The sequence below is a fragment of the Candidatus Oscillochloris fontis genome, assembly GCF_004138135.1.
Classification (GTDB): Bacteria; Chloroflexota; Chloroflexia; order Chloroflexales; family Chloroflexaceae; genus Oscillochloris; species Oscillochloris fontis.
The window spans coordinates 1-42843 of sequence record NZ_RYFD01000039.1; the positions used below are offsets into that span (position 1 = coordinate 1).

Consider the following 42843-nt stretch of genomic DNA (forward strand, 5'->3'; position numbering starts at 1 on the left):
CCAGCCATACCACACCGGAGGTCTTTGGTCAACCTCCCAGACCTGCTATGAACCAATTTTCAACTAGCACAACCCCCGACTAATAGTTAGTAGCTTGGTTCCATGTGATATTTTGATCGCCCCCATTATCATGCACCTGATAGTGTGCAGAATTCGTCTCTGGGGCAATACCAGGGAAGTGGGGGTACCAAATATACACATCGTATGTACCAGTCTGTGGTAAGTTTGGTCGCCAAATACCATAGTCAATGGCACTATTCAAGCTATTATAAGTCCAATAGGCATGATTATTGTATGATCCACTACTACCGATACCATCTGCGGGTACATATCCCCATGATCCAGCACCGTATGATTCATACTTACTGAAACAAGAATCGAGGTTGTCACAGATTACCTCAGTGGCAGTAGGCACTTCTTGTGCTGCACTCACCGAAACAATCGAACTAAGCAATGTTGCAATAAAGAGTAACAACAGAAATGTAAATATCTTTGGTACAGAAATCCAGTATGATTTAGGCATAATATATACTCCTTGATTGGTGATAGTGTAAATATCCTGATATTCCAGAGTAATGAAAGACACCAACGACGTATATGGCATGGATTGTTCTAATCCAAGCAGCATGAATAATTATCATATCCAACTAATTCCTCAAAGATTTAGTAACGAAAAATCCCGAAAAGCGATTACTCATCTTCCCAAAACGCATAGTACTATTATCCTTACTTCAGCTAGTACCCTTAGCCCATCTCTGATCAAAGACCCCTTGGTTGTGCCAACCTCCCCACGTTATATCTTGCAACCCAAAACCGTATCTAGGCCGTACTATCGCCCATCATGCAAAAATCCAGCCTTGACAAAACGGGTTATTATACCTATACTTTTTAAGGCGCATATCAGTCTGCGTGGCTGTTGTACGTACAATCCCCTAAGTGGCGCCCGTTATGCGCTTAACCCCGCTTTGTTGAGTGCAACTGAAGATCTGCGAAGAGGGCGCAGCTCCTCCTCTGCGGGGGGGGAGCCGTCGTTGTGTCTTTTGCAGCTAGGCTAGGAGCACAGAACCGATGCTCAAGCGAAAGAAGATGCTTTGGGGCATGGCCGATTCGTCGGAGGAAGAGCACGAGTCGGATCTTGCGCGACTGACTGATGTTGATGAGTTGGTCAGCGATACGACCGAGCACACCAAACCGGCTGAGCCAACCCCCGATGCCGTGCAACACTATCTCCAGGAGATTGGGCGTGTGTCGCTGTTGACCGCCTATGAGGAGGTGGAACTATCTGAGCGTATTGAGCGCGGGGATGAGGCTGAGGAGCGTTTGGCGGATCAGGAAGAACTGAGTTATTCCCAGCGCCGTAATCTTGAGCATGAGGTAGAACGCGGCAATGATGCTCGCCGCCATTTGATCCAGGCCAATCTGCGCCTCGTGGTGAGTATTGCGAAGAAGTATGTTGGACGTGGTCTCTCGCTGCTCGATCTGATCCAGGAGGGGAATATCGGGCTGATGCGGGCGGTTGAGAAGTTTGATCATCGTAAGGGCAACCGCTTTAGTACCTATGCGACGTGGTGGATTCGTCAGGCTGTCACGCGCTCGATTGCTGAGCAGGGGCGCACGATTCGGCTGCCGGTGCATATGAGCGAGTCGGTGAGCCAGGTGAAGCGCACCTCGGAGCGCCTCTCGCAGTCGCTCGAACGCCAGCCGAGTGCCGAGGAGATCGCGATTGCGCTCGGCCAACCCACTGAACGCATCGAGCGGGTGTTGGAGGCGGCGCGCCGTCCGGTCTCGCTCGAAACTCCCGTCGGTGATGAGGGTGAGCATACCTTGGGCGACTTCCTCCCTGATGATGATCTGCCGACCCCCGGCGATTTTGCCTCAGCTCAGTTGTTGCGCCAGGATCTCTGTGCGGCGCTAGAGCACCTGAATGAGCGTGAACGCCGGATTATTGATCTGCGCTATGGCTTGCTTGATGGCCGCCGCCGGACCCTCGAAGAGGTTGGGCGTACCCTGGGGATGACCCGCGAGCGGGCGCGCCAAATCGAGGCTGAAGCCCTGCGCCGTCTGCGTAGCCCTGATGTTGGGCAACATCTACGCGACTATTTGGAGTAGGGTGGAGGTTTGGGGCGGCAAAGCTGCCCCCGAAGATAATTTTGGGTATGTTTTGGTGGCGAAGCCGCCAAAACATACCCAAAATTGGGGTTTGGAGCCTAGCCCCAACGATTTTGCCCATGCCCGCAGCAAATGGGGGCGGCCAATTGGCCGCCCCCACTGTTTGTTCCTACCTACCTCAGCATTAGTACCGTGCGCGTGAGCTTGGGCCACCACGCATCTGGTCGAAACAGTCGCTGCAATAGACCGGCTTCGTGCCACGCGGAATGAAGGGAACCGTCGTCTCCTGACCACAGTTGGCGCACGTTACCTTGTACGACACACGCTCCCGTGGGGTGGACTGAGCGTACGACGCTGATCGTGGTGCGCGGTCATCCCGGCCACCACCAGCGCTGACTTGTGCCTTGCGATTCTGCCGACACGACGGGCAGCGTGTCGGTTCATTCACAAAGCCCTTCGATGCGTAAAACTCCTGCTCGCCAGCCGTAAACACAAAGTCCATCCCACAGTCCCGACAGGTCAGGGTCTTGTCCGCGAAGCTCATGGCTCGCTACTCCTTGAAATGGGTCTAACGCCGAGGTTGGTCCGCGCCTGGGTAGCGAGCAGATTCACCAATCCCAGCCCCTAGAGGTCAGAGGCTGACTGTACCGTTCGCCTATGCCAAAGCCGTCCCAGATAGTGACTCATTATACGCCTTTTTTACTTATCCGCAATAGGCATTTTGTGGCATTATCACGCGAATAAGCCGAATCGCCAATGAAACATAACGGCGCAGGTACCAAGTAGGGGCGAAGCATCGCATGCCAACCTAGATTATGGCTACCTAGCACATGGCATACGATGCTTCGCCCCTACTTGGCCATGCTACAATAGATAAACCACCTGCTACGCGAGGAGTTTTTATGCCCCACACAACCATCAATGGAATTACGTTGCACTATGCAGATGAAGGGGACGGGTCGCCGATCCTCTTTTTGCACGCCTTCCCGCTCTCTGGGGCAATGTGGCAGCCCCAACGTGCCGCCCTGGCCGACCAGTTCCGCCTGATTGTGCCCGATCTGCGCGGGTTTGGGGCCACGGACGTCCCCCCCGGCCTCACGACGATGGAGCAGTGTGCTGATGATATGGCGGCGCTGCTCGATCATCTGGGTCTGGCGCAGGTGGCGGTGTGTGGTCTCTCGATGGGTGGCTATATTGCGATGGCGATGTTGCAGCGCCATCCCGCCCGTATCTCCGCGCTGGTGCTGGCCAATACGCGGGCGAATGCCGATTCTCCAGAAGCTCAGGCTCAGCGAGAGATCAATGCGACGATTGCTGAGGCTAAAGGTTCAGCCACGATTGCCGATATGATGATTCCGGCTCTCGTCGCCTCGCATGCTGAGCCGCATGTGGTTGCGACCCTGCGCACGATCATCGAGGCAAACCGGCCCGCAGGGATTGCGGCGGCGCTGCGCGGGATGGCACTGCGCTGCGATTCCTTCGCCACCCTCCAGGCGCTTAGGCTGCCCACGCTGCTGATCGCTGGTACCGATGATGCCCTGACCCCGCTCGATACTGTCCGTATGATGCACGAGGCGGTTCCTTCTAGCCGCTTGGTGATCATTCCTGGTGCTGGCCATCTGAGTAATCTGGAACGCCCCGATGAATTTACGGCTGCACTACGATCTTTCCTCAGTTGAAGGGTAACCTATGGGGATTGCCGCCGACATCGCTACCATTCTCGTCGCCGCTCTGCTCGGTGGCTTTGTGGCGCAACGCCTCGGTCAGCCGCTCATCCTGGGGTATATCATCGCCGGAATTCTGGTTGGCCCCTATACCGCTGGCCCGAAGGTGGTCGAGACCCACGATATTGAGTTGTTGGCCGAGATTGGGGTGGCGCTGTTGCTCTTTGCGCTCGGCTTGGAGTTTAATATTACGCGCCTTGCCCGTGTGCGCTGGGTGGCCTTTTTTGGTGCTCCGCTCCAGATCATGCTCACCATGATTCTCGGTTGGGGCCTCGGAGTGGCCTTGGGGTGGTCGCCCTATGCCGCGCTCTGGTTGGGGGCGATGATCGCGCTTTCGAGCACCATGGTCATCCTGAAGACGTTGATGGCGCGTGGGACGCTGGGGACGCTCGATAGCCGGGTGATGCTGGGGATGTTGATTGTCCAGGATCTGGCGGTGGTGCCGCTGTTGATCATTCTGCCTGAGTTGGCTAATCTGGCCGAGGGGTTGCCCCAACTGGGCTGGGCCATGTTGCGCGCGGGCCTCTTCTTGGCGACGATGATCGTGGTCGGAACGCGGGTCATTCCGTTCATCCTCAAACGTATTGCGACCTGGGGGTCGCGGGAACTCTTTCTGATCGCGGTGATGGCGGTTGGGTTGGGAGCCAGTTATGCGACCTACCTCGCCGGACTCTCCTTCGCTTTTGGGGCGTTTGTGGCGGGCATGATCCTGAGTGAGTCGGATTATAGCCACCAAGCGCTCAGTGATATTGTGCCGCTGCGCGACATCTTTGGCATGCTCTTCTTTGTTTCGGTGGGGATGTTGATCAATCCGGCCTTCTTGCTGTCCAACATCGGCCCGATTCTGGTGCTGGTGGTGGCGGTGACTATCGGCAAGGTGATCATCTTTACCGGGGTGGTCTATGCCTTTGGCTACCGGGGTGAATTACCAATCGCCGTCGGCATGGGCCTCTTCCAGATCGGCGAGTTTGCGTTTGTGCTTGCGCGTACCGCCGTGAATGAGCAGATGATCACCAATGACCAGTATGGATTGCTGTTGGCCGCTGCGCTGACAACGATGCTCCTCACGCCCTTGGTCTCTGGGTTGAGTGGGCCAGCCTATGCGCACATTCAGCGTTGGCGGCGGCGCAAGCCCACCCCCAACCCGCCGCTGGTCGAGGGCGAATTGATTGGGCACATCATCATCGCCGGGTATGGCCGGGTTGGCCGGTATACGGCGGATCTGCTGCGCCGCCTCGACTTACCCAGTGTGGTGATCGAGCGTGACCAGCGCCGGATGGATGAACTCAAGGAGCTTGGGCAACCGGCGATCTATGGTGATGCGGGAAGTTCGGTGGTGCTGGAGGCGGCGGGTGCGAAGAAGGCGCGCCTGCTGCTGGTGGCGGTCTCGGCGGCGATTGATGCGGAGACAGTGGTGCGGCAGGCGCGGGCGCTTAACCCCAATCTGCATATTGTGGCGCGGGCGACCCAGTTGGGCCAGCTTGAGATTCTGCGCACACTGGGTATCCACGAGGTGGTGCAACCCGAGTTTGAGGCCGGGCTCGAAATGGTGCGCCAGGTCTTGTTGCACTTCGATTTCCCGCCCGCCGATATTGAGCGCCTGAGTGATGGGGTGCGTAACGAACACTATCGCCCGATTGAAGCTCCTCAGACGAGTGCGCCACTGTTGCGCCAACTGCGCCGCGCCCGCCGCTCGCTCGAAATTGCATGGTTCTCGTTACCCGAAGATTCGCCCTTGGTGGGGCGTAGTATTGGTAGTAGCGCCATCCGCCAGCGCTGTGGAGCCTCGGTTATTGCGGTGCTGCGCGATACCAATTTGATCAGTAACCCCGGCCCGGATACACTTATGTTGGCTGGAGATCAGATTGCGGTGCTGGGAACAACCCAGCAACGCACCGCATTCCAACATCTGATGGAGGAGCAAGTGGTCTCTAAAGCGGTGCTGTTGCCCTTTGCGCCCCATGATGAGGTATTGGATCGTTGTTAAGTGTTAGGAATAAGGAATCACGGATCAATGTCTACCAACCCCGAACCGATTGATCGCAAGACCGCGCTTGTTGTTGTGGCCCACCCGGATGATGCCGAGTTTGGTTGTGGTGGCACGCTGGCTGCCTGGGCCAACGAGGGCTGGCAGATTACGCTGGTCATCTGTACGGATGGTTCCTCCGGCGGGCCGGATGAGGCGACCGATGTGCGCGATGAACTGCGCTATCAGTTGAGTGGCACGCGCAAGCAGGAGCAGGCCGCCGCTGCCGAGGTGCTCGGCATCCACGCGGTGATCCATCTGGACTACCCGGATGGGACGCTTATCCCCAGCATCGAATTGCGCCGCGAGATCGTGCGCCTCATCCGGCGCACCCGCGCCTACCGCGTGGTCTGCCAGTCGCCGGATCGGGTCTGGGAACCGCAATACATGGTCGGGCGCTTCCATCCCGATCACCTCGCGGCGGGTGAAGCGACGCTGGCGGCGGTCTACCCGGCGGCGCAGAACCCCTGGGATTTCCCCGAACTCATGGCCGAAGGCTTGGCCCCTAGCCGGGTCAAGGAGATCTACATTATGAATGCGCCGCACCACAACTATGCGGTGGAGATTAGCGCTACCTTTGAGCAGAAGCTGGCTGCGCTGGCCTGCCACGTCAGCCAGCTTGGTACCGACCAGAGCCAACTGGCTGAGCGGGTGCGGGCATGGGCGGTTGAGCGCGGGCAAGCCTTTGGGGTGGCGATGGGGGAGATCTTCCACCGTGTGGAGAATTAGGCTACCTGCGGTGTTAGCGCTTCTCCCGTTTGGGTTTCGTTAAGTGAGACCAAAAATCGGGAGGAGCAAGAAGGCGGGTTAATCTTCGGGGAGGGTGACGACCAGGAACCAGTAGTCAATTAAGGTCTGGACGGACTGTTTGAAGCGGCCATAATCAACCGGTTTGATCTGGTAACTATTGGCCCCCCGTTGGTAACAGCTTGCGATGTCTTTTGGATTATTGGACGTAGTAAGGACAACGACCGGGATCGCCTTAAGATCCTCATCATCCTTAATCACCGCGAGCAATGCCCGCCCGTCGGTACCGGGCAGATTGAGATCCAACAGAATCAGGTGTGGGCGCGGAGCCTGAGCCGGATCGTTATAGCGCCCACGCTGGTAGAGGTAGTCGAGAGCCTGATCCCCGGTTGTGCAACGGTGAATCACCATTGCCACATCCTCACGGCGCAAGCCACGGATGGTTGCCGCAACGTCCTCGTCGCTATCTTCAATGAGCAGAATATGCCACTCGCGCATAGAACCGCCATTCACCTTCTACAGATACTCTACTGCGGTACGCCCCGGCATGGGCAAACTGGCATCCACGCGGCTCAAGGTGAACCAGAAGGTGGTGCCTTCGCCGACATGTGAGGTGAGCCAGATAGTACCTCCGTGGCGCTCGACAATCTTTTTAGCAATCGTCAATCCCGCCCCAACACCACCACCATACTCATCGCGGCCATGGAGCCGCTTAAAGATACGGAAGATAGTCTCTTGGTGCTCTTCAGGAACCCCAATACCATTATCGCGCACATAGAAGAGGTAATGCGGCCCGTTCTCCTCACTATCGAGGCAGGTTACGCCAATCTCAACCCATTTATCAGGTTTATCGTTATATTTGATCGCATTCGCGATCAGATTACTAAAGACTTCACGCACCCGTGCTTGGTCGGCGCGCACGCGGGGTAAGGGATGCGGGATGCGGATTTCCACCCCGCTCTCTTGGATACGTGGTGCCAGCAGATTGATCACATCGTTGAGTTCGGCATGGAGATCGGCCTCGATCCAGGTAAGTTCGGCACGCCCTACCCGTGAGTAGTGGAGCAACGAGTCGATCAGCGCCTCCATGCGCTGAGTCAGGCGCACCAGGGTCATGAGCTTCTCTTTACCATCAGCATCGAGCTTATTGCCATAGTCCTCGATCAGAAAGTGGGCATAGTTATGCAGCCCACGCAGCGGCTCTTTGAGATCGTGCGAAGCAACATAGGCAAACGAGTCCAGTTCGATATTACTGCGGGTTAATTCATCATTGAGCCGCGAGAGTTCTTCGACCTTGTAGAGCACCAGATCAATAATCGCTCGGCGCAGATCGCGAGCAGCGGTCACCTCACAGCCACGCCAGGGGATGGCGGTTTGGGTAACGTGTTCCTTCCAGACCTCGAAGGATCGGCGGGGGGTAAGAATCGCACTCCCGGCATGGATCTCAACCGGCTTCGTTGGATTCCCAGCCCAGCGCACCGTCTGGATCACCTCCGGTCGGAACCAGAGCAGGTAATTGGGCCGGGTGCGGTCGAGACGGACCGCCAAGAGCCCGCTCGCCATTGCGGTAAAGGGGGTAATGGGTGGATAGTGTTGGGGCAGGGCATGGGTGGCATAGATAGTATCCTGTACCTCTTGTCCCAACCACTCGATCAACTCCCGAACCACCGCTTCGGGTGGCGTGGTACCCATCAATACATGCTGGCCCTCCAGACAGACCGCCACCCCACCTGAGTCGATAAAATTAGTAAGGTTGGGTGTAAACTGGGTCAGGCCCGCAACCACATCATTTGCCACACTCATTTGTTGCACCAGGGCCGCCTGGATGCCCTGGAAGGCGATAGTATCGGCGGCCTCCTCGGCGGCTTCTTTGTCACCGATCTGGAGTGAAACCACATGACCAAGAAACTCACAAGCGGCACGGATGTCATAGGGGAGGTAGTGCGGGCCGGTATGGTGGTGACAGGCCACGAGGCCCCAGAGTTGCCCATTCTTGATCAGCGAGATGGACATTGACGCCTTGGCACCCATGTTGATCAAATATTCGATATGAATAGGCGAAACACGACGTAGTGCGGCGTAGCTCATATCGAGCGGGATGCTAGGGTGTTGTGCGGTGATTGCCAGCATGGGAACCGGCTGGTAGGTGACATCAGGAATGATCCGTAGCCAGTTGCGCAGGTAGAGTGCCCGTGCCTGACGCGGAATGTCCGAGGCCGGGTAGTGGAGATCGAGGTAGGACTCGAACGCCGCCCCCTTCTCCTCGGCAATCACCACCCCACAGCCATCGGGCTGAAACTGGTAGATCATCACACGGTCAAAGCCGGTGAGCTTATGTACCGCTCCGGCGAGGGTCTGGGCAAACGCCCGCAGCGTGGGAGCGCGCTGGCATGTCGTGACCGCACCGCGTACCATCCGATAGATACGGAGGATCATGCTCTGATCACTCTGGGTGGAAGGTTCCAACTCGAGAATGAGAACGCCCTGTATACGATGGGCGATTAGATCAAATAATTGGCCTTCATGCCCAAGTGACAGGGAGAGTAAATAGAGCGGGTTCTCTTCAATCGGTTCACTTGCGAGGCTCTCGCGCAAATTCGCCAGCACCTCTGGTTCGAGCAGAAGGCTGAGCGATTGGCCCAGCAACTCCTGGGGCGTGCGCCTCAAGAGCGATGGGGTATTGGCACTCACCTGAATGATCGTTAAGTCGGGTTCACTCAGCACCAAGAGCACCCCATGGGGCTGAATTGAACCAGGAATATGGTTGCGCTGGCCCACGCTTTCGCCCACACCTCACACAGGATTGTGGTTGATACGATTGAAGTGCGGGCCTTCCCTGAACTGGTTGAGTGTTATGCAGTAACACAAACCCCCACGATGGTGATTAACGGACGGGTGATGATGTTTGTTCCGAGTGACATAACCGAGGCGATTATTTTGCGGTATCTGCGTAGTCTGACTATTTGAGTCGTGAGGATGCGTATGCCTACATCAAACCGACGCAGCAATCGCTTCGTCGCGCTACGCTTTGGAGGTTGGCCTAACCATCGCCATGGGCAGGCTGCGCCACACCACCGTATCGGGATCTGGTTGGCCCGGCTTTTGCATCGGATATTCTAGGGTTGTTACTTGATCTGGTAGCGTTCGATCCCGCCACTCCGGGTGCCGATCCAGAGTTGCCGATCAATCCCTAGCTGAATGACGGTTGGCTCGGCCCCGGAAAACCCGGAGTTGCGCGGCAGGTACTGGCGCCAGCGTTGCCCATCGTAGTGCGCCAGAAGCCCGCCCACCTCCAGCGGTCGCCCTGTCCCTACCCAGAGGCCATCGGCACTACTGCTCCCCAGCGCAGTGACAATCGCCGAGGGCAACCCGGAGTTGGCCGGGGTCATCCAATGCCACGCCGCACCGTCCCACATGGCGAGGCCATCCCCCAGCGTGGCCGCCCACACCCGCCCCTGTACATCAACCAGCAGGTCGGTGACCCCGGCGCTCCCAAAGCCTTCGGCCCCGGCGAATCGGCGTACCACTCCGCTGGCTGGCTCAACCCGCCATACTTGGCCCATGCCCCCCAACCAGACCACCGAATCCTGCATGGCGATACTCAACACTACCGCGTTACCCACGCCTTCTACGCGCTCCCAGCCGCGTGCATCAGCCGCCCGGACGCTGACCCCGGCTGGGCTGGCGGCCCAGATCTGCCCGTGACCATCTATGGCGAGGGCGTAGATCGCCGTAGTTGGCCCCTCTACTGCATGCCACCTGCGCCCATCCCACATGGCGACGCCGTTGTTACCGCCGGCCCAGAGCTGCCCCGCTTCATCACGCACGAGCGCACGCACCCGGCCCACTCCCGGATCGGCGAGTGCCTGCCAGGGGCCGTTGGCTGGCCCTAGTGCGATCCCGCCATCGCCCGCGAGTACCATGCGTCCATCGGGTAGTACCAGCAGTGCATTGATCGCACCGCTGGAGAGCGGTAGGCTGGTTGGCGCAATCTGCGACCAGCCGATGCTGCCGAGCGCAACCCCGGCCAGCCCGTAGAAGTAGATTCCGGCTACGAAGCTGCCAAAGATGCTCATCGCTATCCAGGCATAGCGCGGCGGATGTGGTAACATCACCGCACTCCAGCCCCAATAGTCGTTCCATTCGCGCAGGTGGGCCACCAGCCGCCGCAGGGGCGGATCGGCGAGAGCGACGATTAGCGGCACGAGTGGGAGGGTGTATTGTGGCCACTTGGTCGGCCAGACGAGCAGGATGAGTAGCCCGCCCAGCAGGCCAATCACCAGCCAGCGCCGGGCTGGTTCGCGCCAAGCCATGGGAATACCGGCGAGCGCAGTTAGGAAGATCAGCCCATCTATGCCGGGGTAGAAGAAGACCTCCGGGTGCCAAGTCGTAGCGGGCGCAGTAGCCAGCCAGATGAACGGTTGGAACCAGGGGTAGTTGGCCGCCGCTACCGCCGCACTCTGGGTGTAGGTGGCATGAAAGCCCAACATCGTCGCCAAGCGTCCCAGCGGATCGAGCCATAGACTCGGACTCAGAGCCAGAAACACCAACCCCGCCAGGATCAATAGCCCCAAGGTGCGTAACGTAGGGTAAAACGCAAAGGCGCCAAGACGCAAAGGTTTTGTTGCAGGCTTTGCGCCTTTGCGTCTTGGCGTCAAAACCTGGAAGCTAGGTGAAGGTTGGCCCTGCCGCCAGACCAGCAACGCCAGCAGAGCCGGAGCCAGCACGAGCGGGTAGGTCAGTTTACTCGCTGCGGCAACGCCTAGCCCCAGCACCACCAGCCAGCCCATGCGGGGGCGGTGCGCCGCACCAAGGGCGAGGAGCAGTGCCAGCATGGGCAGTGACTCCAGGTAGGCTTGGGCGGTATACTTGACCGTCAGGGTGTGGATAGCCAGCAAGCCCGCCGCAAGTGGCCCCAGCGCCCAACTGGCCGCCGCCACCGCCGCCACCCCGGCCAGCACCGCCAGCGCCCGGCTGGTGTAGAGCACACTCGTGGTGTTGGCGGCATCCCCTAGGAGCAGCGCCCCCCCGGCGTAGAGCAACTTGACCAGTGGAGGGTGTTCGCGGTTGGCGGGGGAGTCGCGGAGGAAGTCCAGATCACCCGCCCGGATCGCCTGTGCATAGCCCAACGCCGCATCCACATAGATCGGCTCATCAAAATCTATCGGGAGCAAGAGCGCCGCCCATGCCCGCAGTGCCAACGCGACAGTGATGATCAGCACGAGACTTCGTTGCATGGTGGATACCAATTCCTGTGACGGGGGTTTACCAGAATCACCTGTCGCCCAGCTTCTTCCGCTTTGGCGATGGTCATCTGGATGAACTGCGTCCACGCCACATCCATGATGCTTTTGCGCATCCCACGACTGCGCCCGATCTCCTGTGGGGCCAGGTCTTCAAACACGATCACCTGATAGCGGTCAACCAGCTTGCGGCTCTCCTGGTGGGCGAAGTTCGCCCGCCGATTGGCAATCCGCTCGTGGATCTTCGCCAGGATGCCCTTCTGTTTGGCGTTTTCCGGCCAGTCTTGGGCGTTCTTGGCCGCATCCTTCCGCTGTTGAACCCGCTTGAGATCGGCCGCATCACGCCGATAGAAGCGCGGGTTGGCGATCTCCTCGCCCGTCGAGAGGGTGGCAAACGACGCCAGCCCAACATCCACGCCGCCAACCTCGCCGGTTGGCGGCAGCGGCGCGGCCTCCGTCTCACACGAGACGCAGGCGAACCACTTGCCGGTGCGCGACCGGGTCAGCATCACCGTCTTGGGGGTTCCCTCCAACGGGCGGTGCAAGACGATGAGCGATCTTCATTGTAGCAGGAGATAACCTCAAGATTCTCGCTCCACCCACCACTCCTGCGTTACGTTGCAGTGAATATTGACACCCCCCGCAAGGGCTGCTATACTCCGCCCAACAAGAAAATAAGCGACGTTGAACAGGATGAGTAGGCGTCATACGGTGCTCAGCGAGTCGGTGGATGGTGGAAGACCGACGCATACGACGACGACGAATGGCCCTGGGAGTCGCAGGATGAACCGACCGGCAACGCCGGATCGCAGTAGTCTTCGCCGGAGACGCCACCGTTATCAGGGCGCTGGGTGTGAAGCGGCTTGGCCCGACAGCACCCGTTGAGTGTGTCGTTCCCGCGAGGGGCGGCAAACGAGAGTGGTACCACGAGTTTTCTCGCCTCTCGATCCATACTGGATCGAGGGGTTTTTTGTTTGTGGCGCAATACGCAAGAGGAGGATCTCCAACGATGGACACGATCAAGTACGTACTCAATGAAGACCAGATGCCGACCCACTGGTACAACATCGCCGCTGACTTGCCGACTCCGGCGGCTCCGGCACTGCACCCTGGGACGGGTCAGCCGCTTGGCCCGGCTGATCTGGCTCCGCTCTTCCCGATGGAGTTGATCATGCAGGAGGTAAGTACCGAGCGCACGATTGATATTCCTGAAGAGGTGCAGCAGATCTATCGCCAGTGGCGCCCCTCGCCGCTCTTCCGCGCTCGCCGCTTGGAGAAGATCCTCGATACGCCGGCTAAGATCTATTATAAGTATGAGGGGGTCAGCCCGGCGGGCAGCCATAAGCCCAATACGGCTATCGCCCAAGCCTACTACAATAAGATCGAGGGCACCAAGCGCCTTGTCACCGAGACTGGTGCCGGGCAGTGGGGTTCCTCGCTTGCCTTCGCCGGGGCGCTCTTCGGCCTTGAGGTCGAGGTCTATATGGTGAAGGTGAGCTATAACCAGAAGCCCTACCGCCGTGCGCTGATGGAAGTGTATGGGGCGCGGGTCGTAGCGAGCCCGAGCACCGAAACGGCATGTGGCCGCGCTATTCTGGCCGAGCATCCCGATAGCACCGGCAGCCTGGGCATTGCCATCAGCGAGGCGGTGGAGATGGCGGTGCAGCGCGATGATACAAAGTATGCGCTGGGGAGTGTGTTGAACCACGTCATGCTGCACCAGACGGTGATTGGCCAGGAGGCCATGATCCAGATGGAGATGGCGGGCGATTATCCCGATGTGATTATCGGCTGTACCGGGGGTGGCTCGAACTTTGCCGGACTCTCCTTCCCCTTCATTGGGGCTAAACTGCGCGGTGAGCGCGATGTGCGCGTGATTGCAGTAGAGCCTGCGGCATGTCCTTCGCTCACGAAGGGTAAGTTTGCCTATGACTTTGGTGATACTGCACATCTCACCCCGTTGACCAAGATGCACACCCTGGGCAGTACCTTTGTGCCGTCGGGTATCCACGCGGGTGGCCTGCGTTACCACGGCATGGGGCCGCTGGTGAGCCACTTGCTCGATCTTGGCTCGATTGATGCGGTGGCGGTGCAGCAGTTGGAGACCTTTGCCGCCGGGTTGCAGTTCGCCCGCGCTGAGGGTATCCTGCCCGCACCTGAGGCAAACCACGCGGTGGCGGCGACCATCCGCGAGGCGCTGCGCTGTAAGGCGGAGGGCAAGAGTGAGACGTTGCTCTTCAATCTGAGTGGCCACGGGCACTTCGACCTGCAAGCCTATATGGATTATCAGGCCGGGACGCTGAAGGATTTTGAGTATTCGGCTGAAGAGGTGGCGATGGCGTTGGCTGGGTTGCCGAGTGTGGGGTAAGTTTGTATTGTCAGGGTGGTGGCGTTGCCACCACCCTGACAATACCTAGAACCGTACCTGTACCTGAACAATTGGCCCACTGGTGGGCACGATCACATACCGGCTTAGGCCGATGGTCTCGATCTGGATGGGGATGCTCTGGCCATTCAGGATGACCTGCGTGACCAGGCTGCGGGCGGTGGCGGGGAGCAGGATGCGCAGGGTACTGCCGCTGCCGCTGCCAGTCGCTTCGATGCTGATGCTCTCGATGCCGCCCTTCTTTTGGGCGGGTTGGTAGCTCCAGCGGTAGGCTACGTAGGCGTTGCTGGCCGCGTAACGGGCCACCACATACGCATCATGCACACGGTCACGCGGGGAGGCGGGCCAGCGCGGGCTGATGGTGGGGCTGTCGAGGAGGGGATCATAATCTTCGATCCCGGCGGCACCTTCGATTAAGGCTCCCAGCATGGCACTTGCCCCCCAGCCGTCGGTGGCGAGGTATTCGTTGACCGGGGCGATACCGCCGGTGGGATAGTACCAGAGGTAGGTGGCGTTGCTGCGGCGGATGAGTGTAGCGTAGCGATCTAGGATGTCGAAGCCATAGACTTCATAGCCGTAGCGGAAGGCACCGCGTGCCAACTCGCCACCGACCAGCGGCATCACCCCGCCATTGACATATTCGCCGGGGCGCTCGCCGAGGCGTCCGTCAAGGCCGAAGGCACCCGCCGGGAAGGGCGGGTCAATGCTCCACCACTCGGCAAAGGCGACCCGCCCAGGGGCTTGCAGGCGGCGCAGGTATTCGCCGACTATCGCTTGGCCCTGTTCAACGCTCAGGACGCCCCGATTGAGCGCCAGCGCGTTGGAGAGGCTGAGTTGTTTGGCCTCATCCACCCCCGGTACGTCGTAGGGGATGAGTTTGACATGGTGGGTGTAGAAGTTGCCGTTCCAGCTCAGGTGGTTGAGGCGCTGCATGATCTGGTCGGCCAAGACGTTGCGCTCGTAGGCGCTCTCCCACAACCCGGCCTGCTGCTCCATCACCGCGAGTGAGCGCAACGCTTCGGCAAGCCCGGTGTTGTCACCGTGGAAGATGCCCCACTTGGTCTGCGCGTCAATCCAGTGGCGCGGCGCGGGGCGGCCCGTGTCGGGATCGGTCGTCGTCGGCCCATACTCGAAGTCCCAGGTGTCAATGGTGAAGGGGCGCATGACGAGGCCAACGTGCGGTTCCCAACGGATAGGGCTGGTGAGGGTATACGCAATCGCCCGCTGGGCAGAAGGGAGCATCTTCAGCATCCAGTCGCGGTCGCCGGTAGTCTGCCATGTCTCGTAGATGAGTTGGACGTAGAGGTACTCAACATCGGCCTCGACAGGAGTGCGGAGAGCCGGGATCTGCCACTCTGGACGCGCCAGAAAGTCGGGGAAGCTGCCATCTTCAGCCTGCGCACGTGCGAAGGCTTCGGGGAGGCTCTTCAGATCAGTCTCGAAGTAGCGGAAGGCGCGATTTTGGTAGTAGTGGTCGCGCAACCAGAGCAGCGGGCTGTCGGGCGAGCGGTAGCCCACCACATCAGTACCGTCCAGCCGGTAGCTGAGGCGGTCATGGGCCATAAAGTCTTGCACCTTGGCGTAGAGGGTGTCGAAGGCGGGGACGCCGGTTTGGACGGTGGTGCTGGCATCTAGGGTGTAGATCGTGGCGGCATAGACCTGGGTGCCATTGACGAAGAGCGCCCCCCAATGCGGGCCGAGGCTGCCACGGGGTTGCACCCGCACTGCGCCATAACCAGCATCAAGTTGGAGATCGAACACCCCCGCTGCGCGCCCGTCCGCATCGAAGATGAGCAGTTGCGCCGGGCCGCTGTAGTCCTGCACATTCACATAGATAAGAACCGGGTTGAGTGGGGTGACGACTTCACGTTCGCTGGTGAAGGAGGCTACAAACTCGGCATGGGTGGGCGTGATCGGCCAGAGAGTAACGAGCAGAAAGATGGTCAGGATAAGGAAGATACGTCGCATAAGATGTGCTTTCAAGCCAATTCGGAATTTCTTCTTGACGCAAAGGCGCGAAGACGCAAAGGTTATGGTTGGCTATGTTCCATAAAACACAAGGAGAGCCTATACTAAAAACTTTGCGTCTTTGCGTCAACGTCATATATGCTCCCTGGGTTTTGGGCAGCATGAACAAGTATCATGGAATGGCGGCAGTATACCATGGGGTTCTCTGCCTCTTTGCATAGCAGGAGTAGCTAGTTATGAGCGGTAAAAAGCGGATTCTCACCGGCGACCGGCCAACCGGAAAACTGCATCTGGGTCATTATGTGGGTTCGTTGGCCAATCGGGTGGCGCTTCAGGAGCGTTACGAGTGTTTCTTTATTATTGCCGATCTGCATGTGCTGACCACCAAGCCCAGCCATGAGGATATTGCGGCCATCCCACAGAATATCCGTGATCTGGTGTTGGATCACTTGGCGGTAGGAATTGATCCAGAGAAAGTGACGTTTTATGTGCAGTCGGCGGTAAAGGAGATCTACCAGATCAACCTGATCTTCGAGATGATGGTGAGTGTGCCGCGCTTGAGCCGCTTGCCGAGCATCAAGGAGATGGCGCGCAATGCGCATATTGATGAGGAGCAACTGCCCTTCGGCCTCTTGGGCTACCCGGTATTGCAGGCTGCCGATATCCTGATGCCGCGTGCGCATTTGGTGCCGGTGGGGAAGGATAATGAGGCGCATGTGGAGATCACCCGCGAGATTGCGCGCCGCTTCAATGGGTTGTATGGCGAGGTCTTTCCGGAGCCGGACGTGTTGGTACCAGAGGTGGGCACGCTCCCCGGCACCGACGGTCAGGGTAAGATGAGTAAGAGTGCCAATAACGCGATCTTCCTCTCGGATGACGCCAAGACGGTGGAGCAGAAGGTGCGCGGAATGTACACCGACCCCAACCGTGTCCGCGCCGATATTCCTGGAAAGGTCGAGGGTAACCCGGTCTTTGCTTACCACGATGCGTTTAACCCCAATCTGGAAGAGGTGAATGACCTGAAGGATCGCTACCGCTTGGGCAAGGTGGGCGATGTGGAGGTGAAGCGCAAGCTGACGGCGGCGATCAACGCCTTCCTCGATCCCATCCGCGAACGGCGCGCCCACTACGAGGCCAACCCGCAGATTGTGGATACGATCATCGCGGTGGGCAATGCGCGCACGCGGGCGGTGGCAGCAGAGACGGTGACGATGATGGAAGCGGCGATGGGCATGACTTACTTTAGATAGAGAAACCCGATGTATGCACCTTCACTAGAGGAGCTTCGTGCCCTCACCAGCCAGGGTAACATCTGCCCGATCTACCGCGAGATTATGGCCGATCTGGAGACACCGGTCTCGGCCTACTTGAAGTTGGCCCAGAGTGGCCCCTCCTTTTTGTTGGAGAGTGTCACCGGCGGGCAGAATGTGGGGCGCTACTCTTTTATTGGGAGTGACCCTTACCTGACGCTGCGCATGCACGCGGGGCAGGCGCAGGCGATTCAGGGTGGCTATAAGCAGACGCTGCGCTATGATGATCCGTTGTTGGTGTTGGATAGCTACCTGAGTGCGTACCGCCCGGTGCGGCTGCCTAACCTGCCGATCTTTGTGGGTGGCGCGGTGGGCTATTTGGCCTACGAGGCGGCGCGCTACTTCGAGCGTCTGCCGGTGCCTGAGGCGCGCGCCTATGATATGCCCGATAGTTGGTGGATGTTTGTGGATACGCTGTTGGCCTTCGATCATGTGCGGAATAAGATCCTGGTCATCTCGCATGTGCATTTGGATGCCGAGGATCTGGCGGCGGAGTATCTGCGGGCGGTGGGGAAGATTGAGCATGTGATCACGCGGCTGCAACGCCCGTTACCCCAGGGAACGCCGACCCATGGGCGTAACTATGAGCCGCATAGTGTGCCGCCGCCACCACCCGTTGCGGCAACATCAAACCGTACCCAAGCGGAGTTTGAAGCGGCTGTGCTGGCGGCCAAAGAGTATGTGATGGCGGGCGACATCTTCCAGGTACAAGTCTCGCAGCGCTTTAGTAAGCCCACCAGCGCCGACAGCTTTACGATCTACCGGGCCTTGCGCACGATCAACCCCTCGCCCTACATGTTCTACATCCGCACCGGCGAGGGCGATCTGGTGGGGGCGTCGCCGGAGATGTTGGTGCAGGTACAGGAGGGTCAGGTTGAAACCCGCCCGATTGCCGGGACGCGCTGGCGGGGTAAGGATATCGCCGAGGATGAGCGGCTGGCCGCCGAGTTGCTCGCCGATGAGAAGGAGCGTGCTGAGCACCTGATGCTGGTCGATCTGGGGCGTAACGATATTGGGCGCATCAGTGAGCCGGGGACGGTGCAGGTGCCAACCTTCATGGTGATCGAGAAGTATAGCCATGTGCAGCATATCGTGTCGGCGGTGACGGGGCAACTCCGCACCGACCTGAAGCCGCTTGACGCCCTACGCGCCTGTTTCCCGGCGGGTACCGTTACCGGGGCACCCAAGATCCGCTCGATGGAGATTATTGCGGAGTTGGAGGGCCAGCAGCGCGGAATCTACGCGGGGGCGGTGGGCCATGTGGGTTTCAATGGTGATCTCGATCTGTGTATTGCGCTACGTACTATGGTGGTGAAGGACGGGGTAGCTTATGCCCAAGCCGCTGCGGGGGTGGTTGCCGATAGTACCCCGGAGTATGAGTATAACGAAAGTTGTAATAAGAACGCTGCTTCGCTACGGGCGATAGATGTCGCTGAGGAGATTGCAGCTATGTAGTATACTATTTATGCTACATTCGTTGCATAAGATCTCACAGGACATGTGCATTGTCTTTGGGGCAGTGCCCCTCACCCCAGTTGTTGGTCGTGTTTGCTGGTTTCGCCACCAAACACGACCAAAACAAGGATCTTCGGGGGCGGCAAGCCGTCCCTTCGAACCTCCACCGTAGGTGGACGATGTTGCACATGGGTGAGGGAAGGAGCTTGTAATGGTGCGGATCGCCGTGTCACGGATTCTCCTGTTTGTTACAGGTATGTTGATTCTGCTCACTGCGGGATTGATGAGTATGTCGGAGCCGGTTGCGGCGGCTCCTGTGCTCCTCATTACCGAAACCTCTGCCGCTGAACCGCCGACGCGCACGCCAACACCGATACCGACCAACACACCGACCAATACACCTATCCCACCTCCACCAGATGAGTCTCCACGGCGCGAACCGTCCACACCCACGAGTACTCCAAGCCCCACCCCCACCAGTACGCCGATCATCCTGATTGCTGATCCGATAATCACCAAAGAGGTGAGTGTGAGCGCCGCATTTATTGGCGACACGGTCACCTATTCGCTGACGGTCACCAATTCGGGCAATGGGGTTGCTTCTGATGTGATGGTTGAGGATACGGTGCCGCCCTTCCTGGCCCTTGAGGGGGTGAGTGCGACACGAGGTGAAGTGACGGTGAATGGGGCCACGATTCGGGTGGTGATTGGCGATCTCGCCCCCGGTGACGTGGTGACGATTTCGGTGATTGCGCGGGTGGTAGCAGCGGCTGAAGCGCCCGATAACCGTAATATCGCCTTCCTGACCACGACGAGCGCGACCGACAATCCACTGAATAACAATAGTGAAGTGTCGCTCATTATTACGCAACCGGTGCCACCGCCCAATTTGCCCAATACGAGTTCAAACAGCAATTTGTTGCTACCGTTTCTCTTTATTTTGGGCATCAGCCTGATCGCAGCGAGTCTAGTGAGTCGGTGGCGCACGGCATAAGCCGGTACCCCCCCCTGAGTGTGTAGTATGGGGCGCGTCGCGACGCGCCCCATACGCACGGTTGCGCCGCTTCCGAAGATCTTTCGTTTGTTATTTTTTGGCGGTAAAACCACCAAAAAATAACAAACGCCTTGGGGCAGCCCCAAGGCGTTTGCACAATACCCTGGGTAAGATGCCGGTGCTACCATAAGAAGTATGATTGGGTTACGTTTTGATACGGTGCTATGCACGAGGAGAGGGTCGCATTCTTCACGCATCCCTGCCTCCTGCCTTCTGAAAGATTATTATGCGTCTGCGTCTCATTCCTCTCCTCGTCATGTTCAGTCTTGTGCTGGTTTCGACTACACGTGTGGATGCCATCAACCCACCGGTGGGTGGGGTCATTCTTACCAACGATAGTGGGGGTGTGCTGCTGAGTTGGTCGCCTGATGTGGCGCAACAAGCACTGTTTGATGCTGGCACGCCACCACCCCGTCAGGTGGTGGCACTACGTTTGCCCGCGCATGCGGATGCAACACCCCAAATTCAGGTCTTGGAGACACGATCATGGCAGGGCGATCTCCCAGTTCTCCCGGTGCCGATCACCGATGAGGGGAGTAGTACACTGCCAGCACCCGGATACACTCCCCCCAGCCAACCCACCGCCGCGCTGACGATTCTGCGTGAGGGGGTGTTGGATGGTCAGTATACGGTGGTCTATGCGATCAACCCGATCTATTTGGGTAGCGCTGGCCCGACGGCGATTACGCGGATCAAAGCGTATGTGCCAGAGGCGCGTCTGCTGGATGCGGCGGGAGCTACGCTGAATGCCGATACGCCCCCGTTCCAGGATCTGGCCGCTGCACCTAGCCCGCTGGCCAACCGAAGCTCGTGGGAGATCACGGTGACACAAGCCGGTATTCAGTCGTTGAGTGCGGCTACGCTCAGTGGGGTGGGGGTGCCGCTGAATGATCCCAGTCTGCTGCGGGTCTGGTTCAAAGGGGTAGAGGTGCCGCTTGAACTGCGTACCACGAGTGGTACTCTGACCGAATTGCGCTTCTATGCGCCAACCCCCGGTGATCGTTATAACAGCCAGGATCGTTATTGGCTGACGGTTGAGGGGCGTGCGGGCCCGACGATAGCGAATGTGAATGCGACGCCATCGGGTGCGGTTGCATGCCAGACAACCGCGCTGGGCCGGGGTGAGTGGCGGCTGAATACGAGTTATGAATCGCGGCTGGCGGGGCCGGATGGGAACCACTTCTTTGTAGGGCAACTCTCGGTTGCCCCCGCTCCTGCCACCGAGGATACCGCGACAGCGACGTTTACCTCTGCGTTGCCATGGGCAACTGCACCCACTACGATGACGCTCACGGTGCATGGGGCGAGTGTGTATCTTGGTGCGCATACCATGAAGGTGACGCTGGCTGGCAATCAGCAGACGGCAACCTGGGGTGGGTCGGGTAATACGGCCCAGCAGTTTGCCTTCAACACGAGTGCGTCCCAGGCGGTTGTAGCACTGGTGCCGGGCAGTGTGACCGATGGGGTGCATCTGGATAGTGTCGCATGGGAGTCGCCGGTTCAACTGCGCTTTGCTTCCAAAGGGGCGATCTTTGTTGGCCATAGTGGTCAGCAGTGTTATAGCCTGAGTGAATTGTCCACCGGGGCGACTTTCTATGATGTGACGGTGCCATCTGCGCCGGTGCGCCTCTCTGCGCCAGGTAGTAGCTTTGAAGTGAATGTGACGGGTGCCCATACCTATCTGGTGACGGGATCGGGAACGCTGCATACGCCAAGCATCCGGGTGCGCCCTCCCGTGGATCTGGCCACTCCGCTGAATGCCCAGGCCGTCTATATCATCCCCAAAGCCTTTGTGGCGGCCCTGGCTCCCCTGGTGAGCCACCGCCAGAGCCAAGGTTATAGCGTGGCGGTGGTCGAGACCCAGGCGATCTATGATTCGTGGTCGAACGGGCAGGTAGACCCAGATGCGATCCGGGAGTTTTTACGCTACGCCAATGATACCTGGGGAACCAAGCCGCAGGCGGTGATCTTGGTGGGGGATGGAACAGCCGATGCGCGCAACTATCTGGGGATCGGGCAGACCAATTGGATTCCACCCTATTTGGCGACGGTGGATGACATGCTGGGTGAGACGGCATGCGAAAATTGTTTTGTCCAACTCAATGGCAATAGCCCACTTGATGATTGGATGCCGGATCTGATGCTTGGGCGCTTGCCGGTGAAGAGTGCCAACGAATTGACGATTTTGGTGCAGAAGATTATTGCTTACGAGACATCCAAAGCGGTGGGATCATGGCGCGGTCGGGCTGCGTATATCACCGACGATGCTGATTATGCTGGTGATTTTCCGCTGATTGCCGATGAGAGTATTGCTTCACTGCCTACTGAAGTGAAGGCTTCCCGAATGTACTATGATCCGAGTGCACCGACGGATCAACCATGGCGGGTGAAGGACTCATACGCAGCCTTCCAAGAGACGATGCGTACAATCAATAATGGTGCGCTGACGGTGACGTTCATTGGTCATGGGTTGCCGTATCAGTGGGCGTATACCGCAGCATCGAGTCAGCCGAATGTTCCGACGGATATTCGTTACTTGCTGGGCGTGGATTATGCGACTGATCTACGCAATGGGGCGCGCCTACCCATTGTTTTGAGTCTGACATGTCTTAGTGGGCAATTTCAGGTGCCTTCGTATCGCGGTACCACGATTGATGAGGCGTTGGTGCTCAATCCGTATGGGGGTGGCATTGCGACTTGGAGTTCAACTGGAACCGGGGTGCTCCACGGCCATGATGCGTTACAGCGAGGGTTTATGCGTACCCTTTGGGCTGATCCTTACGGGGCGTATCCGCTGATTGGGAGCCTGACGATGGCCGGCTATACGGAGCTCTTTACCAATGCCTATTGCTGTGAGGATGCGTTACGTACCTATACGCTGCTTGGCGATCCACTGACTCCGGCGCAGATAGAGGTTGGCCTCTATGAGGTGATGTTGCCGTTGGTGGTGCGCTAGGATTGATGGGGTTTGGTGGCTACGCCGCCAAACCCCATCAACAAAAAATGGGTAGGAGTGGCGTAGCCGCTCCTGCCCATCTTTTTCATGGATAATGTCCTACCTGCCAATCATCACGTTATGGGTAATGGTATCACTGAGCTACCGCATAACTATCGGTAGGTAGACATATTCATTGACCGCCTCAATCGTCACGGTTACGGTGATCTCGTCGCTGAGCGTCCCGTCCGAGACGCGCACGACGAAGCTGTCGCTGCCGGTGTAGTTGGCCGTAGGCGTGTAGGTGATGGCCTTGCTCGTGCCGGTGCCACTCGCCTCGGCGCTGCCGTGGGTCGCAGCGGTGGCAATGCTCCAGGTGAGCGGATCGCCGTCGGGTTCGCTACCATGGAGGGTGAGGGCGAAGGGCGTGGGGCTGCCATCCTCACTCATGGTCACGCTGGCACTCGGCCCCTCGCTGATCACGGGTGCGTTGTTGACCCGCATTATGGCAACTGAGTGAGACCCTCCCGCAGCGATGGCGACCACGTGACTCAGCCCACTTGGCACACTCCTCTGCCCATCCCCATTGGCGCCCCACGCAACAATGGTGCCATCAGACGTGAGTGCCATGCTGTGATACCCTCCTGCAGCGATGGCGACCACGTGGCTCAGCCCACTCGGCACACTCGTCTGCCCAGACCAATTGACGCCCCACGCAACAATGGTGCCGTCGCTCTTGAGCGCCATGTTGTGCGACCATCCCGCAGCGATGGCGACCACGTGGCTCAGCCCACTCGGCACACTCGTCTGCCCAGACCCATTGTAGCCCCACGCAACGACGCTGCCGTCGCTCTTCAGCGCCATGCTGTGATACCATCCCGCAGCGATGGCGACCACGTTGCTCAGCCCACTCGGCACATCCGCCTGCCCATACTCATTGTCGCCCCACGCAACGACGCTGCCGTCGCTCTTCAGCGCTATGCTGTGATACGCTCCCGCAGCGATGGTGACCACGTGGCTTAGCCCACTCGGCACATCCGTCTGCCCATACCCATTGTCGCCCCACACGACGACGCTGCCGTCGCTCTTCAGCGCCATGCTGTGCGTCCATCCCGCAGCGATGGCGACCACGTTGCGCAGCCCACTTGGCACACTCGTCTGCCCATACGCATTGTTGCCCCACGTAACGACGCTGCCGTCGCTTTTGAGCGCCATGCTGTGCGACCATCCCGCAGCGATGGCGATGGCATTGCCGAGATCGGTGGGCACGTTCGTCTGCCCAGACCCATTGTTGCCCCACGACCGAGTGACACTGTTCGCTACCAACGCTATGCTGTGATACGCTCCCGCAGCGATGGCGACCACGTTGCTCAGCCCGCTCGGTACAGTCGTCTGCCCATCCCCATTGTAACCCCACGCAACGACGCTGCCGTCGCTCTTCAGCGCTATGCTATGAGACCCTCCCGCAGCGATGGCGACCACGTTGCTTAGCCCACTTGGTACACTCGTCTGCCCAGCCCCATTGGCGCCCCACGCAACGACGCTGCCGTCGCTCTTCAGCGCTATGCTGTGCAAGTATCCCGCAGCGATGGCGACCACGTTGCTTAGCCCACTTGGTACACTCGTCTGCCCAGCCCCATTGGCGCCCCACGCAACGACGCTGCCGTCGCTCTTCAGCGCTATGCTGTGATACGCTCCCGCAGCGATGGCGACCACGTGGCTCAGCCCATCCGGCACAGTCGCCTTCCCATACGCATTATTGCCCCACGCAACAACGCTGCCGTCGCTCTGCAGCGCCATGCTGTGGGCATCTCCCGCAGCGATGGCGATCACGTGGCTCAGCCCACTCGGCACATCCGTCTGCCCAGACCAATTGGTGCCCCACGCAACAACGCTGCCGTCGCTCTTCAGCGCCATGTTGTGGAACCGTCCAGCGGTGATGGCAACCACGTGGCTCAGCCCACTCGGCACATCCATCTGCCCAACCCCATTGTCTCCCCACGCGACGATGCTGCCAACGCCCCGGGCTTCAGCAACACGGGGCGCAGGTGGCGCAAGAGTGACGAGCAGAGTGAGCAGGATGAGGAGGGCTATACTGGTGATCGGGGGGCGCATGGCGAAAGTCTCCTGATGATCATAGACGATTCTGGGTCTCACCACGGCATTACCAATTAAGTATACGCTATCCGCTCCAAAACCGCTGAATTAGGCCGCTGATGGAGCAGGGCATGGGTAACGTCGCTTTTGCCCCCACCCCAACCCGCCCCCGCTGGGGGCGGGAGCCGGATTCCTCCCCCTGGCTGATGATGAGGAGGCTGCTCGTTCCGGCGGGTAGCTCCACTGAGATGCTGTGGCTCCAGGTGATGTTGCCCTTGGTGGTGCGTTAGGATTGATGTGGCTGCTCCCATGTGACATGAGGAATGGGTTGATCGTGCTCATCCGCGATCATCACGTTCATGAACCAGAACCACGGGTCTTCGTCGGCGGGGTGCTGGCTGATGATGATGAGGCTGCTTGTACCGGCGGGGATCTCGACCGGGATGCTACGGCTCCAGTCGGGGTTGACCCGATACCTGGCGGCGGGGATGTGGTGTTCGATGGCGATCTCGGTTCCGTTTAGGTAGATCTGGGGTGGGTGCGGGGCGTGGTAGGCAATCCGTATTCGCTGAGCCTCGCGGATGCTGAGCCAGGTACGGGCATAGCCGTTCAGGGTGCTGTCGGTTGGATAGGTACGAGCGACTTCGGTGAAGGGTATTCTGAAGTGTTCGGTGAGGCTCTGGAATTCAGCTTGCTCTGGGTTGTGCTGAACTGTTTGCCAGTCCAGATCGTTGCTGCGCTTTAGGGCTTCGGCTAGGGTCAGGGGTTGTGTACTGGGCCGGACGCAGATCTGCCAGTGGCCAATGGTAGGAAAGAGCGGTTGCGCTTGGATCTGGTGTCGCAGTTCGTGTGCTCCCCACTGGAGTTGGAGTTCCAACGACCAGCAGAGGCTGTGGGTGGTTCCGTTCCAGGTGAAGGGACAGGAGAGGATGCGATCTTCCCCACTTGGCTCTAACGCTACAACCTCCTCGCGCACTCCGTCTGGCCCGATCATACGCCAGGTGACCACGCCATGCACGGGGCTACCGTCACCCGCTGCCGCGATGACGAGGCTGCCTAGACTATGCACGGCATCCTCAGGGGTGGTGTGCTGGTAGAGGCGTGCCCACGGGCCTCCCAGCCGGGCGATGGCTCGGCTGCGCCCTGGTTCTGCTACGTAGAAGATCTGTTCGCTGTCGAGGCTGCTGGCTCCAATGAGCCGCTGCGCATGGTCTCTCCGTATGTGTTGATTGCGCCGCTCGCCAAGCAGGCTGGCGGGTTGGCCAAATTCAACCTGCACCATGACGCCTTGCTCACGAGGGCGCGGGGGTAGGCTACAGATGATGCGTTCGTCCAACGCATCGTATACCCAGTCATTCCAGACCACCCCATCTACCAGGATGGTGTCGGCGGGGAGGACGTATTCTAGGTGCAGATGATCGCGGCGTATACGGGGCAGATCGGGGCATGTGCCTTCGCCGGGGCCAATTTCTATCTGCATCTGGCAGCCGTTGTGCGCCATCCGCATGCTGACGGGGGTCCATTCGTAGGCTCCGTCGCGGTAGGCTTCGCCTTCACCTGCATCGGCGTAGATGCGGGTGGCTCCGGCATGGCCGGGGAAGATGCTGAAGGTGAGGGTGTCGGCGGGTTGTTGGTGGCTCCGGAGGGCTGGTGGGGCGAGCGGGATGATGGCACCTGCAGGTACGAGTTGGGGGATGGTGTCGAGTTCGGCTTCGAGACGCACCCATGCGGGGCCGTGGAAGGTTTCGCCACTGTTGCGCTCGATCCATACGCCCGGTGGTACCCACACATCGGCTGGGGCAAGGCCACTCACTGGGTCGCTGGGATGGACGATGGGAGCCACAAGTATCTGGTCACCGAGCATGTATTGTTCGCGGGCGATGTAGGCGGCGGGTTCCTCAGGCCACGAGTAGTAGCATGGCCGACACGGGGCGAGGCCACGATCTGTGTGGATGCGGGCGAGAGTGTAGAGGTAGGGTAGCAGGGTGTAGCGGGTCTGAAAGGCGGTTCGTGCTGCGGCCAGGATTGCGGACGGGAAGGCCCAGGGGCGGCGTTCGGCCCACGAGGATTTGGTTGAGTGCAGGCGCAGAATAGGGCTGAGTGCGCCGACTTGAACCCAACGGGCATAGAGTTCTGGCTCGCAGGCGTCAAAGTGGGCACCAATGTCGTGGCTCCACCAGCCGTAGAGGACGTTAGCGGCGGTGGCGGTGAAGTAGGGCTGGAAGCGCAGGGCTTCCCAGGTGGCGAAGGTGTCGCCCGAAAAGCCGATGGGGTAGCGGTGGTTGCCTAGCCAGCCCCAGCGGCTGAAGGTGATCGGGCGTCGCCCCTCGCGCCGCTGCATGTCGCGGGTGTGGAGGTGGTTGAGCCAGGGGAGCGGGTCGAGTCCGGGGAGTTCGCACGTGCGCCCCTGTTGCCAGTCGAGCCACCAGAAATCTACGCCTTCGTCTTCTAATGGATGGTGCAGGTGTTCAAAGTAGGCCCGCACAAACGTTGGGTCGCTGATGCGGAAGGGGATGGGTTGGGCTGTGGCTGGATCGTGGCCGCAGGCCGCCGCAACCGCCGGGTATGCGGCTTCATGGGGATGCACACCATCGGCGGGGTGCAGGTTCAGGGTAACGCGCAGCCCTTGTTGGTGGAGCCACGCGAGGAACCCAGGTGGATCGGGGAAGAGATCGCGGTTCCAGGTGTAGCCCGTCCATCCGGGGAGATGCCAGTCCATGTCAATCACGACGGTATCGAGTGGGATCTGGTGGCTGGTAAAATCTTCTACTAATGCCCGCAACTCTGGCTCGGTGTAGGCGTGGTAGCGCGACCACCAGGCACCCAATGCCCAGCGCGGGATCATGGGGACACGCCCACCAAACTGGGCATAGTCGGCAATTGCGGCGAGGTAGTTGTGGCCATACCCGAAGAAGTACCAGTCTTGCTGCTCGCCTGGGGCGGGCGGTTGCACCCAGCCACTCTGGGGGTCAAACCGTACACTGGCACTATCATCAACCAGGACCCACCCATCACGCGAGATGATGCCGGGTTCTAGTGCCGCAGCACCGCGACACCCATCGAGGGTGCGGCGCGCCCCCCGCAGGTTGTGGATGTCGGGGGTGCCGGGGCGCCAGCAGATGCTCGCGCCCGCAACGATCAGGTGGATCTCTAGGCTGGCAGGCTCGAAGCGCCCGCCACGGTAGAAGATGCGCAACGCCCCAGTGTCTATCATCAGTTCCTGACCCGCTTTTTCGTACCGAAAAGGCGGAGCTTTGGCGTAGCGGGAGGGGAAGGCGTAGCTGGGACGATCATCATGCTGGTCATCGGTTGCCCATTGTATGCGGATCAATCGTGGGGTTAGCATGGTGAAGCGAGCATTCCCATAATTCACCACCGCCGCAGGATCAGGCATGGGAGTCCCATGAAGTCCGAGACGGGTGATCGTTGGTTCGGGCATGGGTCTCCTCCTATAGCAATCCTATCGGGGGTGTACACCTGTCCCCCTCAGCAGCCGCAACAGAACGCAAAGAACACACATACTATGTAAACACCCATGAATAGTTACCCTATGCTATCATACTCCGTAGACAGATCGCCATTTGAGGGTATTGAGTAACTATTCACACTTAGACATGGCTTGTAACCACTTGACAATTCGCCGCCGAACGGCCCTCACCCCCAGCCCCTCTCCCGTGGGCTTCGCCCACAGGAGAGGGGGGCACATGACTGAGGTATCCCGGAGCGTATCCCCCCCTCGCCTGTTCGCGCAGCGAACGGGAGAGGGGGGCTAGGGGGGTGAGGGCCATAACGCACGTGTCAAGTTGATACGCGCCTTCTGAAACCATGTCTTAGGGTAAAAAACCTTCGCGCCTTCGCGTCTTCGCGTGAACAATAACGTTTCTCTTACCCCAAGTGTGAACAGTTACGGTATTGAACAGCAAGGAACGATCATGGACAAAGTAGCCTACGTGGTGAGTGATCTGCATCTGGGGCCGGGATGGCTGCCCGATGGTACGCTCGATCCGCTGGAGGATTTTACTGCTGGGGATGATCTTGTGCGCTTTCTGGATCGTATCGGCACGAGTGGCAACCCGGTTGAGTTGGTGATTGCGGGGGATTTTTTGGAGGTGCCCCAAACCTTGCCCCATGTCGGGTTAGCCTCGCCTTCAGATTATCTCGGCACGACGGAACAGGAGTCGCTCCAGCGGGTGCGGGTGATTATGGGTAAAAACCCGGAGATCGCCAGCGGGCATCCGCAGGTCTTTGCCGCCATGCGCCGCTTTATGATGGAGGGAAACTCGATCACGATCATCGCCGGGAATCATGATATTGATCTCTTGTGGGGTGAGGTGTGGGCCGAGATCTTTGATGCGATCTATCCTCCGGGTGCTGCCGGCAATCTGATGCTCTATGAGTATTGTTATACGCTCGGTAATGCGCACCACGGTCGGGTCTATATCGAGCATGGCCACGAGTATGATAAGGCGAACTCCTTCGGGGATCGCATGACGATGCCCTTCGCCTTTGATGCGCATGGGGTGCGCCGCCTGAAGCGTTGTTGGGGTACGCTCTTTGTTGAGAAGGTCTATAACCAACTCGAACGGGAGCGTTGGTTTATTGATAATGTTAAGCCGATCCCCAAGGTGATGAGCCTGGGTTTACGCCACGATTTCCGCTTTACGGCGACGGCACTGGGCTTGTTGGCGACGTTCTTGCTGACGAGCCGCTTGCCGCCGATCTTTGGTGGGGTGCTCGGAGCCACGTCGGAGACGGTACCGCCGCCAACTGATGAGGTGGTTGCAGCACTGGCTGAGGATGCGTTGCGGGCACAGATTGAGGCCCAACTTGATGACCCCGCTTTCCGCGCCGAGTTTGAGCAGGTCTTGCTGGGCGCAGACCCCACCAGCCTGGGTGCGGCAGTTGCTGGGGCCGCCCCAGCGCTGAGTCTGGAGGAGGCTTCCGGCGAGATCCTGGTGCTGGGTGGGGCGGGTGCTGAGGGTGATGACTACCGTCGGGCGGCGCGGGCGGTGCTGGAACAGGATGCGGCGATCACGACGGTGATTATGGGGCATACCCACGGCCCGATTGATGGCTATACCCAGCCGATCAGTCTGCCTGATGGCCGCACCGGCTACTATTTCAATAGTGGGACATGGACGCGCCACCTCAAAGATCAGGGTCGTGAGTATGACTGGAATGAGATCGCTGATCCGACGAATTATCACTCGTCCAATACCTATATCAAGCTCGAACCCCAAGCCGATGGTGCGTACCGGGCGACATTGGGAAACTGGAGTGGCTAGAAGGAGTCTCTGATGCGTTACCGACGGCTTGGTGATACGGGTATGAAGGTGAGTGCGGTCTCGCTGGGTGGTTGGATCAATTTTGGTGAGGGCAAGACGCCCGCCGATGCTGCACGTGAGGTGGTGGTGCGCGCCTATGAGCGTGGGGTTAATTTTTTTGATCTGGCGGATATTTATGGTCGGGGTGAGGCGGAGCGTCAGATGGGGGCGATCCTGCGTGAGTTCCCGCGCCATCGGTTGGTGATCTCCAGTAAGGTCTTTTGGCCGATGAGTGATGATGTGAATGATCGCGGGCTGTCGCGCAAGCATATCTTCGAGAGTATTGATGCGAGTCTGGCCCGCCTGGGCACCAATTATCTGGATATCTATTTTTGTCACCGTGCCGACCCTGAGACGCCACTTGAGGAGACGTTGCGGGCGATGGACGATCTGGTGCGTATGGGGAAGGTACTCTATTGGGGAACCTCGGAGTGGGAGGCTTCGCAGATCGCAGAGGCGCATGCGCTGTGCGAGCGGGCTGGATGGGCCAAGCCGAAGGTGGAGCAGCCGCAGTATTCGATGCTCTACCGCGAGCGGGTCGAGAAGCAGATCATGCCGATCACCCAACCGCGTGGCATCGGGTTGGTGGTCTGGTCGCCGTTGGCGCAGGGGATGTTGAGTGGGAAGTATGATGACGGTGTCCCCGCTGATTCACGCTTCCAGCGCGAGGCGTGGGCACGCGAGCGCTATCTGAATGAGCAGAATGTGGCGCGGGTGCGTAACCTCAAAGCCATTGCGGACGAACTGGGCATCACGCGCTCGCAGTTGGCCTTGGCGTGGGCGTTGCGCAATACCGGAGTAAGTAGTGTGATTATCGGGGCTACCCGCGCTGAGCAGGTGGAGGATAATGTCGGTGCGGCTGAGGTGGATCTCGGTGCTGATGTGCTTGGTGCAATTGAGACGATTCTTGCATAACGGTTCACACTTGGAGTAAGGAAATCCCATCATCGCCGGGTTCCCCGATCATCCCGTAGGGGCGAAGCATCGCCCTCCATGGATCAGGGGAGCCCGAACGATGTTGGCGGGCGATGCTTCGCTCCTACAATGGATTCCCCCGCGCCGCGCTGATCGCAGCCCGTATGTTACGCTCAGGTGTGGGGATGGGCATCACACAGCCCGGTGCTGCTATATAACCGACACCACCGGTCTGGGCGATGCCAGCAGCGACCTGTGCGCGTACTTCGTCGGTACTGCCCTGCAATAAAGCCCCCCACTGCGCAATCCCCCCCGCAACGGCCTTCGAGACGAGTGCTTGCCCCTCACGCAGCGATGGCCCAGAACGCTGATCATCCCAGTTCACGACCTGTACCGGGTAATCGGCCACGAGCTTGAACATAAGTTCTTCGCCATGGATGTGCAGGACGTTAAACCAGCCCGCTTGGGCCGCCGAGAGAACTTCGAGATCTGAGGGGCGGCCCCAGTGCATATACTCCTCCTCAGACATCCGCTGGTAGGTGGCATCAGCCGTGGAGAAGAAGACTCCCGCCGCCCCAGAGGCAATCACGGCCTCCACAAAACTGCGCCAGGTCTCGATAATCGTCGCAAAGCCGCGCTGGAATATTTCGGGGTGCCGCCGCCGCCAGATGATCGCCCGCGCACCTGCGAGACATGTCGCGACGGTGAGTGGGTTGAAGATGGTCTGAATGACCGGGGTCTCACCGGCTCCCGCGATCACCAAGTCGAGGCAGCGCAGTTGGCGTGCCAGCGCACCCTGCTGAATCGTCTGGGGGCGCAGGGCTTCCCACTGTTCGAGGCTGGTTATCGGGGCGGCTCCCTTGACCAGATCACCTTCGGGGTTGCCGTCATAGACGCCGGTAAGGCCGGCATCTTCGGCCACAAAGACTTGCGAGGGGGTAAGTTTGATAAAATCGAAATCGTAGCGGCGTTGGAAATCGAGGGTGGCTTGGGCCAGATCCTCGGCGACCTGATCTTCGGCGGGCCAGTGACGCCAGAGGGCGATGGGGGTGTGCGGGGTAGGTTTGCGGGCAATGGTGGCCAGTAGGAGATCATGCTTACTGAGCATAGGGCCTCCAGTCTTTAGTTACACGCCGCTAAGCTCAATAGCAGCAGCGCTTGAATACCACGTCCAAGGTTTTCGGGCACAATATACTCGTCGGTTCGATGGGCATTGCCTCCATCGGTGATACCGACGCAAACGGCGGGGATGCCCAAGCTGAGTGGGATGTTGGCGTCAGTGCTGCTCTGCTGAAAGTTGATGGTGGCACCGGCTGATTGGTAGGCACTCACCGCCGCCTGGACAAGAGGGTGATCACGGGAAATCGCGCCTGAGGGCCGATCTCCCACACTGATCGCTTTGACGTGTACCTGTGGATGTTCATTGTTGGCAGCGTGAATCAGGCGATCAACATGGCAAAGCAGTTCTCCTAATGCAGGAGCACTGACGGAACGCATGTCGAGCAGCATATTGGCATGTTGCGCTATTGTGTTGACCGAGGTGCCGCCTTCAATGGTACCAATGTTGAAGGTGGTACGCGGATGGCGCGGGACACTCAATTCGGTGATACGGGTTGCCAGCCGCACGAGGGTATGGATGGCACTCGGATTACCAAAATTTCCCCATGCATGTCCGCCTGGCGCAGTCGCCTCGATCCGATAGCGGCGCACGCCGATGGCATAGTGGTGTAGGGTCCCGAAGTCGCACCCTTCAAGAACGATGACGCTGCTGATCGTATGGCGTAGCTGCTCAATGACCGCCCGCATGCCGCGTAGGTCGCCCAAGCCCTCTTCGGCGATATTGGCTACAAACCAGATATCGCGCTGGTTCGGGAGATCATGCTGGGTGTAGAGTTGCGCCAGGTGCAATAGTGCCGCCACCCCGGTGCTGTTATCACCAATCCCTGGCCCATAGACTCGGTTCCCTACGTAGCGAATGCTCAGGTCGGTATCTTGTGGGAAGACGGTGTCGAGATGAGCCGAGACGAGCAGGCCGAGTTGGTGGGTCGCACCGGGTCTGCGGGCATAGACGTTGCCCATGTCATCTTGGACAACATCGTGCAGACCAAGACTGCGCAGTCGCTCAGCCACCAATTGGCCACGGCGTTGTTCTGCGAAGGTCGGAGCAGGCACCTGCTGGATGGCGATCACGGTCTCCAGAATAGGCTGGTAGTGTATGAGGTCAGCGATGGCCCGTTGCACAGCGGGATGCGAACGCCAACGGTGAATATCCATAGCCGTCCCTTGGGGTTCAATTCGGGGTTGTCGTAGCGTTGATTATGGCCTATTCTCATCCGACTGTCAATTTGCCACGCCATGGGACTCGTGGCATACTGACGCATTAAACCACCGACGAACGAGCGAGAGGAGTGGGCTATGTCGTTACTGGCGACAACCTCGATTGCCACGATTGCCGACTATGCGGGCCAGACGGTGACGCTGTCGGGCTGGATTCATAACAAGACCGAGAAGGGGAAACTGATCTTTCTCATGCTGCGTGATGGCAGTGCGATGATTCAGTGCGTGGTCTTTAAGAAGAATGTGAGCGAAGCGTGTTTCGCCCATGCGCAACAACTCACCCAGGAGTCGGCATGTCGCATCACGGGCGGAGTGCGGGCCGACTCGCGAGCACCGAGTGGCTACGAACTAGATGTTCAGGATGTTGAGATTGTCAGCATCACCGAAGATTACCCCATTTCGCCAAAGGAGCACGGGGTTGAGTTTCTGATGGAACATCGCCATCTCTGGGTACGTTCGAGCAAACAGCACGCGCTGTTGCGAATCCGCGCTGAGGTGATCGCGGCTGCCCAGGAGTGGCTGAATGCGCAGGGTTTTATCCGCTTCGATACGCCGATCTTAACCGCAACGGCGGCTGAGGGAACCACCAACCTCTTTGGCACCGACTATTTCGACCTTGGGCGGGCCTATTTGGCCCAAACAGGCCAACTCTATGTTGAGTCGGGCATGATGAGTTTCGGGAAGGTCTATTGTTTCGGGCCAACCTTCCGCGCCGAGAAGAGCAAGACTCGCCGCCACCTGACCGAGTTCTGGATGATCGAGCCAGAGGTCGCCTTTGCGGATCACGATGACAATTTGGCGCTTCAGGAGCAGTTTGTCAGTGCGATTGTGCAGCGCGTATTGGAGCGGCGCAGCGAGGATCTGCGCGTTCTTGAACGTGATCTTGAGCCACTCAAACGCATCGTACCACCCTTCCCGCGCCTCAGTTATGATGAGGCTATCGAATTGATCCGCACTAAGCACCATGAGGTCGAGGGGTGTCTGCCGATTGCGTGGGGTGAAGACTTCGGGGCGGCCCATGAAACCCTGATCGCCCAACAATTTGACCGCCCGGTCTTTATTGAGCGCTTCCCCAGTGCGATCAAGGCATTCTACATGCAGCCCGATCCGAACCGCCCCGAAGTAGCACTGTGTGCTGATCTGCTCGCCTCCGAGGGTTATGGGGAGATTATTGGTGGTTCGCAGCGCATCCATGATCCAGTGTTGCTCGAAGCGCGTATCCGCGAACATGGGCTGAGTATCGAGGATTACCGCTGGTATCTCGATCTGCGTCGTTATGGCACGGTACCCCACAGCGGCTTTGGGATGGGCATCGAGCGTGCCGTCGCATGGATCTCCGGGACGCGGCATATTCGCGAGACGATCCCGTTCCCGCGTCAGTTGTACCGACTCTACCCATAGAGCATGTGCAGAAGCAAGTTCTTTCCGGGAGCCTGCGGCTCCCGAAGCCCCCGCTACGACGTAACTGGCTGAGTCCCAACCCTTCGTTTTTGTTATGGCTTGGCGGCTGCGCCGCCAGACCATAACAAAAAAAGCTTCGGAGGCGGCTACGCCGCCCCCGAAGCCCCACGTTAACGAATGACCGTTCGGCGTAGATTCGAGATTGCCCCCTGAGCAGTCGTAATATACGCCTTATAGACATTTGCGCGTCCAAGGATCAGGGGCGTCGCAACACCCACCAGCAGGATGGCCGGTATCCAGAGCAGAACTCCCAGGAACTGCGCTAACCAGGCGAAAATCAGGCCACCACCAACCAACAGGTTCAGCATGGCGGTACTGCCACGCTGGACATACGCCGCGCCAATCACCTCGCGCAGATTAGCGATAATCAAGAGCAGCCCCACGAAGGCTCCGAAATGCATGGTGAAACTGGTATTGAGGAAGCGGATTAGCAGATAGATCACGACCACCAACACCGCAGCGCCCGCCACATAGAGATAGATCGGCTTAATACGGAGGCTCCCGATCATGATGGAGCCACCATTCCCATTGCCGTTATACATCGTCGTTTCCTTTCCTGCCGGTAGATAGCCGGGTATTGTCTGGCAGTATGACGATATAAGAACGGTCTCTGTTGCAGGTTACTCATCAAAGACGGCGCGCACCCGAAACATTCCGTCCTGGGCATCTGGGGCGTTCGCCAACACCTGATCGAGAGACAAGGTACCAACGACACCATCGGGGCGTAACACACTCGTCAACCCCGTCACCTGGGCGGTGATCGGCACCCCAGTCACATCAACCTCTTGCAGCATAGCGATATAGTCAAGAATATCCGAGAGCTGACCGCGCATATGCTCAAGCTCATCAGGGCTGAGGCGCAAACGAGCCAGGCGGGCAACGTGGGTTACTTCGGCAGTCGTCAATGACATAGAGAACCTCATAGGTAGTCTGTCCACGCAATCTGCTGGTTCAACACACAGTACCTTCGTGTACAGACAGATTAGACAGATAAAAAGTACTCGCCCCCTACATCATACCCGAAACTCAGGCGTGCTCGGTTGATCCCAACTTCCGCAATAGACGCCGAGTATACAGGAGGCGCTGCATCGCTGTCAGATGCGAGGCCACCCCCACCAAGATCACCGCCCACTCAAGGATCGCCATCTGCGGCAGAAGGGGTTGCAGGAAGAGACCCGCGATCAACAGCGCTAACTTCTCCTGACGCCCCGCAAAACCGACATTACACGAACTGATCTGGCCAGTCGCTTCAGCCCGCGCCCGCACATAACTCGCCATCACCATCCCAAAGAGCGCAAAAACAACCCAGATCGAATGCACAACCCCCGCAAGCATAACCCCCGTCAGGATGAAGAACTCAGCATAACGATCCGTCACATGATCCAACACCGTACCATACACACTCGCCGTATGCGCCGCCCGTGCAGTCGCCCCATCAAGTACATCAGCCAACCCAACCAGCAAAATCCCGCCAATCCCCCACCAGAAGTATGACTGGGCGATCAGGTAACTCGCAACTAGACTCAACGCGAGGCTAAGGTAGGTAAGCATATCCGCCGTCAGACCCAAGCGCATACAGACGCGCCCTAACGGCAACGTGATGCGCTCGTAGGACTGGCGCACCCGCGCAAGTAACGGCACCATAACCAGCCCCCCCTCGTAACTATCCTCGATTCAGATCACGTGCGTTAGCTTCGACAAGCTCAGCCAACCTCTGCATCCGCGATCCCAGGAGAATTCGTACCTCGCATCACAACCCATCCGTGAAACTAGTTACAAAAATCACAACTGGGAATGTAGATGCGGTAAAACCTGGTTAGCCCGATGCTTCGCCCCTCCCCCGCGCCACCAACATCATCCTGTGCGAGCGGGGCATCCGTACCTTCGAGTTAGCCCGATGCTTCGTCCCTCCTCCGCGCCACCAACCACTCCCAGCGCCGCAGCACCTCCGCCAGCGGCAAAGCCACCTCCGGCCCCGTATCCTCGATCCAGAGCGACGCCACCGCCGCCCCCATACAGCCGGCGCGATAGAGATCATCCGGGTTCTCCAAATACGCATGGATAAACCCGGCCATGTACGTATCGCCCGCCCCGGTTGGATCACGCGCATCGGTCGGGTACGCCGGGATGAGCAGTTGGCGCTGTCCATCATCAATGAACGACCCTGCCTCAGCCAACGTAACAATCGCAATTGTACAGCCCAGCGCCCGCAACGCCCGCGCTGCTGCGGCAACATCACGGCGCGGATCAATCCCGGTTAGGACGTGAGCCTCGACCTCATTGGCCTTAATGACACGACACCAAGACGCCACTTCAGCAAAATCAGCAGGAACATAGTGTTCGATGCGCCCATCAGCAGCGATACGCCGCAACATCCCCTGCGGATCGAGGAATATCGGCGCATGTGTCTGGGCACGGATGGCTTGCCACAACCCCAGCGGCGTCTCCTGTAAGATCGGTCCGATCACGATTAGATCAGCCTCAGTGATAGCCGACGGAACATGCGTAATCGGATCAGCAAGCCCCAACACATCCAGCGTGCGATCACCCCGCTGATCATAGATCAGCCGGAAACCACCCGTTTGGGATGCAGGCTCCATCCAAGCCCGCACCCCAAAGCGTTCCATATCCGTCACAAACTGCAACTGGAAATCAGCCCCAACCCGACCAACAAGCTCAGCCTGATGGCCCAAGCGGGACAGTGCGAGGCATGCATTGGTCGAACAGCCCGAAAGAACCCGCCCAGGGGTAGCCACACGCGGAGTACGGATCTCATCGTAGACCGGGTTACCAAACGCGAGAATGGTACGCATAGTCATCGTACAGAATACAAGCCTAGCCAGTGATCCTACAACTCATCCTCACCACCCAAGCGCTCATAGATCTGTTGCAGTTGATCATCGGTATAGAGCGTAATGATGAGCTTGATCGTCCCGCCAGAGCGAACGATCTGCACCGGCGTACCCAGCAACGCCTCGAAGATGCGGCGCGTTTCGGCGTCCTGCGCATTCGACGCGGGCGTAGAACGGGGCAGATCGGAATCCTCATCCATCTCACGCGGTACCCGCACCTCATCGGCGGGCGGGCGGGGAGCCTCGCGTTGCAGTGGCGGGACACCGCCGAGCAGGATTTTGCGATCTCGCACCTGTGAGATCGCCGCCTCAATACTCACCCCCTCAGCCACAAGCCCACAAAAACGCTCCGTCTCGCGAGAACTCAGCCCCACCGAGAGCGAAAGTTCCAACACCCGTGCCTGCTGGCCAACATCATCAATCCGCAAGAGCGCCTGCGCCTGTGCAAGGGTAATCGTCCCCACCAAGAGCGCCTGGCGCACATCGGGAGCAACCTTCACTTGGAGCGCAATATCGGCAATCCGCTCCGTCTCCCGAACACTCAGATCACGCCGGAGGATCAGATCGAGCATCACCGACTGAGTCGCCACATCCTCAAAACGCAGGAGTATTCGACCATGCCCCGCCGAGATCTTATTGTCCAACAACGCCTGACGGGCTGACGTACCCAGTTTAATCAGGCGGCGCATATTCACCACCGCCACCCGACTCTTGCCCACCCGCTTGGCGATCTCATCATCCGAGAGACCAAACTCATCCTTGAGCGTCTGGTACGCCTCACCCTCTTCAAGTGGGTTCAGATCCGAGCGCTGGACATTCTCGACCAAGGCTAGTTCGAGCAGTTGTTGGGGCGTGGTGCTACTCTTCACCAAAGCCGGGATCTCCAACAACCCCGCATTGCGTGCCGCCCGCCAGCGCCGTTCACCGGCAATCAACTCAAACCCACCCGTCTCATCCTCACAGACGATAATCGGCTGGATCACCCCATGCTCACGGATCGAAGCTGCCAACTCATCGAGCGCATGCTCATCAAAACGGGTACGCGGCTGACTCCGATTCTCGCGGATGCGATCAACCGGAATCATGCGCACCGTCTGCGTCTCTGGCGTTGCGTTCCCAATCAGCGCATCAAGACCGCTGCCAAGACCACGTCTGCGACTCATGAAGCCTCCCGCTGTAACACTTCATCGGCCAGGGCCGCGTAGGCCTGGGCGCTACGACCCGTAGGATCGTATTCTGCAATAAGTTTACCGTAGCTGGGGGCCTCGGAGATGCGCACACTTCGCGGAATCAGAGTACGGCAGATCAGGCGCGGGAAGTAGCGCTGTACCTCCTCAACCACCTGCTGGGCCAAATTGGTACGTCCGTCGTACATCGTCATCACCACCCCGATGATACGCAGAGTGGGATTGAGACAATCACGCACACGATCCAGCGTCCCCTTGAGTTGCGTCAGACCCTCAAGCGCCAAATACTCACACTGCAACGGGATCAATACACTTTGAGCAGCACTCAACGCATTGAGGGTAAGCAGACCAAGAGAAGGCGGGCAATCAATAATGATATGATCGTACCGTGAGGCCAACTGCTGCAACGCATCAGCCAGACGCCGCTCGCGCCGTTCGGCGGTGACCAACTCCACCGCCGCGCCAGCCAGATCCTCATCGGCGGGTACGAGATCAAAACGCTCGCGCCCCGTCGTAATCACAACCTGCGATGGATCAGTCGTCTGCATCAACAAATCATACGTCGTAGCCGCAAGGTTACGCTTCGCAATCCCCAAGCTCGTGGTTGCATTACCCTGAGGATCAGCATCTACCAACAAGACCCGCTGACCACGTCGAACCATCTCGCCCGCCAGATTGACAGCCGTGGTCGTCTTACCCACCCCACCCTTCTGGTTGGCGATAGCAAGAATAGGGACACGTCGAAGCTGAGAAGCCGGTTTCTGCATAAAATCCCGTAGGGGCGAAGCATCGCCTTCCAATGAGTCTGGGTAACACAAGCTACGTTGGAGGGCAATGCTTCGCCCTTACGCAGGAGCATTGTAACATGATCAGGGCAAGACACTCAGCGGATTGACGGCGCGCCCATTCACCAACACCGTAAAGTGCAGATGAACCCCGGTTGAATAACCACCACCCGCTCGATCATAGGTACTGCCCATCCCGCCCAGATACTGCCCAACCGTCACCTCATCACCCGCCGCAACATCCGGTTGCGCCACCAGATGGCCATAGATCGTCTCCACACCACCTGAATGACGGATCTTGACACAATAGCCATAGCCACGACACCAACCCGCCTCGCGGACCCAACCAGCGCGCGCCGCCACAATCGGTGTCCACGCCCGATTGGCAATATCAATCCCATTATGGAAACTACCCCAACGCGGTCCAAAGGGCGAGGTGAGCGTCCCACGGGCCGGCCAGACCCAACGCGGCGGGGGTGGCGGAAAATCATTCGTCTCCGGCAGTGACTCAACCAATTCGGGACTCACGTGCAGCAGATCCGAGCGAATCCAACCAGTCGTGCCCGCAATCTCCACCTTCAACCAATCCGCATGGCGAGCACGCAACCCCACCTGCCGCCCACGCTCAAGCTTGATCTGGCGATCATACTCGGTACCCGGCCCCTGGCGTAGATTCGCCTCATCCACCTGCACCACTCCCACCGGTTCCGCGCCACGCTGGGCCAGAGTCGTCAGCAAGTGTTCATCGAGCGGCAACACACCACCCGGCACAAAGATCTCCATCCCAACCGCCAGATCCTGCGCATCAGCAAGCCGATTGGGGCCAAAGGTCAAGAGCGCCTCCGGGGCAACCGCCATACGCGCCGCCAACGAAGCCACATCATCACCGGGGCGCACCACATACACCACCCCGGAGACCCGTGGGATACGGAGCGGCTGACCGAGCATCAGCGCATCACCACGATCCAACCCATTCGCCCAGATCAGCGAAGCGAGGCTCACCCCATAGCGTTCGGCCAGATCCCCCAGCGTCTCAGCCTCGGCCAAAAGATGCAGCGTGCGAAACGCATCCGTCACCGCGAGGGGCTGACTAACCGCCGGAACTAGTGGATCAATCACCTCATGGGGCAACGCAGCATAGCGCAGCATCGTCGTCCCCACCACCTGACCAGTTGGAGCAGGCATCAACATAACCGCAGAATCGTGCAGCGGAGCCAGCAGCCAGCGCGACCAGTGCGATTGCACCTCACCCAGAGCAACGAGCAGCACCAACGCAATCAACCCAAGGTGCCGACGTAACGGAGACACCAACGTGCGCCAGGAAAGCGTGGAAGGGTCGGGCTGAAGGTGGGACACAAGCACGTGGGGAAGAGGAGAACGCCCAGTCTGAATCTGAACCAGTGTCACACGCGCCAAGAATACCCGCTGACGCGCCTGGCGCCAACGCTGGCGGGTAAACAACCCTAACCGAGGTAATACAACTACAACCCGTGGGTGCATAGAACAGACAGAACATCGCTGGAAGCCACCAAGCACGTGGGCGTCCTCAGCGGATGCGTAGTAAACGCAGATGAGAATACACCCGCCCTAACAGTTTGTCAATCATAGCCAGATTTAGCGCATTGGAATGCACTATTCAAACTGCATGAAGAACCACGGATTAACCCCAAGCACCTTGACGGACATAGAAGCATCGTGCTAAGATACCATTATTCCTGTATCGGTCGTCCCCACCCGACACACACATGGCGGGCTCGGTCGTCCCCTCAACCCATGAAAGGCCGACAGATGATCCGTGTAGTTGTAGACAGCATCCGCGTAAGCCTCCTAACGCAGAATCGCGTTGTTGTACTGCGCGAGACGGATAGCACGCGCTATCTGCCAATATGGATCGGCCCGTTTGAGGCGGAGGCAATCGCGATGGCCATCCAAGGCCACGAGCCAGTCCGTCCCCTCACCCACGATCTTCTCAAGTCACTCATTGGCGACTTGGGCGGGCAGATTAGCCACATCTTTGTGAACGACATTCGTGACAGCACCTTCTATGCACGGATCGTGATCGAGCAGGATGGCCGCACCATTGAAGTGGATGCCCGCCCCAGCGATGCGGTCGCGCTTGCAGTACGCACCGAAGCACCGATCTATGTCGAAAGCCACGTGATCGAACAAGCTGGCATCTACTTCGACGAAGATGAACAAAGTACTGCCCCCGAAAACACGGCCACCAGCCCCGAAGGTGAAGCCGGAAACGAATCAGATGTGAGCGATGAGTCACTCTCGATCTTCCGCGACTTCATCAATACCCTCGACCTCGACAACCCAGAGCAAGGTAGTACAACTTCCTAGGTAATGACAAAAAACAGATGCGCGATGTGTGAGGCTGGATCATCTTCATCCAGCCTCTTTTTTTATCTCTTCGCCAACCCGTATGCTATAAATTGTGGATAAGTGCCGTTCATTTGTGGATAACTTGTACCAATTGTGGATAAGTGGTGACAAAACCGGTGGACGAGCATGGGAGAAGCGTGGGGAAAAGCGGCTGAGTCGCCCGATGATGGGGAGCATGTGGAGATCCTTCCACACATTATCCCCACACGATTCATGCCACCAGAATGCGGTCATGACCTATGTTTTCCACATCCTCCACATGCCTACTACATGTACGAGATTCCTCTCTCCTTTTTTCAACATGAGAGAGTCATGAAGATCATGACGAACTTGAAAGAAAACCCGTGCCCGCTCCAAAGTAACTGCTCACACTTGTCCTAGCTTCCAGTTTTTGACGCAGAGGCGCAAAGCCTGCAACAAAACCTTTGCGTCAATACAAGATTTCTTTTACCCCAAGTGTGAATAGTCCGTAAATTAAGTTTCCAGGTCTTTTTGCGACATAGCACTACCCACCCGCTCACCTTGAACGCCCGCAACGGG

Annotated in this window: 33 protein-coding genes and 1 other annotated feature; of the genes, 15 read left to right on the top strand and 18 right to left on the bottom strand. The window is 58.8% G+C overall.

Features of this window, described 5'->3' with window-relative positions; all coding sequences use genetic code 11:
* Window positions 1-79: 79 nt before the first annotated feature.
* A complete protein-coding gene (locus EKD03_RS13800) occupies window positions 80-523 on the bottom strand; it encodes a golvesin C-terminal-like domain-containing protein (protein WP_129631903.1) in 444 nt (147 codons plus the stop codon).
* A gap of 545 nt (window positions 524-1068) precedes the next feature.
* Here EKD03_RS13800 and EKD03_RS13805 point away from each other — a divergent pair.
* Window positions 1069-2109 (top strand): sigma-70 family RNA polymerase sigma factor, encoded by a 1041-nt coding sequence (locus EKD03_RS13805; protein ID WP_129631906.1) that lies wholly within the window; start codon window positions 1069-1071, stop codon window positions 2107-2109.
* Window positions 2110-2293: 184 nt separating this feature from the next.
* On the opposite strand, the gene EKD03_RS13810 is transcribed toward EKD03_RS13805, so the two are convergent.
* A complete protein-coding gene (locus EKD03_RS13810; RefSeq protein ID WP_129631910.1) occupies window positions 2294-2653 on the bottom strand; it encodes a zinc-ribbon domain containing protein in 360 nt (119 codons plus the stop codon).
* 358 nt (window positions 2654-3011) lie between these two features.
* On the opposite strand from EKD03_RS13810, the gene EKD03_RS13815 reads away from it, so the two are divergent.
* Genes EKD03_RS13815 through EKD03_RS13825 form a run of 3 tightly spaced genes read left to right on the top strand, consistent with a single transcriptional unit; the run spans window position 3012 to window position 6588 of the window.
* Window positions 3012-3788 carry an alpha/beta fold hydrolase gene (locus EKD03_RS13815; protein WP_202976797.1) on the top strand — a complete coding sequence of 259 codons (777 nt, stop codon included), beginning with the start codon at window positions 3012-3014 and terminating at the stop codon, window positions 3786-3788.
* Window positions 3789-3798: 10 nt separating this feature from the next.
* The gene (locus tag EKD03_RS13820; RefSeq protein ID WP_129631916.1) at window positions 3799-5820 is read left to right on the top strand and encodes a monovalent cation:proton antiporter family protein; all 2022 of its coding nucleotides are present in this window, start codon (window positions 3799-3801) and stop codon (window positions 5818-5820) included.
* A 27-nt stretch (window positions 5821-5847) separates the two neighbouring features.
* Complete coding sequence (locus EKD03_RS13825) at window positions 5848-6588, top strand: PIG-L deacetylase family protein (protein ID WP_129631919.1); 741 nt, start codon at window positions 5848-5850, stop codon at window positions 6586-6588.
* Between the two features lie 78 nt (window positions 6589-6666).
* Here the strand turns inward: EKD03_RS13825 and EKD03_RS13830 are convergent, their stop codons facing one another.
* Window positions 6667-7104, bottom strand: a complete 438-nt coding sequence (locus EKD03_RS13830; RefSeq protein WP_129631922.1) for a response regulator — start codon at window positions 7102-7104, stop codon at window positions 6667-6669.
* Window positions 7105-7122: 18 nt separating this feature from the next.
* Complete coding sequence (locus EKD03_RS13835; protein ID WP_238613523.1) at window positions 7123-9384, bottom strand: ATP-binding protein; 2262 nt, start codon at window positions 9382-9384, stop codon at window positions 7123-7125.
* Here EKD03_RS13835 and EKD03_RS18465 point away from each other — a divergent pair.
* Entirely contained in the window at window positions 9367-9573 is a 207-nt protein-coding gene (locus EKD03_RS18465; protein WP_174842875.1) for a hypothetical protein, read from the top strand. The genes EKD03_RS13835 and EKD03_RS18465 overlap by 18 nt on opposite strands.
* A gap of 158 nt (window positions 9574-9731) precedes the next feature.
* On the opposite strand, the gene EKD03_RS13840 is transcribed toward EKD03_RS18465, so the two are convergent.
* Together EKD03_RS13840 and EKD03_RS13845 are read right to left on the bottom strand one after the other, a co-directional pair.
* Window positions 9732-11843 (bottom strand): ligand-binding sensor domain-containing protein, encoded by a 2112-nt coding sequence (locus tag EKD03_RS13840; RefSeq protein WP_129631927.1) that lies wholly within the window; start codon window positions 11841-11843, stop codon window positions 9732-9734.
* Window positions 11822-12394, bottom strand: a complete 573-nt coding sequence (locus tag EKD03_RS13845; protein ID WP_129631930.1) for an RNA-guided endonuclease InsQ/TnpB family protein — start codon at window positions 12392-12394, stop codon at window positions 11822-11824. The genes EKD03_RS13840 and EKD03_RS13845 overlap by 22 nt, the downstream gene beginning before the upstream one ends.
* A gap of 130 nt (window positions 12395-12524) precedes the next feature.
* Window positions 12525-12796 (top strand) — a binding site (T-box leader).
* A 62-nt stretch (window positions 12797-12858) separates the two neighbouring features.
* Between EKD03_RS13845 and EKD03_RS13855 the strand changes: the two genes are divergently transcribed.
* On the top strand, window positions 12859-14217 hold the full coding sequence (locus tag EKD03_RS13855) for a TrpB-like pyridoxal phosphate-dependent enzyme (protein WP_129631936.1): 1359 nt from the start codon (window positions 12859-12861) through the stop codon (window positions 14215-14217).
* 45 nt (window positions 14218-14262) lie between these two features.
* On the opposite strand, the gene EKD03_RS13860 is transcribed toward EKD03_RS13855, so the two are convergent.
* Window positions 14263-16203, bottom strand: coding sequence for a glucosidase family protein (locus EKD03_RS13860; protein WP_129631939.1), 1941 nt, complete (start codon window positions 16201-16203; stop codon window positions 14263-14265).
* 236 nt (window positions 16204-16439) lie between these two features.
* Here EKD03_RS13860 and trpS point away from each other — a divergent pair, with 236 nt between their 5' ends.
* The 4 genes from trpS (at window position 16440) to EKD03_RS13880 (ending at window position 22978) form a co-directional block, all read left to right on the top strand.
* Window positions 16440-17453: a tryptophan--tRNA ligase gene (gene trpS, locus EKD03_RS13865; protein WP_129631942.1), complete on the top strand. Its 1014-nt coding sequence runs from the start codon at window positions 16440-16442 to the stop codon at window positions 17451-17453.
* 9 nt (window positions 17454-17462) lie between these two features.
* Window positions 17463-18968 carry an anthranilate synthase component I gene (gene trpE / locus EKD03_RS13870; RefSeq protein WP_129631945.1) on the top strand — a complete coding sequence of 502 codons (1506 nt, stop codon included), beginning with the start codon at window positions 17463-17465 and terminating at the stop codon, window positions 18966-18968.
* Window positions 18969-19179: 211 nt separating this feature from the next.
* Complete coding sequence (locus tag EKD03_RS13875) at window positions 19180-19962, top strand: DUF11 domain-containing protein (protein WP_129631948.1); 783 nt, start codon at window positions 19180-19182, stop codon at window positions 19960-19962.
* Between the two features lie 286 nt (window positions 19963-20248).
* On the top strand, window positions 20249-22978 hold the full coding sequence (locus EKD03_RS13880; RefSeq protein ID WP_129631951.1) for a C25 family cysteine peptidase: 2730 nt from the start codon (window positions 20249-20251) through the stop codon (window positions 22976-22978).
* A 141-nt stretch (window positions 22979-23119) separates the two neighbouring features.
* On the opposite strand, the gene EKD03_RS13885 is transcribed toward EKD03_RS13880, so the two are convergent.
* The gene (locus EKD03_RS13885) at window positions 23120-25072 is read right to left on the bottom strand and encodes an RCC1 domain-containing protein (protein ID WP_129631954.1); all 1953 of its coding nucleotides are present in this window, start codon (window positions 25070-25072) and stop codon (window positions 23120-23122) included.
* 113 nt (window positions 25073-25185) lie between these two features.
* On the opposite strand from EKD03_RS13885, the gene EKD03_RS18470 reads away from it, so the two are divergent.
* Complete coding sequence (locus tag EKD03_RS18470) at window positions 25186-25344, top strand: hypothetical protein (RefSeq protein WP_161569269.1); 159 nt, start codon at window positions 25186-25188, stop codon at window positions 25342-25344.
* Here EKD03_RS18470 and EKD03_RS13890 read toward each other — a convergent pair.
* Window positions 25341-28493 (bottom strand): glycoside hydrolase family 31 protein, encoded by a 3153-nt coding sequence (locus EKD03_RS13890; RefSeq protein WP_129631957.1) that lies wholly within the window; start codon window positions 28491-28493, stop codon window positions 25341-25343. The two genes, EKD03_RS18470 and EKD03_RS13890, sit on opposite strands and share 4 nt — an antisense overlap.
* A 493-nt stretch (window positions 28494-28986) precedes the next feature.
* On the opposite strand from EKD03_RS13890, the gene EKD03_RS13895 reads away from it, so the two are divergent.
* The gene (locus tag EKD03_RS13895; RefSeq protein WP_129631960.1) at window positions 28987-30339 is read left to right on the top strand and encodes a metallophosphoesterase family protein; all 1353 of its coding nucleotides are present in this window, start codon (window positions 28987-28989) and stop codon (window positions 30337-30339) included.
* A 12-nt stretch (window positions 30340-30351) separates the two neighbouring features.
* Window positions 30352-31293 carry an aldo/keto reductase family protein gene (locus EKD03_RS13900; RefSeq protein WP_129631963.1) on the top strand — a complete coding sequence of 314 codons (942 nt, stop codon included), beginning with the start codon at window positions 30352-30354 and terminating at the stop codon, window positions 31291-31293.
* Window positions 31294-31417: 124 nt separating this feature from the next.
* Here the strand turns inward: EKD03_RS13900 and EKD03_RS13905 are convergent, their stop codons facing one another.
* Both EKD03_RS13905 and EKD03_RS13910 read right to left on the bottom strand, forming a co-directional pair.
* Window positions 31418-32401, bottom strand: coding sequence for a uroporphyrinogen decarboxylase family protein (locus tag EKD03_RS13905; protein ID WP_129631966.1), 984 nt, complete (start codon window positions 32399-32401; stop codon window positions 31418-31420).
* A 14-nt stretch (window positions 32402-32415) separates the two neighbouring features.
* Window positions 32416-33567, bottom strand: a complete 1152-nt coding sequence (locus tag EKD03_RS13910) for a M20/M25/M40 family metallo-hydrolase (RefSeq protein WP_129631969.1) — start codon at window positions 33565-33567, stop codon at window positions 32416-32418.
* A 141-nt stretch (window positions 33568-33708) separates the two neighbouring features.
* Between EKD03_RS13910 and asnS the strand changes: the two genes are divergently transcribed.
* Window positions 33709-35031, top strand: coding sequence for an asparagine--tRNA ligase (gene asnS / locus EKD03_RS13915; protein ID WP_129631972.1), 1323 nt, complete (start codon window positions 33709-33711; stop codon window positions 35029-35031).
* 170 nt (window positions 35032-35201) lie between these two features.
* Here asnS and EKD03_RS13920 read toward each other — a convergent pair whose 3' ends face one another.
* The 7 genes from EKD03_RS13920 to EKD03_RS13950 form a co-directional block, all read right to left on the bottom strand.
* A complete protein-coding gene (locus EKD03_RS13920; protein WP_129631975.1) occupies window positions 35202-35633 on the bottom strand; it encodes a hypothetical protein in 432 nt (143 codons plus the stop codon).
* A gap of 78 nt (window positions 35634-35711) precedes the next feature.
* Window positions 35712-36002, bottom strand: a complete 291-nt coding sequence (gene gatC, locus EKD03_RS13925) for an Asp-tRNA(Asn)/Glu-tRNA(Gln) amidotransferase subunit GatC (RefSeq protein ID WP_129631978.1) — start codon at window positions 36000-36002, stop codon at window positions 35712-35714.
* 115 nt (window positions 36003-36117) lie between these two features.
* Complete coding sequence (locus EKD03_RS13930; RefSeq protein ID WP_129631981.1) at window positions 36118-36735, bottom strand: CDP-alcohol phosphatidyltransferase family protein; 618 nt, start codon at window positions 36733-36735, stop codon at window positions 36118-36120.
* A 245-nt stretch (window positions 36736-36980) separates the two neighbouring features.
* The gene (locus EKD03_RS13935) at window positions 36981-37904 is read right to left on the bottom strand and encodes a PfkB family carbohydrate kinase (protein ID WP_129631984.1); all 924 of its coding nucleotides are present in this window, start codon (window positions 37902-37904) and stop codon (window positions 36981-36983) included.
* 35 nt (window positions 37905-37939) lie between these two features.
* Complete coding sequence (locus EKD03_RS13940; RefSeq protein ID WP_129631987.1) at window positions 37940-39106, bottom strand: ParB/RepB/Spo0J family partition protein; 1167 nt, start codon at window positions 39104-39106, stop codon at window positions 37940-37942.
* Window positions 39103-39897 carry a ParA family protein gene (locus EKD03_RS13945; RefSeq protein ID WP_129631992.1) on the bottom strand — a complete coding sequence of 265 codons (795 nt, stop codon included), beginning with the start codon at window positions 39895-39897 and terminating at the stop codon, window positions 39103-39105. The genes EKD03_RS13940 and EKD03_RS13945 overlap by 4 nt, the downstream gene beginning before the upstream one ends.
* Before the next feature lie 102 nt (window positions 39898-39999).
* Entirely contained in the window at window positions 40000-41223 is a 1224-nt protein-coding gene (locus EKD03_RS13950) for a peptidoglycan DD-metalloendopeptidase family protein (RefSeq protein WP_238613524.1), read from the bottom strand.
* A 480-nt stretch (window positions 41224-41703) separates the two neighbouring features.
* On the opposite strand from EKD03_RS13950, the gene EKD03_RS13955 reads away from it, so the two are divergent.
* The gene (locus tag EKD03_RS13955; protein WP_129631995.1) at window positions 41704-42261 is read left to right on the top strand and encodes a bifunctional nuclease family protein; all 558 of its coding nucleotides are present in this window, start codon (window positions 41704-41706) and stop codon (window positions 42259-42261) included.
* Window positions 42262-42843 lie beyond the last annotated feature (582 nt).

Excerpts from the sequence above, each read along its gene's own strand:
- EKD03_RS13930 (WP_129631981.1), bottom strand. The coding sequence starts at position 36,735 with ATGGTGCCGTTACTTGCGCGGGTGCGCCAGTCCTACGAGCGCATCACG.
- EKD03_RS13810 (WP_129631910.1), bottom strand. The coding sequence starts at position 2,653 with ATGAGCTTCGCGGACAAGACCCTGACCTGTCGGGACTGTGGGATGGAC.
- asnS (WP_129631972.1), top strand. The coding sequence starts at position 33,709 with ATGTCGTTACTGGCGACAACCTCGATTGCCACGATTGCCGACTATGCG.
- EKD03_RS13900 (WP_129631963.1), top strand. The coding sequence starts at position 30,352 with ATGCGTTACCGACGGCTTGGTGATACGGGTATGAAGGTGAGTGCGGTC.
- EKD03_RS13840 (WP_129631927.1), bottom strand. The coding sequence starts at position 11,843 with ATGCAACGAAGTCTCGTGCTGATCATCACTGTCGCGTTGGCACTGCGG.
- EKD03_RS13880 (WP_129631951.1), top strand. The coding sequence starts at position 20,249 with ATGCGTCTGCGTCTCATTCCTCTCCTCGTCATGTTCAGTCTTGTGCTG.
- trpE (WP_129631945.1), top strand. The coding sequence starts at position 17,463 with ATGTATGCACCTTCACTAGAGGAGCTTCGTGCCCTCACCAGCCAGGGT.
- EKD03_RS13875 (WP_129631948.1), top strand. The coding sequence starts at position 19,180 with ATGGTGCGGATCGCCGTGTCACGGATTCTCCTGTTTGTTACAGGTATG.
- EKD03_RS13805 (WP_129631906.1), top strand. The coding sequence starts at position 1,069 with ATGCTCAAGCGAAAGAAGATGCTTTGGGGCATGGCCGATTCGTCGGAG.
- EKD03_RS13825 (WP_129631919.1), top strand. The coding sequence starts at position 5,848 with ATGTCTACCAACCCCGAACCGATTGATCGCAAGACCGCGCTTGTTGTT.
- EKD03_RS13890 (WP_129631957.1), bottom strand. The coding sequence starts at position 28,493 with ATGCCCGAACCAACGATCACCCGTCTCGGACTTCATGGGACTCCCATG.
- trpS (WP_129631942.1), top strand. The coding sequence starts at position 16,440 with ATGAGCGGTAAAAAGCGGATTCTCACCGGCGACCGGCCAACCGGAAAA.
- EKD03_RS18465 (WP_174842875.1), top strand. The coding sequence starts at position 9,367 with ATGGTTGCGCTGGCCCACGCTTTCGCCCACACCTCACACAGGATTGTG.
- EKD03_RS13855 (WP_129631936.1), top strand. The coding sequence starts at position 12,859 with ATGGACACGATCAAGTACGTACTCAATGAAGACCAGATGCCGACCCAC.
- EKD03_RS13935 (WP_129631984.1), bottom strand. The coding sequence starts at position 37,904 with ATGCGTACCATTCTCGCGTTTGGTAACCCGGTCTACGATGAGATCCGT.
- gatC (WP_129631978.1), bottom strand. The coding sequence starts at position 36,002 with ATGTCATTGACGACTGCCGAAGTAACCCACGTTGCCCGCCTGGCTCGT.
- EKD03_RS13920 (WP_129631975.1), bottom strand. The coding sequence starts at position 35,633 with ATGTATAACGGCAATGGGAATGGTGGCTCCATCATGATCGGGAGCCTC.
- EKD03_RS13910 (WP_129631969.1), bottom strand. The coding sequence starts at position 33,567 with ATGGATATTCACCGTTGGCGTTCGCATCCCGCTGTGCAACGGGCCATC.
- EKD03_RS13945 (WP_129631992.1), bottom strand. The coding sequence starts at position 39,897 with ATGCAGAAACCGGCTTCTCAGCTTCGACGTGTCCCTATTCTTGCTATC.
- EKD03_RS13800 (WP_129631903.1), bottom strand. The coding sequence starts at position 523 with ATGCCTAAATCATACTGGATTTCTGTACCAAAGATATTTACATTTCTG.
- EKD03_RS13820 (WP_129631916.1), top strand. The coding sequence starts at position 3,799 with ATGGGGATTGCCGCCGACATCGCTACCATTCTCGTCGCCGCTCTGCTC.
- EKD03_RS13905 (WP_129631966.1), bottom strand. The coding sequence starts at position 32,401 with ATGCTCAGTAAGCATGATCTCCTACTGGCCACCATTGCCCGCAAACCT.
- EKD03_RS13885 (WP_129631954.1), bottom strand. The coding sequence starts at position 25,072 with ATGCGCCCCCCGATCACCAGTATAGCCCTCCTCATCCTGCTCACTCTG.
- EKD03_RS13815 (WP_202976797.1), top strand. The coding sequence starts at position 3,012 with ATGCCCCACACAACCATCAATGGAATTACGTTGCACTATGCAGATGAA.
- EKD03_RS13940 (WP_129631987.1), bottom strand. The coding sequence starts at position 39,106 with ATGAGTCGCAGACGTGGTCTTGGCAGCGGTCTTGATGCGCTGATTGGG.
- EKD03_RS13830 (WP_129631922.1), bottom strand. The coding sequence starts at position 7,104 with ATGCGCGAGTGGCATATTCTGCTCATTGAAGATAGCGACGAGGACGTT.
- EKD03_RS13895 (WP_129631960.1), top strand. The coding sequence starts at position 28,987 with ATGGACAAAGTAGCCTACGTGGTGAGTGATCTGCATCTGGGGCCGGGA.
- EKD03_RS13860 (WP_129631939.1), bottom strand. The coding sequence starts at position 16,203 with ATGCGACGTATCTTCCTTATCCTGACCATCTTTCTGCTCGTTACTCTC.
- EKD03_RS13955 (WP_129631995.1), top strand. The coding sequence starts at position 41,704 with ATGATCCGTGTAGTTGTAGACAGCATCCGCGTAAGCCTCCTAACGCAG.
- EKD03_RS18470 (WP_161569269.1), top strand. The coding sequence starts at position 25,186 with ATGGGTAACGTCGCTTTTGCCCCCACCCCAACCCGCCCCCGCTGGGGG.